Origin of the sequence: Bacillus sp. 5B6, assembly GCF_000259405.1 — a bacterium.
Lineage (GTDB): Bacteria > Bacillota > Bacilli > Bacillales > Bacillaceae > Bacillus > Bacillus velezensis.
In genome coordinates, this window is the sequence record NZ_AJST01000001.1 from 3830001 (window position 1) to 3884795 (window position 54795).

The following is a 54795-nucleotide window of genomic DNA, read 5'->3' on the forward strand; positions in this document are numbered from 1 at the left end:
TGTAAGACGGCAAATGGAAATGTTAAAAAAAGAACTTGAATCTTTAATACACCACGAAGAGTTTGAAAGAGCAGCGGAGGTCAGGGATCAGATCCGATCGTTAGAGCAGAAATTAAAAAGTAAAGACAGTGAGGGGGAACAAGGGTAATGTCGCTCAAGCATTTTATTCAGGACGCACTAAGCAATTGGATGAAGCAAAAGGGACCTGAAAGTGACATTGTACTCAGCAGCCGTATACGGTTGGCCCGAAACTTTGAAAATATAAAGTTTCCTGCCAGGTATATGAATGAAGAAGCCTCATCCATCATTCAGCAATTCGAAGATCATTTTTCAGGAAAAGAACTGCCTGATATCGGTCAATTTCATTTAATCAGAATGAGTGAAGCTCAGCCTTTGGAAAAACGGGTGCTGATGGAGAAACATCTGATCAGCCCGAATTTAACTGAATCCCCTTTTGGCGGCTGTCTGCTTTCTGAAAATGAAGAAGTCAGCATTATGTTAAATGAAGAAGATCATATCAGAATTCAATGCCTCTTCCCCGGCTTCCAGCTTCTCAACGCTATAAAAGCGGCAAACCAGGTTGATGACTGGATTGAGGAGAAAGTGGATTACGCCTTTGGAGAGAAGAGAGGGTACTTAACAAGCTGTCCTACAAATGTAGGGACGGGACTAAGGGCTTCAGTCATGATGCATTTGCCGGGCCTTGTATTAACTAGGCAAATGAATCGAATTATACCGGCAATTAACCAATTAGGCTTAGTTGTTAGAGGAATTTACGGTGAAGGCAGCGAAGCATTAGGAAATATCTTTCAAATTTCAAATCAAATCACACTCGGAAAATCAGAACAGGACATTGTAGATGATTTAAACAGTGTGGCTGCCCAGCTGATTGAGCAGGAACGTTCAGCCCGAGAAGCGCTTTACCAAACCTCGAAAATTGAATTGGAGGACCGGGTATTCAGATCTTACGGTGTTTTATCCAACTGCCGTATGATTGAATCAAAGGAAACGGCGAAATGCCTTTCTGACGTTCGGCTGGGGATAGACCTTGGAATCATCAAAGGGCTATCAAGCAATATACTTAATGAACTGATGATTTTGACACAGCCGGGTTTTCTCCAGCAATATTCGGGCGGTGCATTACGGCCGAACGAAAGAGACGCGAGAAGAGCGGCTCTTATCAGGGAAAGGCTGCATTTAGAAATGAGTGCAAATAGACAGGAGGATGATTCGATATGATGTTTGGAAGGTTTACAGAGCGAGCTCAAAAGGTATTGGCACTGGCACAGGAAGAAGCACTGCGCTTAGGCCATACAAATATCGGAACTGAACATATACTATTAGGGTTAGTCCGTGAAGGTGAAGGGATCGCATTTAAAGCTTTAGAAGCACTGGGCCTTAATTCAGATAAAATGCAGAAAGAAGTGGAAAGTTTGATCGGTCGAGGGCAGGAAAGCACCACCTCTGTTCCTCATTACACACCTCGAGCCAAAAAGGTAATAGAGTTATCAATGGATGAAGCCAGAAAGCTAGGACATTCTTATGTGGGAACAGAACACATACTTCTCGGACTGATTCGTGAAGGAGAAGGCGTGGCCGCGAGAGTTCTGAACAATCTCGGTGTCAGCTTGAATAAGGCGAGACAGCAAGTGCTGCAGCTTCTGGGAAGCAATGAGACGGGATCTTCTGCATCCGGTACGAACAGCAATGCAAACACGCCGACGCTTGACAGCTTGGCTCGTGATTTAACTGCGATTGCGAAGGAAGACAGTCTTGATCCGGTTATCGGCCGAAGCAAAGAAATTCAGCGTGTTATTGAGGTATTAAGCCGCAGAACGAAGAATAATCCCGTTCTTATCGGAGAACCGGGTGTAGGTAAGACTGCGATTGCTGAAGGCCTCGCACAGCAGATCATCAATAATGAAGTGCCGGAAATTTTACGTGATAAACGCGTAATGACATTAGACATGGGTACGGTTGTAGCTGGTACGAAATACCGCGGAGAATTTGAAGACCGCTTGAAAAAAGTAATGGATGAAATACGTCAGGCCGGCAATATTATTTTATTCATTGACGAACTGCATACACTGATCGGAGCGGGGGGAGCAGAAGGTGCGATTGACGCATCGAATATCTTAAAACCTTCACTGGCCCGCGGAGAGCTCCAATGCATCGGTGCGACAACGCTTGATGAATACCGTAAATATATCGAAAAAGACGCCGCTCTGGAGCGCCGTTTCCAGCCGATTCAGGTGGATCAGCCGTCAGCCGATGAAAGCATTCAAATTTTAAAAGGGCTCCGTGACCGCTATGAAGCGCATCACCGCGTATCCATTACCGATGAAGCGATCGAAGCGGCGGTTAAATTGTCCGACCGTTATATTTCTGACCGCTTCCTTCCGGATAAAGCGATCGATTTAATTGATGAAGCCGGTTCAAAAGTGCGTCTCCGTTCTTTCACAACACCTCCGAACTTAAAAGAGCTTGAGCAGAAACTCGATGAAGTTCGCAAGGAAAAAGACGCTGCCGTTCAGAGCCAGGAGTTTGAAAAAGCGGCTTCCCTTCGTGATACGGAGCAGCGCCTGAGAGAACAGGTGGAAGACACGAAAAAAACGTGGAAAGAAAAACAAGGCCAGGAGAACTCCGAAGTTTCTGTAGAGGATATTGCGATGGTTGTATCCAGCTGGACCGGGGTGCCTGTATCTAAAATTGCCCAAACGGAAACAGATAAGCTTCTCAATATGGAAAACATTCTGCACTCCCGCGTCATCGGCCAGGATGAAGCTGTTGTAGCCGTTGCAAAGGCTGTCAGACGTGCAAGAGCCGGTCTGAAGGACCCGAAACGCCCGATTGGTTCATTCATCTTCTTAGGCCCTACAGGCGTTGGGAAGACAGAGCTGGCACGAGCGCTGGCGGAATCCATTTTCGGTGATGAGGAAGCGATGATCAGAGTGGATATGTCCGAATACATGGAGAAACACTCGACTTCACGTCTTGTCGGTTCTCCTCCGGGATATGTCGGCTATGATGAAGGCGGCCAGCTGACAGAAAAAGTGAGAAGAAAACCTTACTCTGTCGTACTGCTTGATGAAATTGAAAAAGCGCATCCTGATGTGTTTAACATACTCCTGCAAGTGCTTGAAGACGGACGCTTGACTGATTCAAAAGGACGCACTGTGGATTTCCGCAACACGATCCTGATTATGACGTCAAATGTCGGAGCGAGCGAGCTGAAACGCAACAAATATGTGGGCTTCAATGTGCAGGATGAATCACAAAACCATAAAGACATGAAAGACAAAGTCATGGGAGAGCTGAAGCGTGCCTTCAGACCTGAGTTTATCAACCGGATTGACGAAATTATCGTCTTCCACTCCCTTGAGAAAAAACATCTTACAGACATCGTGTCGCTTATGTCTGATCAGTTAACAAAACGTCTGAAAGAACAAGATCTCTCTATCGAGCTGACGGATGCTGCAAAAGCAAAAGTGGCAGAAGAGGGCGTCGATTTGGAATACGGCGCACGTCCGTTAAGAAGAGCGATTCAAAAGCATGTGGAGGACCGGTTATCAGAAGAACTCCTCAGAGGCAATATTGATAAGGGCCAGCACATTGTTCTTGATGTTGAGGACGGCGAATTTGTCGTAAAAACAACTGCTAAAACGAACTAATATAGTGACAAACATGAGGCATACGTAAGCGAGTGTATGCCTCACTTTGTTATATAGAGAAATATTCGATAAGGAAGAGGTCTTACAACATATATGGCTAAATCAAAAACAAAATTCATCTGCCACTCATGCGGTTATGAATCCGCAAAGTGGATGGGAAAGTGCCCGGGCTGCGGGGCTTGGAATACAATGGTGGAAGAAACCATAAAAAAAGCGCCGGCGAATCGGCGGGCGGCTTTCTCCCACTCCGTTCAAACCGTCCAGAAACCATCACCCATTACATCAATTGAAACATCGGAAGAACCCCGCGTTCACACAAAGCTTGAAGAATTCAACAGAGTGCTTGGCGGCGGCGTTGTGAAGGGCTCGTTAGTATTAATCGGCGGTGATCCCGGCATCGGAAAATCAACGCTCCTTCTCCAAGTATCCGCACAATTAGCAGATACGGCCGGCAGCGTGCTTTACATTTCAGGGGAAGAATCCGTGAAGCAAACGAAGCTGCGTGCCGACAGACTTGGAATCAACAGCCAAACGTTACATGTTTTATCTGAAACCGATATGGAGTATATTTCGTCTGCTATACAAGAGATGAAACCCGCATTTGTTGTCGTAGACTCCATTCAGACCGTGTACCAAAGTGATATCACCTCAGCTCCCGGCAGTGTATCACAAGTAAGAGAGTGTACGGCCGAATTGATGAAAATCGCGAAAACAAACGGCATACCTATTTTTATCGTCGGGCACGTCACAAAAGAAGGATCGATCGCAGGGCCGAGATTGCTTGAGCACATGGTCGATACCGTTCTATACTTTGAAGGAGAGCGGCACCATACATTCCGTATTTTGCGGGCTGTAAAAAACCGTTTCGGCTCCACAAATGAAATGGGCATCTTTGAAATGCGGGAAGAGGGGCTTACGGAAGTGCTGAACCCTTCTGAAATATTCTTGGAAGAGCGTTCTGCCGGGGCATCGGGTTCGAGTATCGTTGCGTCAATGGAAGGAACGAGACCGATCCTGGTTGAAATCCAGGCGCTCATATCACCGACCAGTTTTGGAAACCCGCGCCGCATGGCTACAGGCATTGACCACAACAGGGTGTCGTTAATTATGGCTGTGCTTGAGAAGCGGGTGGGTCTTTTGCTTCAAAATCAAGATGCATATTTAAAGGTCGCCGGCGGGGTCAAACTGGATGAACCGGCGATTGATTTGGCAGTAGCCGTCAGCATTGCCTCAAGCTTCAGAGATACACCGCCGAATCCCGCAGATTGCTTTATCGGTGAAGTGGGTCTGACAGGAGAAGTCCGCAGGGTGTCAAGAATCGAACAGCGCGTAAAAGAAGCGGCAAAACTCGGCTTCAAGCGCATGATCATACCTGAGGCGAATGCAGATGGGTGGACAATACCAAAAGGGATTGAGGTTGTCGGAGTAGCAAATGTTGCAGAAGCGCTTCGTACTTCATTAGGAGGATCATAATAGATGGAAAAAGAGAAAAAAGGGGCGAAACAAGAGCTTGACCTGTCTGCAATTCTGCAGTTCGTTGCACCGGGCACCCCGCTCAGAGCCGGGATAGAGAATGTACTTCGGGCAAATACAGGCGGCCTGATTGTTGTCGGATACAATGATAAGGTAAAGCAAGTCGTGGATGGCGGTTTTCATATTAATACATCATTTGCGCCCGCTCACTTATACGAGCTGGCCAAAATGGACGGTGCCATTATTTTAAGTGATTCCGGCCAGAAAATTCTTTATGCGAATACGCAGCTTATGCCGGAGGCGACCATTTCTTCTTCAGAAACGGGAATGAGGCACCGTACGGCGGAACGGGTGGCGAAGCAGACCGGCTGTCTCGTCATCGCCATTTCTGAGCGCAGAAATGTCATTACGTTATATCAGGACAGCATGAAGTACACACTAAAGGACATAGGATTTATTTTAACAAAGGCAAATCAGGCCATTCAAACGCTTGAGAAGTATAAAACCATTTTAGACAAAACGATTACGGCTTTAAACGCATTAGAGTTTGAGGAGCTTGTGACATTCAGTGACGTGTTGTCCGTCATGCATCGATATGAAATGGTGCTCCGAATAAAAAATGAAATCAATATGTATATTAAAGAACTCGGAACGGAAGGCCACTTAATCCGTCTGCAGGTGATTGAACTGATTACGGACATGGAAGAAGAGGCGGCACTTTTCATCAAAGACTATGTCAAAGAAAAAATCAAAGATCCGTTCGTGCTGCTAAAAGAGCTTCAGGATATGTCCAGCTATGATCTGCTTGATGATTCCATTCTGTTTAAGCTGCTTGGATATCCGGCTTCTACCAATATTGATGATTATGTGCTCCCGAGAGGATACAGGCTGCTGAACAAAATTCCGCGTCTGCCGATGCCGATTGTTGAAAATGTGGTTGAGGCGTTCGGATTTTTGCCAAGCATAACGGAAGCCACTGTAGAAGAGCTTGATGATGTTGAGGGTATCGGCGAAGTGCGCGCCAAAAAAATCAAAAAAGGCTTAAAACGCCTTCAGGAAAAACACTATATAGATAGACAGCTTTAAGAATCGCTTAAACCTGTCGGAATCCGGGTATATTATTGTTAGTTTTTGTTTATTCTGAATTTGTAGGCTCTGACAGTCTGCTGAAAAAATGCTACTTAAAAGGAGGTGGAGGTATGTTAAAACGAATAGTTCAGGCGTTCTTCATTATTGTGGGCGGCGTTGTCGGTATCTTTTTAATACCTGAATTGTTTGTGCTGTCAAATATACAGGACATACCTTTAATAACAAACGCATATACGTCTGCTGCAATTGGTGCTATTATCTTTTTTCTCATCAGTATATGGACGACAGAATATGTGATTAATTGGGTAAAATGGATTGAAGATTCTTTGCTGAGAGCTCCGGTGCCGGATCTGTTATTCGGGAGTCTCGGATTGGTTTTTGGACTTATCATCGCATATCTCATTGTAAACGTGATTCCGCTGGACAATATTCCGTACCGTATATTCAGCACCATCATTCCGGTCTTTCTGGCTTTCTTTCTCGGTTATCTGGGCTTCCAAGTCGGATTTAAGAAAAAGGATGAACTGATCAGTCTTTTCTCCATTTCTGCAAGAATGCAGAAGAAAAAGGGAAGTGCTGATGAGGAGCAGGAGGAACAGGATAAAAGGCTGAAAATCTTGGATACAAGTGTTATTATTGATGGGAGAATTGCAGATATTTGTCAGACGGGCTTTTTAGAAGGCGTCATTGTTATTCCTCAATTTGTGCTGGAGGAATTACAGCATATCGCTGATTCTTCAGATGTTTTAAAACGTAACAGAGGACGCCGCGGTCTGGATATCTTGAATCGCATTCAAAAGGAACTGGATATTACGGTTGAAATTTATGAAGGCGACTTCGAGGACATTCAGGAGGTTGACAGCAAGCTTGTCAAACTTGCGAAGCTGACATCCGGCGTCGTTGTGACGAATGATTTTAATTTAAATAAAGTATGTGAGCTTCAGAAGGTTGCGGTACTGAATATTAATGACCTTGCAAACGCGGTGAAGCCGGTTGTGCTTCCGGGCGAAGAGATGAATGTGCAGGTGATTAAGGACGGGAAAGAGCACAATCAAGGTGTGGCTTACTTGGATGACGGTACGATGATTGTTGTGGAAGAAGGCCGCAATTATATAGGGAAACATATTGATGTGCTCGTAACCAGCGTACTGCAGACAGCGGCGGGACGAATGATTTTTGCCAAGCCCAAGCTGCTTGAGAAAGCTCTTTAAGAGGGAGTTCATATGGAGTATGTTGTCGTTATTCCGGCTGCCGGACAAGGAAAACGGATGAAGGCCGGGAAAAATAAGCTGTTCATCAGCTTAAAAGGTGCGCCTGTTATTATACACACACTGCGGGTTTTTGAAAGCCACGCACCCTGTCAGAAAATAATCTTGGTGATAAACGAGAGTGAACAGGAAGATTTTCGCCAGCTGTTGGCCCAATTTCCGATTCAGACGGAAATTGAGCTTGTTACCGGAGGTGCGGAGCGTCAGCACAGTGTATACGAAGGACTGAAAGTGATTGATAAGGAATCGGTCGTCCTTGTTCATGACGGAGCGCGCCCGTTTGTCACACATCAGCATATCGATAAGCTCGTTGAAACAGCAGAGGAGGCGGGAGCGGCTGTCCTGGCTGTTCCTGTGAAAGACACGATAAAACGGGCGGAAGGCTCCCGGGTTGCGGAGACCTTTGATCGTTCAAGCTTGTGGGCCGTTCAAACGCCGCAAGCTTTTCGTCTTTCTTTATTGAAGACGGCGCATATGGAAGCGGAAAACAAAGGCTTCTTAGGGACGGATGACGCCAGCCTCGTCGAGCGTCTTGATGGATATCAGGTGAGTATCGTTGAAGGCAGCTATACCAATATTAAGCTGACAACGCCGGATGACCTGATATTTGCGGAAGCAATCATGAAAGCGGAAAGTGGGAATCATAATGTTTAGAATCGGACAAGGATTTGATGTGCATCAATTAACGGAAGGCCGTCCTCTCATCATCGGCGGAATTGAAATTCCTTATGAAAAGGGGCTGCTCGGACATTCAGATGCTGATGTATTGCTGCATACAGTCGCAGACGCGTGTCTCGGAGCGGCAGGTGAAGGAGATATCGGCAAGCATTTCCCGGATACTGATCCGGAATTCAAGGATGCGGATTCTTTTAAGCTGCTTCAGCATGTCTGGAACATTGTTAAAGAAAAAGGATACGTACTCGGAAATATAGACTGTACGATTATTGCGCAAAAGCCGAAAATGGCGCCGCATATTGATGCTATGAGAAAACGGATAGCGGAAGGCCTTGAGGCGGACGTCTCTCAAGTAAACGTAAAAGCGACGACGACTGAAAAGCTCGGGTTTACCGGAAGAGCCGAAGGAATTGCCGCTCAGGCGACCGTTCTGATCCAAAAAGCCTGATCATTGTTTTGATGCCGGGTCTATTTGGTGGTAGAATAGATACATATATTCGGCTAGAGGCTACAGACGAGATGAAAGGAAGTATTTGAACATGGGAAATGAAGTACGCGTTCGTTATGCACCGAGTCCGACCGGACATTTGCATATCGGTAACGCCAGAACTGCGCTTTTTAACTATTTATTTGCCCGCAGCCAAGGCGGAAAGTTTATTATCCGGATTGAGGATACGGACAAAAAGCGAAATATTGAAGGCGGAGAGCAAAGCCAGCTCAACTATTTGAAATGGCTCGGCATGGACTGGGATGAAAGTGTGGATGTCGGCGGAGAATACGGCCCGTACCGCCAGTCTGAGCGTAACGACATTTACAAAAAGTACTATGAAGAGCTTCTTGAAAAAGGGCTTGCTTATAAATGTTTCTGTACGGAAGAAGAACTTGAGAAAGAACGTGAAGAGCAAATCGCCCGCGGGGAAATGCCGCGTTATTCCGGCAAACACAGAAACCTGACTCAGGAAGAGCAGGAGCAGTTTTTAGCCGAAGGCAGACAGCCGAGCATCCGTTTCCGCGTGCCGGAAGGGAAAATCATCGCATTTAACGATATCGTAAAAGGTGAGATTTCTTTTGAATCAGACGGCATCGGCGACTTTGTCATCGTCAAAAAAGACGGAACACCGACGTATAACTTTGCTGTCGCGATTGACGATTACTTAATGAAAATGACGCACGTGCTCCGCGGTGAGGATCACATTTCAAATACACCGAAACAGATCATGATTTTCCAGGCATTCGGCTGGGATGTTCCTGTCTTCGGACATATGACGCTTATCGTTAACGAAAGCCGCAAAAAATTAAGTAAACGTGATGAATCAATTATCCAGTTTATTGAGCAGTATGATGAGCTGGGTTACCTGCCTGAAGCGCTGTTTAACTTTATCGGACTTCTCGGCTGGTCTCCCGTCGGTGAAGAAGAGCTTTTCACAAGAGAACAATTCATTGAAATTTTTGATGTGAATCGTTTGTCTAAGTCACCGGCTCTGTTTGATATGCATAAACTGAAATGGGTCAACAATCAATACGTCAAAGCGCTGGATCTTGATCAAGTGGTTGAGCTGACCTTGCCGCACCTGCAAAAAGCAGGAAAAGTCGGCACTGAGCTTTCTGCCGAAGACCAGGAATGGGTTCGTAAATTAATCTCTCTTTACCATGAGCAATTGAGCTACGGCGCTGAAATTGTCGAGCTGACTGATTTGTTCTTTAAAGATGAGATCGAGTATAATCAAGAGGCGAAAGCCGTTCTGGAAGAAGAACAGGTGCCTGAAGTGCTCAGCGTATTTGCTGCGAAGCTTGAAGAGCTTGAAGAATTTACGCCTGAGCTGATCAAAGCCTCAATCAAAGCTGTTCAGAAAGAAACAGGCCATAAAGGCAAAAAGCTGTTCATGCCGATTCGTGTAGCGGTTACCGGTCAGACACACGGTCCTGAGCTTCCGCAGGCCATTGAGCTGATCGGCAGAGAAACAGCCGTCAGACGCCTGAAAAGCATTTAAATATACGATTGTTGACAGGGAAGAGTATAAAACAATGACCATTACAGAAAGAATCTTCATCGGCTGAGAGAGATTCATGCGTCATGTTTTAGAAGTGCGCCCTTAAGACCTTTGAAGAACATTTCTGCGGAAATCAGTATTTAAAGGCGGCCGCCGCCGTTACCGGCTTTTAAGTTGGGAAAACAGTGACTTGTTTTTCAAACAGAGTGGAACCGCGCGGTAAAAGCGTCTCTGTCATGTTTACATGCAGAGGCGCTTTTTTTATAGGCGGAAAAACAGACTGGAGCGGGGAGAGAATGGGGGGAAGCATGTGTTTTTTAAAATGCTAAAAGAAGACATAGATACAGTGTTCGATCAAGATCCGGCAGCAAGAAGCTATTTCGAAGTTGTTTTAACTTATTCTGGTTTACATGCTATATGGGCGCATCGGATTGCACATGCTTTATATAAACGGAGATTTTTCTTCCTGGCGCGCCTGATATCACAGATTGCCCGTTTCTTTACCGGAATTGAAATCCATCCCGGCGCGACCATCGGGAGAAGGTTTTTCATTGACCACGGTATGGGGGTCGTCATAGGGGAAACATGTGAAATCGGCAATAACGTGACGGTATTCCAAGGTGTCACTCTCGGGGGAACGGGAAAAGAAAAGGGGAAGCGGCATCCGACCATAAAAGATGATGCTTTAATTGCAACCGGAGCGAAGGTGCTCGGCTCTATTACGGTCGGGCAGGGTTCTAAAGTAGGGGCCGGCTCCGTTGTGCTTCGTGATGTTCCCGACTTTTCGACCGTTGTCGGCATACCGGGGAAAGTCGTCATTCAGAACGGAAGAAAAATCAAACGCGATCTCAATCACCAAGACTTGCCCGATCCGGTTGCTGACCGGTTTAGAGCATTGGAGCAGCAGATTTTTGAACTGCAGGCTGAACTGGAAGATAAAAAAGAAAGGATCAACCAAAAATGACCATTACACTTTATAATACATTGACACGGAAAAAGGAAACATTCGTTCCTCTTGAGGAAGGCAAAGTAAAAATGTACGTGTGCGGACCGACTGTATACAACTATATTCATATCGGAAACGCGCGTCCGGCGATTGTGTATGATACCGTACGCAACTATTTAGAGTATAAGGGATACGATGTTCAATACGTATCGAATTTCACCGATGTTGACGACAAACTGATTAAGGCGGCCAACGAGCTCGGCGAGGACGTCCCGGCCGTTTCTGAACGGTTCATTAAAGCGTATTTTGAAGACGTGGGGGCCCTCGGATGCCGGAAAGCGGATCTTCACCCCCGGGTCATGGAAAACATGGACGCCATTATTGAATTTGTCAGCGAGCTGATTAAAAAAGGCTACGCTTATGAATCAGAAGGCGACGTCTATTTCAAAACAAGGGCCTTCGAAGGCTACGGCAAGCTATCTCAGCAATCAATTGATGAACTCAGATCAGGCGCGCGTATCCGTGTCGGCGAGAAGAAAGAGGATGCGCTGGACTTTGCTCTTTGGAAAGCTGCTAAGGACGGAGAAATTTCATGGGATAGCCCTTGGGGAAAAGGCCGCCCGGGCTGGCATATTGAATGCTCCGCAATGGTGAAAAAGTATTTGGGTGACGAAATCGATATTCATGCCGGCGGTCAGGACCTGACATTCCCGCACCATGAAAACGAAATCGCCCAATCTGAAGCATTAACAGGCAAGACATTCGCAAAATACTGGCTTCACAACGGATATATCAATATCGATAATGAGAAAATGTCAAAATCTCTCGGCAACTTTGTTTTGGTGCACGATATCATTAAGCAATATGACCCGCAGCTTTTGAGATTTTTCATGCTGTCCGTTCATTACCGCCACCCGATCAACTATTCGGAAGAGCTGCTTGAGAAAACAAAAAACGCGTTTAACCGCCTGAAGACGGCCTATAGTAATTTAAACCATCGTTTGATTAGCAGCACGAATCTGACTGACAATGATGAGGAATGGCTCGCTAAAATCGAAGAGCACCGCACTGCGTTTGAAGAAGCAATGGATGATGATTTTAATACGGCGAATGCGATTTCCGTTTGGTTTGATCTGGCGAAGCTCGCTAATTACTACATGCAGGAAGACAATACGGCGGATCACGTCATTAAAGCCTTTATCAGCATGTTTGACAGAATCGGATCAGTTCTCGGACTTACGCTCGGCGAAGAAGAGCTTGTCGACGAAGAGATTGAAGAGTTGATTGAGAAGAGAAATGAAGCCCGCCGCAATCGCGATTTTGCTTTGTCAGACCAGATTCGCGATCAGCTGAAAAGTATGAATATCATTCTTGAAGATACGGCCCAGGGAACTCGCTGGAAGCGGGGAGAGTAAGCGGATGCTTCAATTTGAACAAATCAAAGATTCAAAGCAGTTAAACGGTCTTGCGCTTGCTTATATGGGTGATGCCATTTTTGAAATATACGTCCGGCATCACCTGCTTAAGCAGGGCTTTACGAAACCGAATGACCTTCATAAGAAGGCGAGCCGGATTGTATCGGCAAAATCACAGGCAGACATATTGTTCCGCCTTCAGGACGAATCCTTTTTCACGGAGGAAGAGGAAGCCGTGCTGAGAAGAGGCAGAAACGCGAAATCAGGGACGACGCCTAAAAACACAGATGTACAGACGTACCGCCATAGTACAGCTTTTGAGGCTTTACTCGGATACCTTTTTCTTGAGAAAAGAGAAGAAAGACTGAATCAGCTGATTGCTGAGGCTATACAAGTCGGGACGTCAGGGAGGAAAACAAATGAGTCAGCAACATGATTACGTCATAGGAAAAAACGCTGTGATTGAGACGTTAAAGTCAGATCGCAAGCTGTATAAGTTATGGATGGCGGAAAACACAGTAAAAGGACAGGCGCAGCAAGTTATGGAGCTTGCTAAAAAGCGCGGCGTCACCATTCAATTTGTACCGAGGAAAAAACTCGATCAGATGGTGGAGGGGCAGCATCAGGGTGTTGTCGCCCAGGTGGCAGCATATGAATATGCACAATTAGACGAATTATATAAAAGAGCGGAAGAGAGAAACGAACAGCCTTTCTTTCTCATACTGGACGAGCTGGAAGACCCTCATAATCTCGGTTCCATCATGAGAACGGCTGACGCTGTCGGTGCACACGGCATCGTGATTCCGAAACGCAGAGCGGTCGGACTGACTGCGACGGTCGCAAAAGCATCGACCGGTGCGATTGAACACATTCCCGTCGTGAAGGTGACCAACCTTGCCCGGACACTTGATGAAATGAAGGAGCGGGGGATTTGGGTCGTCGGAACGGATGCATCCGCCCGGGAAGACTACCGCTCTATGGACGGCAAGATGCCTTTAGCGCTCGTTATCGGAAGCGAAGGCAGAGGAATGGGCCGGCTTGTGAAAGAGAAATGTGATTTTCTCATTAAGCTTCCGATGGCCGGAAAAGTCACGTCTTTGAATGCGTCGGTTGCGGCCGGCCTTCTCATGTATGAAGTCTACCGGAAGCGCAATCCTTTAGGGGAATGAAGACAGATGGACATCCTGTTAGTAGACGGATACAACATGATTGGAGCTTGGCCGCAGCTAAAGGATTTAAAAGCGAACAGTTTTGAAGAAGCGAGAGATGTACTGATCCAGAAGATGGCGGAATATCAGTCCTACACGGGAATCAGAGTCATTGTGGTGTTTGACGCACACCTGGTAAAAGGCATAGAGAAAAAACAAACGAATCACAGAGTCGAAGTGATTTTCACACGGGAGAATGAGACGGCGGATGAGCGGATCGAGAAGCTTGCCCAGGCGCTGAATAATATTGCGACACAGATTCATGTCGCAACTTCCGATTATACGGAGCAGTGGGCGATTTTCGGACAAGGGGCTCTCCGTAAATCCGCCCGGGAGCTCCTGAGGGAAGTGGATACGATAGAGCGCCGGATTCAAAGGCGGGTTTCAAAGATCACTTCTGAAAAACCACCGGGTAAAATTGAGCTGTCCGAAGAGGTTTTGAAAACGTTTGAAAAGTGGCGCCGAGGCGGTCTGGATTAGGTTGACGCTTTTTCGCCCATTAATGTATAATATTTCTATCTACGTGCGCCGGGGGGATCGCAGTGAATCTACAGAACAGCAAGGGAAAGTTCAACAAAGTGCAATTTTGCCAGTTGGAGGACGAGCAGGTCATTGAAAAGGTTCATGTTGGGGATAGTGATGCGTTAGATTACTTGATTACGAAGTACCGTAATTTTGTACGGGCGAAAGCAAGGTCTTATTTTTTAATAGGGGCCGACAGAGAAGATATTGTACAGGAAGGGATGATAGGCTTATATAAGTCTATCCGAGACTTTAGAGAGGACAAGCTTACTTCATTTAAAGCTTTTGCAGAATTATGCATTACCCGCCAGATTATTACCGCAATAAAGACAGCTACCCGTCAGAAACACATTCCTTTAAATTCCTATGTTTCTTTAGACAAACCTATTTTTGATGAAGAATCTGACAGAACACTGCTTGATGTCATTTCAGGCGCTAAAACGTTAAATCCTGAAGAGATGATTATTAATCAGGAAGAATTTGATGATATCGAAATGAAAATGGGAGAACTGCTGAGCGATCTGGAGAGAAAGGTGCTTGTTTTGTATTTGGACGGAAGAAGTTACCAAGAGATTTCAGATGACTTAAACCGACACGTAAAATCAATCGATAATGCCCTGCAGCGCGTGAAGCGCAAGCTTGAAAAGTATTTAGAAATAAGAGAGATCAGCCTGTAGCAGGTTTCTGTGTCATATTGACAGAATTTTTCTGACTGTGCTATTTTATTAAGATAAATGAATGTTTAGGAAAAGGTGTAACGACATGAGAAAAAAGATTACGCTGGCATGCAAAACATGCGGAAATCGTAATTATACGACAATGAAAAGCTCTGCATCAGCGGCTGAGCGGTTAGAAGTTAAGAAGTACTGCAGCACTTGCAATTCACATACAGCTCATTTAGAAACAAAATAGTGTTCGCTTTTTAAATTGTGGAGGTCTTTTACATGCGCATGATGAGTTTCTTTAAAGATGTTGGGAAAGAAATGAAAAAGGTTAGCTGGCCTAAAGGCAAAGAGTTAACGCGCTATACAATCACGGTGATTTCAACGGTTATCTTTTTTGTTATCTTTTTTGCCCTCCTTGATACAGGAATTTCTCAATTAATTCGTTTAATAGTTGAATAATGATCAGCAATACGTGCTATAATAGATCATAATATCGTTTGCCAAAACCCGTTCAGCGGGTTTTTTATTGTGTTGTTGAAAAAGGATTCATAGGCCCTGAGCCTATTTTTTGTTTTACACTTCATTTTTAAATGCGGGGAGGGAAGGACTGCAGAGTCCTGATAGAATGGAAAAGAATTGGTATGTTGTTCATACGTATTCCGGTTATGAAAACAAAGTAAAAGCAAACCTTGAAAAACGTGTGGAATCAATGGGAATGCAGGATAAAATTTTCCGCGTTGTCGTCCCTGAAGAAGAAGAGACTGATATTAAGAACGGCAAGAAAAAAGTAGTCAAAAAGAAAGTGTTCCCGGGTTATGTGCTTGTTGAAATCGTCATGACTGATGATTCCTGGTATGTGGTCCGCAACACGCCGGGCGTTACCGGATTCGTCGGATCAGCCGGTTCAGGCTCAAAGCCGACTCCGCTTCTTCCTGGCGAAGCGGAAACCATCTTAAAACGCATGGGCATGGATGAGCGGAAAACCGACATTGATTTTGAATTGAATGAGACAGTCAAAGTCATAGACGGACCTTTCGCCAACTTTACAGGATCAATTGAAGAGATTGATTATGATAAGAGCAAAGTGAAAGTATTCGTTAACATGTTCGGCCGTGAAACGCCGGTTGAACTGGAATTTACCCAGATCGACAAATTGTAATGTGAAAAAACTTGAAATTGCTATATATTAATGATAATATAGCAAAGGTACGTCTTGGACTAATCCAAGGCAGCTAGCTTGATATTTCGTCATTCATATAAAGAATGAAACCTTGAGTGGGAGGGTTTACCCTATTACCACATCACGGACTTAAGGAGGTGTGTCTCGTGGCTAAAAAAGTAGTAAAAGTTGTAAAATTGCAAATTCCTGCTGGAAAAGCTAACCCAGCGCCGCCAGTTGGACCTGCACTAGGTCAAGCCGGTGTAAATATCATGGGATTCTGTAAGGAGTTTAACGCTCGTACAGCTGACCAAGCTGGTTTAATCATTCCTGTTGAAATTTCGGTTTACGAAGACCGTTCATTTACATTTATTACAAAAACTCCGCCTGCTGCAGTATTGCTTAAAAAAGCAGCTGGAATTGAGTCTGGTTCTGGTGAACCAAACCGTAATAAAGTGGCAACCGTTAAGCGCGATAAGGTTCGCGAAATCGCTGAAACGAAAATGCCTGACTTAAACGCAGCAGACGTTGAAGCGGCAATGCGCATGGTTGAAGGTACTGCCCGCAGTATGGGTATCGTTATCGAGGATTAATTTGTTTCTTGTCGGGTTGCGAGTTTTCACAAGTTCGCAACCCTTATTCGTGGGAGGTTATTCCGCTATAACCACATAAGGAGGAAATTTTAAAATGGCTAAAAAAGGTAAAAAGTACGTTGAAGCTGCGAAGCTTGTAGACCGTGCGAAAGCTTACGACGTCGCTGAAGCAGTGGCGCTTACTAAAAAAACAAACACAGCTAAATTCGACGCTACAGTTGAAGTTGCTTTTCGTTTAGGGGTTGACCCTCGTAAAAACGATCAGCAAATCCGCGGTGCAGTTGTACTTCCTAACGGAACTGGTAAAACTCAGCGCGTGCTTGTATTCGCTAAAGGCGAAAAAGCAAAAGAAGCTGAAGCTGCCGGTGCAGACTACGTCGGCGATTCTGATTACATCGCGAAAATCCAGCAAGGCTGGTTCGAATTCGATGTAATCGTTGCGACTCCTGACATGATGGGTGAAGTCGGTAAAATCGGCCGTGTGCTTGGACCAAAAGGTCTTATGCCAAACCCTAAAACAGGAACTGTTACATTCGAAGTAGAAAAAGCAATCGGCGAAATCAAAGCTGGTAAAGTAGAATACCGCGTTGACAAAGCTGGTAACATCCATGTTCCGATCGGAAAAGTTTCTTTCGAGGATGAAAAACTTGTTGAGAACTTCACAACAATGTATGATACAATCCTGAAAGCAAAACCGGCTGCGGCTAAAGGTGTTTACGTGAAAAACGTTGCCGTTACTTCTACTATGGGCCCTGGTGTCAAAGTAGACGCTTCTACTTTCAACGTAAAATAATATTTGACTTTAGATCAGCATTCTGATATGATTCAAAATGTTGTAAAATATAATATGTCATTTATACCGTAGACAGCAGGGGCCGTTAAGGCTTAATATCCTGCCGAGGTGTATATATATCACAGCTATTACGTTACGTATGCTTGTATATACAGCCTCCATGTCCACATGGAGGCTTTTTATATGAAATCGTCGTCACAGTCGTGATCACCTAGCGGTATAAGTGTTACACAAAATCTACAGGAGGTGTAACCATGAGCAGCGCAATTGATACAAAAAAAGTTGTTGTTGAAGAGATTGCTTCTAAACTGAAAGAAAGCAAATCAACGATCATCGTTGACTACCGCGGACTTAACGTTTCTGAAGTAACTGAACTCCGTAAACAGCTTCGCGAAGCTAACGTAGAGTTCAAAGTGTACAAAAACACAATGACTCGCCGTGCGGTTGAACAAGCTGAACTTGATGGTTTGAATGATGTCTTAACTGGACCGAATGCGATCGCATTCAGTACTGAAGATGTTATCGCTCCGGCAAAAGTTCTTAACGAGTTCGCGAAAAATCACGAAGCTCTGGAAATCAAAGCGGGCGTTATCGAAGGAAAAGTATCTTCTGTTGAAGAAGTGAAAGCTCTTGCTGAACTTCCTTCACGCGATGGCTTACTTTCTATGTTGCTTAGCGTACTTCAAGCTCCAGTTCGCAACCTTGCACTTGCAGCTAAAGCAGTTGCAGACCAAAAGGAAGAACAAGGCGCTTAATCTGATTTTACCCTAAAATAAAACAAATGGAGGAATTTCAAATGGCTTTAAATATCGAAGAAATCATTGCTTCCGTTAAAGAAGCAACTGTACTTGAATTGAACGACCTAGTAAAAGCAATCGAAGAAGAATTTGGCGTAACTGCTGCTGCTCCTGTAGCTGTAGCTGGCGGAGCTGCTGCTGGCGGCGCTGCTGAAGAGCAAAGCGAATTCGACCTTATCCTTGCTGGTGCAGGTTCTCAGAAAATCAAAGTTATCAAAGTTGTTCGTGAAATCACTGGTCTTGGCTTGAAAGAAGCTAAAGAACTTGTTGACAACACTCCAAAACCACTTAAAGAAGGTATTGCGAAAGAAGAAGCTGAAGAGCTTAAAGCTAAACTTGAAGAAGTTGGCGCTTCTGTAGAAGTTAAGTAATCTTCACTTGCCTGTAGGGGAAGCTCGCTTTTATGAGGCGGGCTTTTTCTTTGCTTTTCTTTAAGTGCCATTAAAAAAGGAGGTTCTAATAATGAGTGAACACTATTATTCAGAAAAACCTTCAGTTAAAAGCGATAAACAGACATGGTCATTTACACTGCGGAACAGATCTTATACATTCACAAGTGACAGCGGCGTTTTCTCGAAAAAGGAAGTTGATTTCGGTTCGCGTGTCTTAATTGAAGCGTTTGAAGAGCCGGAGATCGACGGTGACTTCCTGGATGCAGGCTGCGGTTACGGCCCGATCGGTCTGTCGCTCGCCGGTGCATTTACAGACCGGACCGTGCACATGATTGACGTGAATGAAAGAGCCGTAGAGCTGTCAAATGAAAATGCAGAAAAAAACGGAATAAAAAACGTTCGGATTTATCAGAGTGATTTATTTTCAAATATTGATTCTGCTCAAACATTTGCTTCTATTTTTACAAACCCCCCAATCCGCGCCGGAAAAAAAGTTGTCCATGCCATTTTTGAAAAAAGCGCTGAGCATTTAAGGGCTTCAGGTGAATTGTGGATCGTTATACAGAAAAAACAGGGCGGGCCTTCTGCCATTGAAAAACTGAAGGAGCTTTTTGACGAAGTTTCTGTGGTTCAAAAAAAGAAAGGCTATTATATCATAAAAGCAAAAAAAGTTTGACTTGAATTTTCAGCTATGTTAATATTGTAAAATGCCAATGTATATATTTTGCATGATATGCTGAAATAATCATAGTGCATGTATAAATTATACAAACATGGAAATGCTAATAAAATCGGTATTTGTTTTTGGATGTGGTTTTCTTAATTAGAAACCCTTTTTTCTTTTGTCTTGTAAAAGTATTTCTTTATCGTAAGAGATGCTTATTACACATATAATACGCATGATTTGAGGGGTGAATCAGTTGACAGGTCAACTAGTTCAGTATGGACGACACCGCCAGCGCAGAAGCTATGCTCGCATTAGCGAAGTGTTAGAATTACCAAATCTCATTGAAATTCAAACCTCTTCTTATCAGTGGTTTCTTGATGAGGGTCTTAGAGAGATGTTTCAAGACATATCACCAATTGAGGATTTCACTGGTAACCTCTCTCTAGAGTTCATTGACTACAGTTTAGGAGATCCTAAGTATCCCGTTGAAGAGTCAAAAGAACGTGATGTGACTTACTCAGCTCCGCTGAGAGTGAAGGTTCGTTTAATTAACAAAGAAACTGGAGAGGTAAAAGACCAGGATGTCTTCATGGGTGATTTCCCTATTATGACAGATACCGGTACTTTTATCATCAACGGTGCAGAACGTGTTATCGTATCTCAGCTTGTTCGGTCTCCAAGTGTATATTTCAGTGGTAAAGTAGACAAAAACGGTAAAAAAGGTTTTACCGCGACTGTCATTCCAAACCGTGGCGCATGGTTAGAATACGAAACTGATGCGAAAGATGTTGTGTATGTCCGCATTGATCGCACACGTAAGTTGCCGGTTACGGTTCTTTTGCGTGCTCTCGGCTTCGGTTCCGACCAAGAGATTCTCGATCTCATTGGTGAGAACGAATATCTCCGCAATACACTGGATAAGGACAACACTGAAAACAGTGACAAAGCGCTTCTTGAAATCTATGAGCGCCTTCGTCCCGGAGAGCCGCCTACAGTAGAAAACGCAAAAAGCTTGCTGGATTCCCGTTTCTTCGATCCGAAGCGATACGACCTTGCGAATGTAGGACGCTATAAAATTAATAAAAAGCTTCATATCAAGAACCGCCTGTTTAACCAGCGCCTTGCAGAAACACTGGTGGATCCGGAAACCGGTGAAATTCTCGCTGAAAAAGGGCAGATTCTTGACAGAAGAACACTTGATAAAGTACTGCCATACTTAGAAAATGGAATCGGCTTCAGAAAACTTTATCCTAACGGCGGCGTTGTCGAGGATGAAGTGATGCTTCAATCCATTAAAATCTATGCTCCTACCGATGCAGAAGGAGAGCAGACGATCAATGTGATCGGCAATGCTTACATCGAAGAAGCGATTAAAAACATTACGCCTGCTGATATTATTTCTTCTATCAGCTACTTCTTCAACCTCCTGCACGGAGTGGGCGACACTGATGATATCGACCATCTCGGAAACCGCCGTCTGCGTTCTGTAGGTGAGCTCCTGCAAAACCAATTCCGTATCGGTTTAAGCCGGATGGAACGTGTCGTACGTGAAAGAATGTCTATTCAAGACACAAATACAATTACGCCGCAGCAGCTGATTAACATCAGACCTGTTATTGCGTCTATTAAAGAGTTCTTCGGAAGTTCACAGCTTTCTCAATTCATGGATCAGACGAACCCGCTTGCTGAATTGACGCACAAACGCCGTCTGTTAGCTCTCGGACCGGGCGGTTTGACACGTGAGCGCGCAGGTATGGAAGTACGTGACGTTCACTACTCTCACTATGGCCGTATGTGTCCGATTGAAACGCCTGAGGGCCCGAACATCGGTTTGATCAACTCATTGTCATCATTTGCGAAAGTAAACCGCTTTGGTTTCATTGAGACACCATACCGCCGCGTTGACCCTGAAACAGGAAAAGTAACGCCTAGAATCGACTACCTGACTGCTGATGAAGAGGATAACTATGTCGTAGCCCAAGCGAATGCTAAGCTGAGCGATGACGGTTCTTTCTTGGATGACAGCATCGTAGCGCGTTTCAGAGGGGAAAACACCGTTGTAGCCCGCAACCGCGTGGATTACATGGACGTTTCTCCTAAACAGGTTGTTTCTGCTGCGACAGCATGTATTCCGTTCTTGGAAAACGATGACTCGAACCGCGCCCTCATGGGAGCGAACATGCAGCGTCAGGCTGTGCCTTTGATGCAGCCGGAAGCTCCGATCGTCGGAACGGGTATGGAATACGTATCCGGTAAAGACTCCGGTGCAGCCGTTATTTGTAAACACCCTGGTATCGTTGAACGGGTGGAAGCGAAAAACGTATGGGTGCGCCGCTATGAAGAAATTGACGGCCAAAAAGTAAAAGGCAACCTGGATAAGTACAGCTTGCTGAAATTTGTCCGCTCCAACCAAGGTACGTGCTACAACCAGCGTCCGATCGTCAGTGTCGGCGATGAAGTAGTCAAAGGAGAAATCCTTGCTGACGGACCTTCAATGGAGCTTGGTGAACTTGCTCTCGGCCGCAACGTAATGGTCGGCTTCATGACATGGGATGGTTACAACTATGAGGATGCCATCATCATGAGTGAACGCCTTGTGAAAGATGATGTATACACATCTATTCACATTGAAGAATATGAATCAGAAGCACGTGATACAAAGCTTGGGCCGGAAGAGATCACCCGCGATATTCCAAACGTAGGGGAAGACGCGCTTCGCAATCTTGATGACCGCGGAATTATCCGTATCGGTGCGGAAGTCAACGACGGAGACCTTCTCGTAGGTAAAGTAACGCCTAAAGGTGTAACTGAACTTACGGCTGAAGAACGCCTTCTGCATGCGATCTTTGGAGAAAAAGCGCGTGAAGTCCGTGATACTTCTCTCCGTGTGCCTCACGGCGGCGGCGGAATTATCCACGACGTAAAAGTCTTCAACCGTGAAGACGGCGACGAACTTCCTCCGGGAGTGAACCAGCTTGTACGCGTATATATCGTTCAGAAACGTAAGATTTCTGAAGGTGATAAAATGGCCGGACGTCACGGAAACAAAGGGGTTATCTCGAAGATTCTTCCTGAAGAAGATATGCCTTACCTTCCTGACGGCACGCCGATCGATATCATGCTTAACCCGCTGGGTGTACCATCACGTATGAATATCGGTCAGGTATTAGAACTTCACATGGGTATGGCTGCCCGCTACCTCGGCATTCACATCGCGTCACCTGTATTTGACGGCGCGCGTGAAGAAGATGTGTGGGAAACACTTGAAGAAGCAGGCATGTCAAGAGACGCTAAAACAGTTCTTTATGACGGCCGTACGGGAGAACCGTTTGACAACCGTGTATCTGTCGGAATCATGTACATGATCAAACTGGCGCACATGGTTGATGATAAACTTCATGCCCGTTCTACAGGTCCTTACTCACTTGTTACGCAGCAGCCTCTCGGCGGTAAAGCCCAATTCGGCGGACAGCGTTTCGGTGAGATGGAGGTTTGGGCGCTTGAAGCTTACGGCGCAGCTTACACGCTTCAAGAAATCCTGACTGTGAAGTCCGATGACGTGGTCGGACGTGTGAAAACATATGAAGCCATCGTCAAAGGCGACAATGTTCCAGAGCCTGGTGTTCCGGAATCATTCAAAGTATTGATCAAAGAGCTTCAAAGCTTAGGTATGGACGTAAAAATCCTTTCAGGCGATGAAGAAGAAATAGAAATGAGAGATCTAGAAGACGAGGAAGATGCGAAACAAGCTGACGGCCTTGCATTATCAGGTGATGAAGCGCCGGAAGAAACAGCATCTCCAGACGTTGAACGTGACGCAGTAACGAAAGAATAGTCTCTGATTGATAAAGGCAAGTGACATCGGTTAATCCGAAGATAAAAAGGGAGGTAGGCCCCTTGCTAGATGTGAACAATTTTGAGTATATGAACATCGGTCTTGCTTCACCGGATAAAATCCGTTCATGGTCTTTTGGTGAAGTGAAAAAGCCTGAAACGATAAACTATCGTACATTGAAACCTGAAAAGGACGGCCTGTTCTGCGAACGCATTTTCGGACCGACTAAGGACTGGGAATGTCATTGCGGCAAGTACAAGCGGGTTCGTTATAAAGGCGTAGTTTGTGACCGTTGCGGAGTTGAAGTAACGCGGGCTAAAGTCCGTCGTGAGAGAATGGGGCATATTGAACTGGCTGCCCCGGTTTCTCACATTTGGTATTTCAAAGGTATTCCGAGCCGTATGGGTCTTGTATTGGATATGTCACCGCGTGCGCTGGAAGAAGTTATTTACTTTGCTTCTTACGTCGTAACTGACCCGGCCAATACACCGCTCGAAAAGAAACAGCTTTTATCTGAAAAGGAATACCGTGCGTATCTGGATAAGTACGGAAACAAATTCCAAGCCTCTATGGGTGCGGAAGCCATTAATAAACTTCTGCAGGACATCGACCTTGTCAAAGAAGTTGATATGTTAAAAGAAGAGCTGAAGACTTCTCAGGGACAGCGCCGTACACGTGCGATCAAACGCCTTGAAGTGCTTGAAGCCTTCCGTAATTCAGGAAACAAGCCGTCTTGGATGATCCTCGACGTGCTTCCGGTTATTCCGCCTGAATTAAGACCGATGGTTCAGCTTGACGGCGGACGTTTCGCAACGTCTGACCTGAACGACCTTTACCGTCGTGTCATCAACCGTAATAACCGTTTAAAACGTCTGTTAGACCTCGGCGCGCCAAGCATCATCGTTCAGAACGAAAAACGTACGCTTCAGGAAGCAGTCGATGCTCTGATTGACAACGGACGCCGCGGCCGTCCGGTTACCGGACCGGGTAACCGTCCGCTTAAATCTCTTTCTCACATGCTGAAAGGGAAACAAGGGCGTTTCCGTCAGAACCTTCTCGGTAAACGTGTAGACTACTCAGGACGTTCCGTTATCGTCGTAGGTCCGCATCTGAAAATGTATCAGTGCGGTTTGCCGAAGGAAATGGCGCTTGAGCTCTTCAAGCCTTTCGTCATGAAAGAGCTTGTTGAAAAAGGCCTTGCTCACAATATCAAGAGCGCAAAACGCAAAATCGAACGCGTGCAGCCTGAAGTTTGGGATGTACTTGAATCTGTCATTAAGGAGCATCCGGTCTTACTGAACCGTGCCCCTACTCTTCACAGATTAGGTATCCAGGCTTTCGAACCGACGCTTGTTGAAGGACGCGCCATCCGTCTTCACCCGTTAGTATGTACAGCTTATAACGCTGACTTTGACGGTGACCAAATGGCGGTTCACGTACCTTTATCAGCTGAGGCTCAAGCTGAGGCGCGCATTCTGATGCTTGCGGCCCAAAACATCTTGAACCCTAAAGATGGTAAACCGGTTGTTACGCCGTCTCAGGATATGGTATTAGGAAACTACTACCTGACGCTTGAGCGCGCAGGAGCAGTCGGCGAGGGTATGGTTTTCAAAAATACGGACGAAGCGCTTCTTGCTTATCAAAACGGTTATGTTCACCTTCATACGAGAGTAGCTGTTGCAGCGAACTCCCTTAAGAATGTGACATTTACTGAAGAACAGCGTTCAAAATTGTTAATTACAACTGTCGGTAAGCTCGTCTTCAATGAAATTCTTCCGGAATCATTCCCTTACATGAATGAACCAACGAAGAGCAACATTGAAGAGAAGACACCTGACCGTTTCTTCTTAGATAAAGGTGCTGACGTAAAAGCTGTGATTGCTGAGCAGCCGATCAACGCACCGTTTAAAAAAGGCATTCTCGGTAAAATCATCGCGGAAATCTTTAAACGATTCCATATCACGGAAACGTCTAAAATGCTTGACCGCATGAAAAACCTCGGTTTCAGATATTCAACGAAAGCCGGCATCACAGTAGGGGTTTCTGATATCGTCGTTCTCGATGATAAACAGGAAATCCTTGAAGAAGCACAAAGCAAAGTTGATAATGTCCTGAAACAGTTCAGACGCGGTTTAATCACCGAAGAAGAACGTTATGAAAGAGTCATTTCAATTTGGAGTTCAGCGAAAGATGTTATCCAAGGCAAACTGATGAAATCATTAGACGAAGTCAACCCGATCTACATGATGAGTGACTCAGGAGCCCGTGGTAACGCATCTAACTTTACACAGCTTGCGGGTATGCGCGGTCTGATGGCCAACCCGGCTGGACGAATCATTGAATTGCCGATTAAATCAAGTTTCCGTGAAGGTCTGACAGTATTGGAGTACTTTATCTCCACTCACGGTGCGCGTAAAGGTCTTGCCGATACCGCCCTGAAAACAGCTGACTCAGGTTACCTTACACGCCGTCTTGTTGATGTTGCGCAGGATGTTATCATTCGTGAAACAGATTGCGGAACAGACCGCGGTATTCTTGCAAAACCGCTCAAAGAAGGCACGGAAATCATCGAGCGTCTGGAAGAGCGTCTGATCGGACGTTTCGCCAGAAAACAGATCAAACATCCTGAAACGGGTGCTGTGCTCATTAACGAAAATGAATTGATCGATGAAGATAAAGCGCTGGAAATCGTTGAAGCCGGAATCGAAGAAGTGTGGATCCGTTCCGCGTTCACATGTAACACTCCTCATGGTGTATGTAAACGATGCTACGGACGTAACCTTGCAACCGGAACTGATGTTGAAGTCGGCGAAGCAGTAGGTATTATCGCCGCTCAATCTATCGGTGAGCCTGGAACACAGTTAACAATGCGTACGTTCCACACAGGCGGGGTTGCCGGAGACGATATCACACAAGGTCTTCCGCGTATCCAAGAGCTTTTCGAAGCGCGTAATCCGAAAGGCCAAGCGACGATTTCTGAGATTGACGGTACAATTGCCGAAATCAATGAAGTCCGCGACAAACAGCAGGAGATTGTTGTTCAGGGCGCTGTTGAGACACGTTCATACACGGCACCTTACAACTCACGCCTGAAAGTGGCTGAGGGTGATCAGATTACCCGCGGTCAAGTGCTGACAGAAGGTTCTATCGATCCGAAAGAACTTCTTAAAGTCACTGACCTGACAACGGTTCAGGAATATCTTCTGCATGAGGTTCAGAAGGTTTACCGTATGCAGGGGGTTGAAATCGGCGATAAACACGTAGAAGTAATGGTTCGCCAGATGCTTCGCAAAGTCCGTGTGATCGATGCCGGAGATACTGATGTTCTCCCTGGCACATTGCTTGATATTCACCAATTCACAGAAGCGAACAAAAAAGTGCTGCTTGAAGGCAATCGACCTGCTACAGGCCGCCCTGTCCTTCTCGGTATCACAAAAGCTTCACTCGAGACGGATTCATTCTTGTCTGCCGCATCATTCCAAGAAACAACACGTGTTCTTACAGATGCTGCGATTAAAGGCAAGCGCGATGAACTTCTCGGCTTGAAAGAGAATGTTATCATCGGTAAACTGGTTCCGGCCGGTACCGGTATGATGAATTACAGAAAAGTAAAACCTGTTTCAAACGTTCAGCCTTCGGAAGATATGGTTCCGGCTGAATAATAGAAACTGCTGCAGGAAAGGCTGTTTCGACAGCTTTTCCTCAGTATTACAATTATTCTGGCGGGGGACTGCACTAAAAAATGTCATACGTTGTTGACATCCGTCCCGCAGAGTGATAATATAACCAAGGTGCTCGAAATAAAACCTGTTACTTTGGAGGATATGTTTATGTCTTATGATAAAGTATCACAGGCCAAATCAATTATTATTGGTACGAAGCAAACAGTGAAAGCTCTAAAACGAGGTTCAGTGAAGGAAGTCGTCGTGGCAAAAGACGCGGATTCAGTTCTTACGGCTGGCGTTATCCAGCTTGCAAAGAACCAAAATACCGCTGTCTGTATGGTGGATTCCATGAAAAAGCTCGGCAAAGCCTGCGGAATTGAAGTGGGAGCAGCAGCTGTTGCCATTATGTTATAGCGTACTTTTTGTTTTTATATAAGATATCATTCTTGTGTAAAGACATTGTTTTTTGCCTAATGATGAACCACCTGGGTATGTGGGTTATAAAACGTAATGAAGGGAGGAACACAACATGCCTACAATTAATCAGCTAATTCGCAAGGGACGCGTGAGTAAAGTTGAAAACTCTAAGTCACCTGCACTAAACAAAGGATACAACAGCTTTAAAAAAGAGCACACTAACGTATCTTCTCCACAAAAACGCGGGGTATGTACTCGTGTGGGTACAATGACACCGAAAAAACCGAACTCAGCACTTCGTAAATATGCTCGTGTTCGTTTGACTAACGGAATCGAGGTTACTGCCTACATTCCTGGTATCGGTCACAACCTGCAAGAGCACAGCGTTGTACTGATCCGCGGCGGACGTGTAAAAGACTTACCGGGGGTACGCTACCACATCGTTCGTGGCGCGCTTGATACTGCCGGAGTTGAAAACCGTGCGCAAGGCCGTTCTAAATACGGTACGAAACGTCCTAAAGCAAAGTAATCAAATAAATCATTAAAACTATGAAGGGAGGATATTCAGATGCCACGTAAAGGTCCTGTAGCAAAAAGAGATGTTTTACCTGATCCGCTTTACAACTCTAAGCTGGTATCCCGCCTGATCAACAAAATGATGATCGACGGTAAAAAAGGTAAATCTCAAACAATCCTATACAAGTCATTCGATATCATTAAAGAACGCACTGGCAATGATGCAATGGAGGTTTTCGAACAAGCATTGAAAAACATCATGCCTGTACTTGAAGTAAAAGCACGCCGTGTAGGTGGAGCTAACTACCAAGTGCCTGTAGAAGTTCGTCCTGAACGCCGTACAACTCTTGGTCTTCGCTGGTTGGTTAACTATGCGCGTCTTCGCGGAGAAAAAACAATGGAAGAGCGCCTGGCTAACGAAATTCTTGATGCAGCTAACAACACTGGTGCTGCCGTTAAGAAACGTGAAGACACTCACAAGATGGCAGAAGCGAACAAAGCATTTGCACACTACCGCTGGTAGGATTCATATAATCAAAATAATAATTCCCTAATAAGGAAGGAGAAATTACCCAATGGCAAGAGAGTTCTCCTTAGAAAAAACTCGTAATATCGGGATCATGGCTCACATCGATGCCGGTAAAACGACTACTACAGAACGGATCTTGTTCTACACAGGCCGTATCCACAAAATTGGCGAAACTCACGAAGGTGCTTCGCAAATGGACTGGATGGAGCAGGAACAAGAACGCGGTATCACAATCACTTCTGCAGCAACGACTGCACAGTGGAAAGGTTACCGTGTAAACATCATCGATACACCGGGACACGTAGACTTCACAGTTGAAGTTGAACGTTCACTCCGTGTACTTGATGGTGCGGTTGCCGTACTTGATGCTCAATCAGGTGTTGAGCCTCAGACAGAAACAGTATGGCGCCAAGCAACAACTTACGGAGTACCGCGTGTTGTATTTGTCAACAAAATGGACAAAATCGGCGCAGACTTCCTTTACTCTGTAGGCACTTTAAGAGACCGTCTTCAAGCTAACGCTCACGCAATTCAATTGCCGATCGGCGCTGAAGACAACTTCGAAGGTATCATCGACTTAGTAGAAAACGTTGCGTATTTCTACGAAGATGACCTTGGAACTCGTTCAGATGCGAAAGAAATCCCTGAAGAGTACAAAGAACAAGCTGAAGAGCTTCGCAGCAGCCTGATTGAAGCTGTAGCTGAGCTTGATGAAGAGCTTATGGAAAAGTACCTTGAAGGTGAAGAAATCACTATCCCTGAACTGAAAGCTGCTATCCGTAAAGGTACACTGAATGTTGAATTCTACCCTGTACTTGTTGGTTCTGCTTTCAAAAACAAAGGTGTTCAGCTTGTACTTGATGCTGTTCTTGACTACCTTCCTGCGCCAACTGATGTTGCTGCAATCAAAGGTGTACGTCCTGATACAGATGAAGAGATCGTTCGTCATTCTTCTGATGAAGAGCCATTCTCTGCACTTGCATTTAAAGTTATGACTGACCCTTATGTCGGTAAGCTGACATTCTTCCGCGTATATTCCGGTACACTTGATTCCGGTTCATATGTAAAGAACTCTACAAAAGGCAAGCGTGAGCGCGTAGGACGTATCCTTCAAATGCACGCTAACAGCCGTGAAGAGATCTCTACTGTTTACGCTGGAGACATCGCAGCTGCTGTAGGTCTAAAAGATACTTCTACTGGAGATACTCTATGTGATGAGAAGGATCTTGTAATCCTTGAATCAATGGAATTCCCAGAGCCTGTTATCGACGTAGCGATTGAGCCTAAATCAAAAGCTGACCAAGATAAAATGGGTATCGCTTTAGCGAAACTTGCTGAAGAAGATCCTACATTCCGTACACAAACAAACCCTGAAACGGGTCAAACAATCATCTCTGGTATGGGTGAGCTTCACCTTGATATCATTGTTGATCGTATGAAGCGTGAGTTCAAAGTTGAAGCTAACGTTGGTGCTCCTCAAGTTGCGTACCGTGAGACATTCCGTACCGGTGCAAAAGTTGAAGGTAAATTCGTACGTCAATCAGGCGGACGCGGTCAGTTCGGTCACGTTTGGATCGAATTTGAACCGAACGAAGAAGGCGCTGGCTTTGAATTCGAAAACGCAATCGTCGGTGGTGTTGTTCCTCGTGAATACATCCCAGCCGTACAAGCAGGTCTTGAAGACTCTCTTGAAAATGGTGTCCTAGCCGGATTCCCGCTAATCGACATCAAGGCGAAACTTTTTGATGGATCTTACCATGATGTTGACTCAAACGAAATGGCGTTTAAAGTCGCTGCTTCTATGGCATTGAAAAATGCAGTCAGCAAATGTAACCCAGTTCTTCTTGAACCAATCATGAAAGTTGAAGTTGTTATTCCTGAAGAATACATGGGAGACATCATGGGTGATGTTACTTCTCGTCGCGGACGCGTAGAAGGTATGGAAGCTCGCGGTAACGCTCAAGTTGTGCGTGCGATGGTACCTCTTGCTGAAATGTTCGGTTACGCTACTGCCCTTCGTTCTAACACGCAAGGACGCGGTACGTTCACAATGTTCATGGATCACTACGAAGAAGTGCCGAAGAGCATCGCTGAAGAAATTATCAAAAAAAATAAAGGCGAATAATTGATTTTGCCACTTAACTCAAGTATAACTACTATTGTAAGATGAGGAAGTGAGAGCTTGCTTTCACTTTCTATCACTCTATACATTACTAATTAAAAGCTCTTAAGGAGGATTTTAGAATGGCTAAAGAAAAATTCGACCGTTCCAAATCACATGCCAATATCGGTACAATTGGACACGTTGACCATGGTAAAACAACATTAACTGCTGCTATCTCAACAGTACTTCATAAGAAATCTGGTAAAGGTACAGCTATGGCGTACGATCAAATTGATGGTGCTCCAGAAGAACGTGAGCGCGGTATCACAATCTCTACTGCACACGTTGAGTACGAAACTGACACTCGTCACTATGCACACGTTGACTGCCCAGGACACGCTGACTATGTTAAAAACATGATCACTGGTGCTGCGCAAATGGACGGAGCTATCCTTGTAGTATCTGCTGCTGATGGCCCAATGCCACAAACTCGTGAGCACATCCTTCTTTCTAAAAACGTTGGTGTACCATACATCGTAGTATTCCTTAACAAATGCGACATGGTAGACGACGAAGAGCTTCTTGAGCTTGTTGAAATGGAAGTTCGCGATCTTCTTAGCGAATACGACTTCCCTGGTGATGATGTACCAGTTGTTAAAGGTTCTGCTCTTAAAGCTCTTGAAGGTGACGCTGAGTACGAAGAAAAAATTCTTGAACTTATGGCTGCAGTTGATGAGTACATCCCAACTCCAGAACGCGACACTGACAAACCATTCATGATGCCAGTTGAGGACGTATTCTCAATCACTGGTCGTGGTACAGTTGCTACTGGCCGTGTAGAACGCGGACAAGTTAAAGTCGGTGACGAAGTTGAAATCATCGGTCTTCAAGAAGAAAACAGCAAAACAACTGTTACAGGTGTTGAAATGTTCCGTAAGCTTCTTGACTACGCTGAAGCTGGAGACAACATCGGTGCACTTCTTCGCGGTGTAGCTCGTGAAGATATCCAACGTGGACAAGTACTTGCTAAACCAGGTACAATCACTCCACACAGCAAATTCAAAGCTGAAGTTTACGTTCTTTCTAAAGAAGAGGGTGGACGTCATACTCCATTCTTCTCTAACTACCGTCCTCAGTTCTACTTCCGTACAACTGACGTAACTGGTATCATCAATCTTCCAGAAGGCGTAGAAATGGTTATGCCTGGAGATAACACTGAAATGATCGTTGAACTTATCTCTACAATCGCTATCGAAGAAGGAACTCGTTTCTCTATTCGTGAAGGCGGACGTACAGTTGGTTCAGGCGTTGTTTCTACAATCACTGAGTAATCGACTCGTTCATTAATGCGGGGTCCCTTATGGGGCCTCGTTTTTTTGTTTCCCCGCTGATTCCATGTATAATAGAACGTATACAAATTTTAGGAGCAGACCGATGGACGATAACTTCAAGAAAACCAATCGTATTTCAATGCTTCAGCAATTGCTGATTAATGGCAGTGAACAAACCGTTATGATTAATGGTGATGACAGGAGTAATCCGCTGCTTTTGTTTTTGCACGGCGGTCCCGGCACGCCTCAAATCGGCTATGCGAGAAAATACCAGAATAAGCTGGAAAAGCATTTCACCGTTGTGAACTGGGATCAGAGAGGGGCGGGTCTCTCTTATTCAAAGGAAATTCCGGGTTCATCTATGACTTTGGATCAGCTGACAGCCGATACCATTCATTTGACCGAACGCTTATGCAAGCAATTCAGCAGGCAAAAAATATATATCGCCGGCTATTCGTGGGGGTCAGTTCTGGCGCTTGATGTTCTTCAAGAGAGACCTGATTTGTATTATGCGTATATCGGTATCAGTCAGGTGGTTAATATTCAAAAGGAAGAAATGGAAGCTTACCGGCTGATGATGGAATGGAGCAGGCAACGCAAACATTTCCTGCTGGAAAAGACGCTGCGCTTTATCGGAGCGCCTCCATGGGAGAAACAGTTGCAGCGATCGTTATTTCTGCTTTGTATCGAGATGAGGGGAGGGGGCTTTACCCATCATCCGATCGGTGCTCTTAAAGCAGGGGGGCGAATGCTGTTTGGTGAACCGTACGGTGTGAGAGGGAGCTTCTTAGCCGCGCGGGGACAAATGTTCAGCCTGAAACACCTGTGGGAGGATCTCATTTTCTTTGATGCCGGGGAATCAGTTTCTTCTATTATAATACCGTGCTGTTTTATGTCAGGGAGATACGATTTGACGGTCCCGGGGACGACGTCTTATGAATATTATCAGAAGGTTGATGCGCCGTATAAAGAATGGCATTGGTTTGAGAACTCAGCCCATTCGCCTCACTTGGAAGAGCCGGATCGCTTTGCCGAAGTTGTCAGCCGGTTCGCATCGTTCCATCTCTGAAAGAAAACAGGCATATCCTTGATTAATCATGGTATCACCTGTATAATAATCAAAGTGTGAAAACCACAAGGTTCTTTAAATAAACCTTGCAACATGCGTCTATTTTCTGTATAATAGTGTATGTTGGTCTTTGACTGCGATGAAGTGAGAGGTTGCTGACACACCCGGCCGCTTTGCCATGGCAAGGTGATCAGGTTTTTCTCACGGAGAACTGTCTAACGTGATGTAGGCGAAAAGGAGGGAAAATAATGGCAAAACAAAAAATTCGTATTCGTTTAAAAGCATATGATCATAGAATCCTTGATCAATCTGCAGAGAAGATTGTTGAAACGGCAAAACGTTCTGGTGCCAGCGTATCTGGTCCGATTCCGTTGCCAACTGAAAAATCAGTTTACACAATCCTTCGTGCGGTGCACAAATACAAAGATTCTCGTGAGCAATTTGAAATGCGTACACATAAACGTTTAATCGACATTGTGAACCCAACACCACAAACTGTTGATGCTCTCATGCGATTAGACTTACCATCTGGTGTCGATATCGAAATCAAACTTTAATTCTAAAATATAGAATGATCTTAATAGGAGGTGTGACGAATGACCAAAGGAATCTTAGGAAGAAAAATTGGTATGACGCAAGTATTCGCAGAGAACGGTGATCTTATCCCGGTAACTGTTATTGAAGCAGCTCCAAACGTTGTTCTTCAAAAGAAAACAGCTGAAAACGATGGCTATGAAGCGATCCAGCTTGGTTTTGACGATAAGCGTGAAAAGCTTTCAAACAAACCGGAAAAAGGACACGTTGCAAAAGCGGAAACTGCTCCTAAGCGCTTCGTTAAAGAATTACGCGGCGTGGATATGGATGCGTATGAAATTGGTCAGGAAGTCAAGGTTGAAATTTTCTCTGCAGGAGAAATCGTAGATGTAACAGGAGTATCTAAAGGTAAAGGTTTCCAAGGTGCAATCAAGCGTCACGGACAATCTCGCGGACCTATGTCTCACGGGTCACGCTACCACCGTCGTCCTGGTTCAATGGGACCTGTAGATCCTAACCGTGTATTCAAAGGTAAACTATTACCTGGACGCATGGGCGGAGATCAAATCACTGTCCAAAACCTTGAAATCGTAAAAGTAGATGCTGAGCGCAATCTTCTTTTGATTAAAGGTAACGTACCTGGTGCGAGAAAAACTTTAATCACTGTTAAAAGTGCTGTTAAATCTAAATAAGTCTCTTAGGAAAGGAGGAAATTGATCATGCCAAAAGTAGCATTATACAACCAAAACGGTTCTACTGCTGGTGATATCGAATTAAACGCGTCTGTATTTGGAATTGAGCCAAATGAGAGCGTAGTATTCGACGCTATTCTTATGCAAAGAGCTTCCTTACGTCAAGGATCTCACAAAGTAAAAAATCGTTCTGAAGTACGCGGCGGAGGTCGCAAACCATGGCGTCAAAAAGGTACAGGTCGTGCCCGTCAAGGTTCAATCCGTTCACCGCAATGGCGCGGAGGTGGTGTCGTATTCGGCCCAACACCACGCAGCTATTCTTACAAATTACCTAAAAAAGTTCGCCGCTTGGCAATCAAATCAGTATTGTCTTCTAAAGTGAACGACAACAACATTATTGTTCTTGAAGATCTTACTCTTGATACGGTTAAAACAAAAGAAATGGCAGCTATCCTTAAAGGATTATCTGTTGAGAAAAAAGCTTTAATCGTAACTGCGGATGCAAACGAAGCAGTATCTCTTTCTGCACGCAACATCCCTGGAGTTACAGTTGTTCAAGCTAACGGAATCAACGTGTTAGACGTTGTCAACCACGAGAAGCTTCTGATTACAAAAGCTGCGGTTGAAAAAGTAGAGGAGGTGCTTGCATAATGAAAGATCCTCGTGATGTTCTTAAGCGCCCCGTCATTACTGAACGTTCTGCTGATTTAATGACTGAAAAAAAATATACTTTTGAAGTTGATGTAAGAGCTAACAAAACAGAAGTGAAAGATGCAGTTGAAAGTATCTTTGGAGTGAAAGTTGACAAAGTCAACATCATGAACTACAAAGGGAAATCAAAACGTGTCGGCCGCTACACTGGTATGACTAGCCGTCGCAGAAAAGCGATCGTAAAACTTACTGCAGACAGCAAAGAAATCGAAATTTTTGAAGCTTAATTATCTGTAAAAAGAAGGAGGGAAATTCAAAATGGCGATTAAAAAGTATAAACCGACCTCTAACGGACGTCGTGGCATGACAACTTCAGATTTTGCTGAAATCACGACTGACCAGCCGGAAAAATCCTTGCTTGCGCCCCTTCACAAAAAAGGCGGACGTAACAACCAAGGTAAATTGACTGTACGTCACCAAGGTGGCGGACACAAACGCCAATACCGTGTTATCGACTTCAAACGCGATAAAGATGGTATACCTGGACGCGTTGCTACAGTTGAGTACGATCCAAACCGTTCAGCTAACATTGCACTAATCAACTATGTAGACGGAGAAAAACGTTACATTCTTGCACCAAAAGGAATTCAAGTAGGTACTGAAATCATGTCCGGCCCTGAAGCTGACATCAAAGTAGGTAACGCACTTCCGCTTATCAACATCCCTGTTGGTACAGTTGTGCATAACATTGAATTAAAACCTGGTAAAGGCGGACAGCTTGTACGTTCAGCTGGTACATCTGCTCAGGTTCTTGGTAAAGAAGGCAAATACGTTCTTGTACGTCTTAACTCTGGTGAAGTTCGCATGATCCTTTCTGCTTGCCGCGCTTCTATCGGTCAAGTAGGTAACGAGCAGCACGAACTTATCAACGTTGGTAAAGCAGGACGCTCTCGCTGGAAAGGCATCCGCCCTACAGTCCGCGGTTCTGTAATGAACCCTAACGATCACCCGCACGGTGGTGGTGAAGGTCGCGCGCCAATCGGACGTAAATCACCAATGTCTCCTTGGGGCAAACCGACTCTTGGATTCAAGACACGTAAGAAAAAGAACAAATCTGATAAATTTATCGTACGTCGTCGTAAAAATAAATAACGGGGTTGTCTACGGTTCATTTCGGACCGTAGTGCAATCACGAAGGGAGGTTCCAAAATGGCTCGCAGCTTGAAAAAAGGACCATTTGTCGATGGACACTTGATGACAAAAATCGAGAAATTAAATGAAACGGACAAGAAACAAGTTGTAAAAACTTGGTCTCGCCGTTCAACTATTTTCCCACAATTTATCGGTCACACTATCGCAGTATATGACGGACGTAAACACGTGCCTGTATTCATTTCTGAAGACATGGTAGGCCACAAGTTGGGCGAATTCGCACCGACTCGTACTTACAAAGGCCACGCCAGTGACGATAAAAAAACAAGACGCTAAGAGAGGAGGCTTTTAAATGCAAGCTAAAGCTGTTGCAAGAACAGTCCGTATTGCTCCTCGTAAAGCACGTCTAGTAATGGACCTGATTCGAGGTAAGCAAGTAGGCGAAGCAGTATCTATCCTTAACTTAACTCCGAGAGCTGCTTCTCCGATCATCGAAAAAGTTTTAAAATCTGCTATCGCAAATGCTGAGCACAACTACGAGATGGGCGCTAACAATCTGGTTATTTCTCAGGCATTTGTTGACGAAGGCCCAACGTTAAAAAGATTCCGCCCGCGTGCTATGGGACGTGCGAGCCAAATCAACAAACGTACGAGCCACATTACAATCGTTGTATCAGAAAAGAAGGAGGGATAAGTAGTGGGTCAAAAGGTAAATCCAGTCGGTCTTCGTATCGGAGTCATTCGTGATTGGGAATCTAAGTGGTACGCTGGTAAAGATTACGCTGACTTCCTGCACGAAGATTTAAAAATTCGTGAATTCATTAGCAAACGCCTTTCTGACGCTTCTGTTTCTAAAGTAGAAATCGAGCGCGCAGCAAACCGCGTTAACATTACGATCCACACTGCTAAGCCTGGTATGGTAATCGGTAAAGGCGGATCTGAAGTTGAAGCACTTCGTAAAGCCCTTAACAGCCTTACTGGCAAGCGTGTACACATTAACATTCTTGAAATCAAAAGAGCAGATCTTGATGCACAGCTTGTAGCTGACAACATCGCTCGTCAACTAGAAAACCGTATTTCTTTCCGCCGTGCGCAGAAACAACAAATCCAACGCACTATGCGTGCTGGAGCACAAGGTGTGAAAACAATGGTTTCCGGCCGTCTTGGCGGAGCTGACATTGCTCGTTCTGAATACTACAGTGAAGGAACTGTTCCATTGCACACTTTACGTGCTGACATCGACTATGCAACATCTGAAGCTGACACAACTTACGGTAAGCTTGGTGTAAAAGTCTGGATCTATCGTGGAGAGGTTCTTCCTACTAAGAAGAAAACTGAGGAAGGAGGAAAATAATATGTTATTACCAAAACGCGTTAAATATCGCAGAGAGCATCGCGGAAAAATGCGCGGTCGCGCTAAAGGCGGTACTGAAGTACATTTTGGTGAGTACGGTATCCAGGCTCTTGAAGCTTCTTGGATCACGAACCGCCAAATCGAAGCTGCACGTATTGCGATGACTCGTTACATGAAACGTGGCGGTAAAGTTTGGATTAAAATTTTCCCTTCAAAACCTTACACTGCTAAGCCGCTTGAGGTACGGATGGGTTCCGGTAAAGGGGCTCCTGAAGGCTGGGTAGCTGTTGTAAAACCGGGCAAAGTTTTATTTGAAATTTCTGGTGTGTCTGAAGAGGTAGCTCGTGAAGCTCTTCGCCTTGCATCTCACAAATTGCCAATTAAAACGAAGTTCGTAAAACGTGAAGAAATTGGTGGTGAATCAAATGAAAGCTAATGAAATTCGTGACCTTACCACTGCTGAAATTGAACAAAAAGTAAAGTCTCTTAAAGAAGAACTTTTCAATCTTCGCTTTCAATTAGCGACAGGACAACTTGAAAATACTGCTCGCATTCGTGAAGTGCGCAAAGCTATCGCGCGCATGAAAACTGTGATTCGTGAAAGAGAAATTGCTGCCAATAAATAATCACTGAGGGGAGGTCGTGAGCATGAGCGAACGTAACCAACGCAAAGTTTACCAAGGCCGTGTTGTTTCTGACAAAATGGATAAAACCATCACTGTTGTTGTTGAAACATACAAAAAGGATCCTATTTACGGTAAACGCGTAAAATACTCGAAGAAATTCAAAGCACATGATGAAAATAACCAAGCTAAAATCGGAGACATCGTAAAGATCATGGAAACTCGTCCATTATCTGCAACTAAGCGTTTTCGTCTAGTAGAAGTTGTCGAAGAAGCTGTTATTATCTAATAAAGTTCGGAATTCTTTTTCCGAAGGGAGGTAACAAATAATGATTCAACAAGAGACTCGTTTAAAAGTTGCTGACAACTCCGGTGCGCGTGAGGTACTTACTATTAAAGTTCTTGGCGGTTCTGGACGTAAAACGGCTAACATTGGTGATGTAATTGTTTGCACGGTTAAACAAGCAACACCAGGAGGCGTTGTCAAAAAAGGTGAAGTCGTAAGAGCTGTTATCGTTCGCACAAAAAGCGGAGCACGCAGAACTGACGGATCATACATCAGCTTCGATGAGAATGCATGTGTTATCATCCGTGACGACAAGAGCCCGCGTGGAACTCGTATCTTCGGACCGGTTGCCCGCGAATTACGTGAAAACAACTTCATGAAAATTGTTTCTCTGGCTCCAGAAGTTATCTAATGAAATAAATGCCTTACTCAAGGAGGTGCGATCAGGATGCATGTGAAAAAAGGCGATAAAGTAATGGTTATCTCTGGTAAAGATAAAGGCAAACAAGGTACGATCCTTGCTGCTTTCCCTAAAAAGGACCGCGTTCTAGTTGAGGGCGTAAACATGGTGAAGAAGCACTCTAAACCAACTCAAGCAAACCCTCAAGGCGGTATTTCTAATCAAGAGGCGCCAATTCATGTATCAAACGTTATGCCGCTCGATCCTAAAACAGGTGAAGTGACTCGCGTAGGATACAAAGTGGAAGATGGCAAAAAAGTTCGTGTTGCAAAAAAATCTGGGCAAGTCTTAGATAAATAGTATTTAAAGGAAGGGAGGTCTATCTCATGAACCGCCTTAAAGAAAAGTACAATAAAGAAATTTCACCTGCTTTAATGACGAAGTTCAACTACGACTCTGTTATGCAGGTGCCAAAAATCGAAAAAATCGTAATCAACATGGGTGTTGGTGATGCTGTTCAAAACGCGAAAGCAATCGACAGTGCTGTTGAAGAATTAACGTTTATCGCAGGTCAAAAACCTGTCGTTACTCGTGCGAAGAAATCAATTGCTGGATTCCGTCTTCGTGAGGGAATGCCTATCGGTGCGAAAGTAACTCTTCGCGGAGAGCGCATGTATGATTTCCTTGATAAACTTATTTCTGTATCTTTACCGCGTGTACGTGACTTCCGCGGGATTTCTAAGAAATCTTTCGACGGTCGCGGAAACTACACTCTTGGTATCAAAGAACAGTTAATCTTCCCTGAAATTGACTACGATAAAGTAACAAAGGTTCGCGGAATGGACATCGTTATCGTAACGACTGCTAACTCTGACGAAGAGGCTCGTGAGCTATTAACTCAAGTAGGTATGCCGTTCCAGAAATAATCAATGAAAGGGAGGCGAAATCGTGGCTAAAAAGTCAATGATTGCGAAACAACAACGTACACCAAAGTTTAAAGTGCAAGAGTACACTCGCTGTGAACGCTGCGGACGTCCGCACTCAGTCATTCGTAAATTTAAACTTTGCCGTATTTGTTTCCGTGAGCTTGCATATAAAGGACAAATTCCTGGCGTGAAAAAAGCCAGCTGGTAATCCCCAAGAATGGGAAGGAGGTAATTATATAATGGTTATGACAGATCCAATTGCAGATATGCTGACTCGTATTCGCAATGCAAACATGGTACGTCATGAGAAGCTTGAAATTCCTGCTTCTAAATTGAAAAGAGAAATTGCTGACATTTTAAAGCGTGAAGGTTTCATTCGTGACGTTGAGTTCGTAGAAGACAGCAAACAAGGTATCATCCGCGTTTTCTTGAAATACGGACAAAACAACGAGCGCGTTATCACTGGTCTTAAAAGAATCAGCAAACCAGGTTTGCGTGTATACGCTAAATCAAATGAAGTACCTCGCGTACTTAACGGTCTTGGAATCGCGATTATTTCTACATCACAAGGTGTTTTAACGGACAAAGAAGCCCGTGCAAAACAAGCTGGTGGAGAAGTTCTAGCATACGTTTGGTAAGAAGTTTAACAAGAATGGAGGTGTTTTAGTATGTCTCGTGTAGGAAAAAAACTGCTTGAGATCCCTTCTGGAGTTACAGTAACGCTGAACGAAGGCAACACTGTAGCTGTAAAAGGACCAAAAGGAGAATTAACTCGTACTTTCCATCCTGATATGGAAATCAAAATTGAGGACAACGTGCTTACAGTTACTCGTCCTTCTGATCACAAAGAGCACCGTGCGCTGCATGGTACGACTCGCAGTCTGCTTGGAAACATGGTTGAAGGCGTATCTAAAGGATTTGAAAGAGGTTTGGAATTAGTCGGTGTCGGTTATCGTGCGGCTAAATCCGGAAACAAACTTGTTTTAAACGTTGGATACTCTCACCCTGTTGAGATCGTTCCTGAAGAGGGCATCGAAATCGAAGTTCCTTCTCAAACTAAAGTAGTTGTAAAAGGTACAGACAAAGAGCGTGTAGGAGCTATCGCTGCTAACATCCGCGCTGTACGTTCTCCAGAGCCTTACAAAGGTAAAGGAATCCGCTACGAAGGTGAAGTTGTTCGCCGTAAAGAAGGTAAATCTGCTAAGTAAGACCGCTTAAAGTGAAGAAAGGAGTGACCTAAGGATGATTACGAAAACTAGCAAAAATGCTGCTCGTCAAAAAAGACATGCCCGTGTTCGTGCTAAACTTTCAGGCACAGCTGAAAGACCTCGTCTGAATGTGTTCCGTTCAAACAAACACATTTATGCTCAAATCATCGATGATGTAAATGGCGTTACACTTGCTAGTGCCTCTACACTCGATAAAGATTTGAACGTGGAAAGCACTGGTGACAGCGCTGCTGCTGCTAAAGTCGGTGAACTCGTTGCGAAACGCGCTTCTGAGAAAGGTGTTTCTGACGTAGTATTTGACCGCGGCGGATACTTATACCATGGACGTGTAAAAGCTCTGGCCGATGCAGCTCGTGAAGCCGGACTGAAATTTTAATAAAAAAAGGAGGGACACATGATTATGCGTCGTATTGACCCAAGCAAATTAGAGTTAGAAGAACGCTTAGTTACGGTTAACCGCGTAGCGAAAGTTGTTAAAGGTGGTCGTCGTTTCCGTTTCGCAGCTCTAGTCGTTGTCGGTGACAAAAACGGTCACGTAGGTTTCGGTACTGGTAAAGCACAAGAAGTACCTGAAGCAATCCGCAAAGCTGTTGAAGATGCGAAAAAGAATTTGATTGAAGTACCAATGGTTGGAACTACGATTCCACACGAAATCATCGGACGTTTCGGTGCAGGCAATATCTTGTTGAAACCTGCTTCTGAAGGTACTGGAGTTATCGCTGGAGGCCCTGTACGTGCGGTACTTGAGCTTGCTGGCGTTGCTGATATCCTTTCTAAGTCTCTAGGTTCTAACACACCGATCAACATGATCCGTGCAACACTTCAAGGTTTAAGTGAGCTTAAACGTGCCGAAGAGGTTGCGAAGCTTCGTGGAAAATCTGTAGAAGAACTGTTAGGATAAGGAGGGAACATTAATGGCTAAATTAGAAATTACCCTCAAACGCAGTGTAATCGGTCGCCCGGAAGATCAGCGCGTTACTGTAAGAACACTTGGTTTAAAGAAAACAAACCAAACTGTCGTTCATGAAGATAACGCTGCGATCCGCGGTATGATTAATAAAGTATCTCATCTAGTTTCTGTTAAAGAACAATAAAAATAAATTATAGGCTAAGGAGGTGTCCTAATGAAACTTCATGAATTAAAGCCTTCAGAAGGTTCACGTAAAGTACGCAATCGCGTAGGTCGTGGTATTGGTTCTGGTAACGGTAAAACAGCTGGTAAAGGTCACAAAGGTCAAAACGCTCGTTCTGGCGGCGGTGTACGCCCTGGATTCGAGGGGGGACAAATGCCTTTATTCCAACGTCTTCCTAAACGCGGTTTTACAAACATCAACCGTAAGGAATACGCTATTGTGAACGTAGACAAATTGAACGGTTTTGCGGAAGGAACGGAAGTCACTCCTGAACTTCTTCTTGAGACTGGTGTTATTAGCAAACTTAATGCAGGAGTAAAGATTCTTGGCAACGGTAAATTAGAGAAAAAATTAACTGTAAAAGCCAATAAATTCTCTGCTTCTGCGAAAGAAGCTGTTGAAGCTGCTGGCGGTACAGCTGAGGTGATCTAACTTGTTTAAGACAATCTCCAACTTTATGCGTGTGAGTGATATTCGGAATAAAATCATTTTTACATTACTCATGCTTATCGTCTTTCGCATAGGTGCGTTTATCCCTGTGCCATATGTAAATGCTCAGGCGTTGCAGACACAAAGTTCGATGGGGGTTTTTGATCTCCTTAATACATTTGGCGGCGGTGCGCTTTATCAGTTCTCCATTTTTGCGATGGGAATTACGCCTTACATCACTGCTTCAATCATCATTCAGCTGCTTCAGATGGATGTTGTGCCGAAGTTTACCGAGTGGTCTAAGCAAGGTGAAGTCGGCCGCCGTAAATTAGCTCAGTTCACGAGATATTTTACGATTGTGCTTGGTTTTATCCAGGCATTAGGTATGTCTTACGGGTTTAACAACCTGGCAAACGGTATGCTGATTGAGAAATCCGGCATATCGACATATCTGATTATTGCTTTAGTACTCACTGGAGGAACTGCTTTTTTAATGTGGCTGGGAGAACAAATTACTTCCAATGGAGTAGGTAACGGAATTTCGATCATCATCTTCGCGGGGATTGTGGCTAGTATTCCGAAAACTGTTGGGCAGATTTATGAGACTCAATTTGTCGGCAGCAGCGATCAGCTGTTTATTCATATTGTAAAAATCGCCTTACTGGTGATTGCGATTTTGGCCGTTATTGTTGGTGTTATTTTCATTCAGCAGGCCGTACGCAAAATCGCGATTCAATATGCAAAAGGGCAAGGTCGTTCACCTGTTGGCGGAGGCCAGTCAACTCACCTTCCGCTTAAAGTGAATCCGGCAGGGGTTATTCCGGTAATCTTTGCGGTTGCGTTTCTTATTACGCCGCGTACTATCGCGTCATTTTTCGGAGAAAACAATGTGACAAAGTGGATTCAAGCCAACTTTGACAATACACATCCGGTGGGCATGGCGGTTTATGTCGCATTAATTATCGCCTTTACGTACTTCTATGCTTTTGTGCAGGTAAACCCTGAACAAATGGCTGATAACCTTAAAAAACAGGGTGGCTATATCCCGGGGGTTCGTCCAGGGAAAATGACTCAAGATAGAATTACGAGCATTTTGTATCGACTTACGTTTGTGGGTTCTATATTCTTAGCCGTGATTTCCATTCTTCCTATCTTTTTCATTCAATTCGCTGGATTGCCTCAAAGTGCACAGATTGGCGGAACATCATTGTTAATTGTCGTCGGGGTAGCCTTGGAGACAATGAAGCAGCTGGAGAGCCAGTTAGTGAAACGTAATTACCGAGGATTTATGAAAAATTAGAGGACTGGTTTTAACCATTCCTCTAAATAAGAGAGGACGGGGGAAATCCGAATGAACTTAGTCTTAATGGGACTTCCTGGAGCCGGTAAAGGCACACAGGGAGAACGAATTGTTGAGGATTATGGGATACCTCATATCTCAACGGGAGATATGTTCCGTGCTGCTATGAAAGAAGAAACACCACTCGGACTCGAAGCAAAGTCTTATATTGATAAAGGCGAGCTCGTACCGGACGAAGTCACAATCGGCATTGTCAAAGAAAGACTCGGCAAAGATGATTGTGAAAGAGGTTTTCTTCTGGACGGATTTCCGCGAACAGTCGCTCAGGCTGAAGCTCTTGAAAACATTCTTGAGGAATACGGCAAGCCGATTGATTATGTCATTAACATTAAAGTAGACAAAGACTCTTTAATGGAACGTTTGACTGGACGCAGAATTTGCAGTGTTTGCGGCACAACCTACCATTTGGTTTTCAATCCGCCAAAAACGCCGGGTGTTTGTGATAAAGACGGAGGAGACCTTTATCAACGGGCAGATGATAATGAGGAAACCGTCTCAAAACGGCTTGAGGTCAACATGAAGCAGACTCAGCCTTTACTCGATTTTTATTCTGAGAAAGGGTATCTTGTCAACGTCAATGGCCAGCAGGACATTAACGACGTGTACAAAGATGTGAAAGAGCTTCTTGGAGGATTGAGCAAATGATTATCTGTAAGACCCCTCGTGAGCTTGGCATCATGCGGGAAGCAGGGCGAATCGTGGCTTTGACTCATGAAGAGATGAAAAAGCACATTAAACCAGGAATCTCGACAAAAGAATTGGATCAAATTGCCGAACGTTTTATTGAGAAGCAGGGTGCAATCCCATCTTTTAAGGGGTATAATGGGTTTCGCGGGAGCATCTGTGTATCAGTTAATGAAGAACTCGTTCACGGAATACCCGGTAAAAGGGTTTTGCGTGACGGTGACATTATCAGCATTGATATCGGTGCTAAATTAAATGGTTATCATGGTGACTCTGCTTGGACATATCCGGTAGGAAACATCAGTGATGATGATAAACGACTGCTGGAAGTAACAGAGGAGTCTTTATATAAAGGCTTGAAGGAAGCAAAACCAGGTGAACGTTTGTCGAATATTTCCCACGCAATACAAACGTATGTCGAAAATGAGCAGTTTTCAGTTGTTAGGGAGTATGTCGGACATGGTGTTGGTCAAGACTTGCATGAGGATCCGCAAATTCCTCATTACGGTCCGCCAAACAAAGGACCTAGGCTGAAGCCTGGTATGGTTCTCGCTATAGAACCGATGGTTAACGCTGGCAGCCGGTATGTGAAAACATTGGCTGACAACTGGACGGTTGTAACGGTAGATGGGAAAAAGTGTGCTCATTTTGAACATACGATTGCGATTACGGAAACGGGTTTTGATATACTGACAAAAGTCTAGATGATGAAATGAATTCCTTGACACATGTTTTTCATTCCGCACCTGGGCAGATTGTAGGTTTACAATTGGTCGGAAGAAAAACCGGCTAGCTGCTGTCATCGGAATGAAGATTCATCATCGTGTACTAAAGCAGACGGAGAAAGCGTACATTTCATTCTCCTTAGAAAAAGAATATCAATCATTCACCCTTTATGATTGCGTATCTCCGGAAGTTCAGAACAGTATAAACGAAACAGGGCGTGTGACAAACGGATAACTGAGATTTTCTCTTTTGAAATTTGTCAGAGAGCAAGTTACTGATTTGAAGAAGGGAGAACACTTGAATGGCGAAAGACGATGTAATTGAAGTGGAAGGTACGATTGTCGAAACACTGCCAAACGCGATGTTCAAAGTTGAACTCGAAAATGGCCATACGGTTTTGGCTCACGTATCTGGTAAAATCCGCATGCACTTCATTCGCATTTTACCTGGAGACAAAGTTACGGTAGAATTATCTCCATATGACTTAACTCGTGGCAGGATTACGTACCGTTACAAATAAAGCACTCCGGAAACTGAAGGAGGTTGGAAACACATGAAAGTGAGACCATCAGTTAAACCAATCTGCGAAAAATGTAAAGTTATTCGCAGAAAAGGAAAAGTAATGGTGATCTGTGAAAATCCAAAGCATAAACAAAAACAAGGATAATTAATAAGGAGGTGCCCAGAGAATGGCTCGTATTGCTGGTGTAGATATCCCACGTGACAAACGTGTTGTTATTTCTTTAACATATGTCTTCGGAATTGGCCGCACAACGGCTCAGCAAGTCTTGAAAGAGGCTGGTGTTTCTGAAGATACTCGTGTGCGTGATCTTACTGAAGAAGAACTTGGTAAAATCCGTGATGTTATTGACAAACTGAAAGTAGAAGGTGACCTTCGCCGTGAAGTTTCTCTTAACATCAAGCGTCTGATCGAAATCGGAAGCTACCGCGGAATCCGCCATCGCAGAGGTTTGCCTGTTCGCGGACAAAACTCTAAAAACAATGCGCGTACTCGTAAAGGTCCGCGTCGTACTGTAGCTAACAAGAAAAAATAAGTAAGGGAGGTACCTAAACAATGGCTGCTGCTCGTAAACAAAACACGCGTAAACGTCGCGTGAAAAAGAATATTGAGTCAGGAATCGCTCATATTCGTTCAACTTTCAACAACACGATCGTTACGATCACTGATACTCATGGTAATGCTATTTCTTGGTCAAGTGCCGGAGCTCTAGGATTCAGAGGTTCTCGTAAATCTACTCCTTTTGCTGCGCAAATGGCTGCTGAAACAGCTGCTAAAGGTTCAATCGAACACGGACTTAAAACTCTTGAAGTAACTGTTAAAGGACCAGGTTCTGGCCGTGAAGCTGCAATCCGTGCTTTACAAGCTGCCGGGCTTGAAGTTACAGCTATCAGAGACGTAACTCCTGTTCCTCATAATGGATGCCGTCCACCAAAACGTCGCCGCGTGTAATTTGTTTGTATAGATTTTGTGTCCCTGTCAATAATGGGTTATGATACAGTTATTTATGAAACGAATGCACCGACTCGTTGCCTGAGCACATACGGGACTAAACAATGGGGAATTTCGGATGGAATCTCATATGATTCTATTCGAGGTTTCGACGTTTTGAAGGAGGGTTTTAAGTAATGATCGAGATTGAAAAACCAAAAATCGAAACGGTTGAAATCAGCGACGATGCCAAATTTGGTAAGTTTGTCGTAGAGCCGCTTGAGCGTGGATATGGTACAACTCTGGGTAACTCCTTACGTCGTATCCTCTTATCCTCACTCCCTGGTGCCGCTGTAACATCGATCCAGATAGATGGTGTACTGCACGAATTCTCGACAATCGAAGGCGTTGTGGAAGATGTTACAACGATAATCTTGCACATTAAAAAGCTTGCATTGAAAATCTACTCTGATGAAGAGAAGACGCTTGAAATTGATGTACAGGGCGAAGGAACTGTCACAGCAGCTGATATTACACACGACAGCGATGTTGAAATCCTTAATCCGGATCTTCATATCGCGACTCTTGGTGAGAATGCGAGTTTCCGAGTTCGCCTTACTGCACAAAGAGGACGTGGGTATACACCTGCTGATTCGAACAAAAGAGACGATCAGCCAATCGGCGTGATTCCGATCGATTCAATCTTTACGCCAGTTTCTCGTTTATCTTATCAGGTAGAAAACACTCGTGTAGGCCAGGTTGCAAACTATGACAAACTTACACTTGATGTTTGGACTGACGGAAGCACTGGACCGAAGGAAGCAATTGCGCTCGGTTCAAAGATTTTAACTGAACACCTTAATATATTCGTCGGTTTAACTGACGAAGCTCAGCATGCTGAAATCATGGTTGAAAAAGAAGAGGATCAAAAAGAAAAAGTTCTTGAAATGACGATTGAGGAACTTGACCTTTCTGTCCGTTCTTACAACTGCTTGAAGCGTGCGGGCATTAACACGGTTCAAGAACTTGCGAACAAGACGGAAGAAGATATGATGAAAGTTCGCAACCTGGGACGCAAATCACTTGAAGAAGTGAAAGCGAAACTAGAAGAACTTGGACTCGGCCTTCGCAAAGACGATTGATCTAGTTTCCATGTGAACTAGGATTTTCGTGTGTTTTTTATTTAGAAACAGCATTCCATTAAAGGAGGGGACATCACATGTCATACAGAAAACTAGGACGTACGAGTTCACAGCGTAAAGCTATGCTTCGTGATCTTACAACAGATTTGATCATCAACGAAAGAATTGAAACAACTGAAACACGTGCGAAAGAACTTCGCTCTGTTGTTGAAAAGATGATCACTCTTGGTAAGCGCGGTGACTTGCATGCTCGTCGTCAAGCTGCTGCATACATTCGCAACGAGGTTGCTAATGAAGAAAATAACCAAGATGCACTTCAAAAATTGTTCTCTGACATTGCAACTCGTTACGAGGAGCGCCAAGGCGGATACACACGTATTATGAAGCTTGGTCCTCGCCGTGGTGACGGTGCACCAATGGCAATCATCGAATTGGTTTAATCACATATTTTTGTGTATCTAAAGAAGGGCGGGACAGTTTCTAACTGGATCTATGCCCTTTTTTTAGATATCAGAACTTTTTATCATGAGACAGACAAGCAGAGCTATAGCTGAGAGGAGGCCAGGCGCCCGTGGATCAAAAACAGCTTATATCCGTAAAAGACATTCTATTCCGATACCGCAAAGATGCGGAAAGACCGGCGCTGGACGGTGTGAGTCTGGAGGTATACGAAGGAGAATGGCTTGCTATCGTAGGCCACAACGGTTCAGGGAAGTCGACTTTGGCCAGAGCGCTGAACGGACTGATTTTGCCTGAGGCCGGAGAAATTGAAGTCGGCGGCATCAAGCTGACTGAGGATACCGTGTGGGATGTGCGAAAAAAAATAGGGATGGTCTTTCAGAATCCCGATAACCAATTTGTCGGAACGACTGTTCGCGATGATGTGGCTTTTGGTTTAGAAAACAATGGTGTTCCGCGCGAAGAAATGATTGAGAGAGTAGATTGGGCTGTCACACAAGTCAATATGCAGGATTTTCTTGATCAAGAGCCGCACCATCTCTCCGGAGGTCAAAAACAAAGAGTGGCGATCGCGGGAATTATTGCCGCGCGTCCTGATATTATGATTTTGGATGAAGCGACATCCATGCTTGACCCGATTGGGAGAGAAGAAGTCCTTGATACTGTCAGACGCTTAAAAGATCAGGGCATGGCCACCGTCATTTCGATAACACATGATCTGGAAGAAGCCGCAAGGGCGGACAGGATCATTGTGATGAACGGCGGCAGGAAATATGCAGAGGGCACGCCTGAAGAGATTTTTAAATTAAACGAAGACTTGGTTCGCATCGGTCTTGATTTGCCTTTCTCATTCCAGCTCAGCCTGCTTTTGAAAGAAAGCGGACTGGCGTTAACGAAAAACCATCTGACTCAGGAAGGGCTGGTGAATGAGCTGTGGACATTAAAATCAAAGATGTAGAACACCGCTATCAAATGAAGACACCGTTTGAACGGCTTGCTCTGTATGATATCAATGCCGTAATAAAAGAGGGCAGCTACGTTGCCGTCATCGGGCATACAGGGTCGGGCAAATCGACGCTCCTGCAGCATTTAAACGGTTTGCTGAAACCGACTAAAGGACAGCTTGAACTCGGGAGCACGATTCTGGCAGCCGGTAAAAAGAATAAAGACCTTAAGACTTTGCGAAAAAAAGTCGGAATCGTTTTCCAATTTCCCGAACATCAGCTGTTTGAAGAGACTGTGCTGAAGGACATCGCATTCGGACCGATGAATTTCGGTGTAAAAAAAGAAGACGCTGAACGGAAAGCAAAAGAAATGCTGGGGCTTGTAGGCCTTCCGGAAGACATTTTGGATCGTTCACCATTTGAGCTCAGCGGCGGCCAGATGCGCAGAGTGGCGATTGCCGGCGTTCTCGCGATGGAGCCGGAAGTGCTGGTTTTGGATGAACCGACGGCCGGTCTTGATCCGAGAGGGCGCCAGGACATTATGGACATGTTCTATGCGCTTCATCAGCGGGGAAACCTGACTACCGTTCTCGTCACCCACAGTATGGAGGACGCCGCCCGCTATGCTGACGAAATGATCGTCATGCACAAAGGAACCATTAAAGCGACGGGGAGTCCGCGTGACTTGTTTGTAAAAGGTGAAGAGATGTCCGAAATGGGCCTGGATCTTCCTGAATCAGTGAAGTTTCAGAGACGGCTTGAGAAGGCTCTCGGCGTCAAGTATGAGAAACCCATGCTGACCCTGCAGGATGCCGCCAGTGAAATTAAGGCTTTCTTTCAGGAGGAAAAGGACCAATGATGGACAGCATGATTATCGGAAAGTATGTTCCCGGATCATCGCTTATTCACCGATTGGACCCGCGAACAAAACTTGTCAGCATCTTTCTTTTTGTATGTATTGTTTTTTTGGCAAACAACGTACAGACGTACGCTTTGCTCGGTTTGTTTACATTCGGGGTGATTGCCTTAACGCGCGTGCCGTTCAGCTTTTTGCTGAAGGGACTTAAGCCGATTATCTGGATTGTGGCGTTTACCTTTTTATTACACATTTTCATGACGCATGAAGGATCAGTCATTTTTCAGCTTGGCTGGTTTAAAGTGTATGAGGGCGGACTTATACAGGGTATTTTTATCTCCCTCCGTTTCGTTTACCTTATCTTTATGACGACGCTGCTGACGCTGACAACAACGCCGATTGAAATAACAGATGGAATGGAGCAGCTGCTGAATCCTTTTAAAAAGGTGAAGCTGCCCGTACACGAACTCGCATTGATGATGTCGATATCATTGAGATTTATCCCGACATTGATGGAAGAGACAGATAAAATCATGAAGGCGCAAATGGCGAGGGGTGCGGACTTTACAAGCGGCCCGGTGAAAGACAGAATCAAAGCGGTTGTTCCGCTGCTTGTCCCGCTGTTTGTCAGCGCCTTTAAACGCGCGGAAGAGCTCGCGGTCGCCATGGAGGCGAGAGGCTACCAGGGCGGTGAGGGGAGAACGAAATACAGAAAGCTTGTCTGGACCGGAAAGGATACCGGAGCTATTCTGCTCATCATGGTATTAGCCGTGTTATTGTTTTTCTTAAGAAGTTAGAGGTGCTGCTGAATGAGAGTGAAATGTACCATTGCTTATGACGGGCATTTATTTAACGGATATCAGGTTCAGCCTGGAAAGCGGACCGTTCAAAGTGAATTGGAAAAAGCGCTGGCCGTCATCCATAAAACGGACGGCAGAGTGCCTGTGTACTCATCCGGCCGCACGGACAGCGATGTTCATGCTGCCGGACAGGTCATTCATTTTGATACGTCGCTGTCCATTCCGGCTGAGAAATGGCCGTTTGCGCTCAATGCCCTGCTGCCTGATGATATTGCCGTCAAAACAGCAGAGATTGCGGATGATGGGTTCCATGCACGATTTAGCGCAGTCCAAAAGGAATATCGCTACATTGTATATACGGAGAAACACCCGGACGTATTTAAACGATATTACGCTTACCATTTTGCATATCAGCTTAATGTGCAGAAAATGAGGGAAGCTTCAAGGCACCTCATCGGGACACATGATTTCACAAGCTTTTGCGCGGCTGATACCGCGGTTCAGGATAAGGTCAGAACGATTTACGAGCTGGATTGGACTGAGACCGGAGACGGCCTGCAGATGCGGATCACCGGTAACGGTTTTCTCTATAATATGGTCAGAATCATTGCCGGAACGTTATTGGATACAGGAGCTGGAAAATTTTCTCCCGATGATGTAAAAGCAATGCTCGAAGCGAAAGATCGCGAAGCCGCGGGGCGCACCGCACCGGGGCACGGGCTGTATTTATGGAGCGTTTGCTATGACAACTAAACCAGGTGTAACATTTTCTTGACAGAGTCTGCATAAAGTTATAAGATATCATATGGTATGTATTTCAACCCCACGATAAGCCCCGGAACTTATTGTGTTGTGAAATAGAACGTAATCGAAGATTATTGAAAATGACAGATCATTTAGGAGGGAAATTCAATGCGTACAACACCTATGGCTAACGCAAGTACTATTGAACGCAAGTGGTTAGTTGTTGATGCAGCAGGCAAGACTTTAGGACGTCTTTCTACAGAAGTTGCATCTATCCTTCGCGGGAAACACAAACCGACTTACACACCGCACGTTGATACTGGAGATCATGTGATCATCATCAACGCTGAAAAAATCGAGTTAACTGGTAAAAAGTTAACTGACAAAATCTACTACCGTCACACTCAACATCCAGGCGGATTAAAATCAAGAACTGCTCTTGAAATGCGTACAAACTACCCTGAGAAAATGCTTGAGCTTGCTATCAAAGGCATGCTTCCAAAAGGTTCTCTAGGTCGTCAAATGTTCAAGAAATTGAACGTATACCGTGGTTCTGAGCATCCACATGAAGCACAAAAACCTGAAGTTTACGAACTTCGCGGTTAATTAAAAAGGAGGTTACCAATTTGGCACAGGTTCAATATTACGGTACTGGCCGTCGTAAAAGTTCTGTAGCGCGTGTGCGCTTAGTTCCAGGAGAAGGTCGTATCGTCGTTAATAATCGTGAAATCAGCGAGCACATTCCATCTCCAGCCCTAATCGAAGATATCAAACAACCATTAACTTTAACTGAAACAGCTGGTACTTATGATGTTTTAGTAAACGTACATGGAGGCGGCTTATCTGGTCAAGCTGGAGCAATCCGTCATGGTATCGCTCGTGCTTTGCTTGAAGCAGATCCAGAATACCGTGCAACACTTAAACGTGCTGGTCTTCTGACTCGTGACGCTCGTATGAAAGAACGTAAAAAATACGGTCTTAAAGGCGCTCGTCGTGCACCTCAGTTCTCAAAACGTTAATCGTTTTGGATGGCAAAAACCACAACTTCTTGGTTGTGGTTTTTTTGTATTTTTTTCTCATATTCAAGAGGTTATCCGATGTTTTTCTAGAATTGTTTGTTATACTCTATTCATTACCAATAAGGAGCGCAGTTATAATGAATAAGTTAGTCATACATAACAGCAAGGCATGGGATAAAAAAGTCGAAACAGGCAATGAATGGACGGTTGCGGTTGATTCTCATACGATTGGTGAAGCGAAAAAAGGCAATTGGAGCATCAGAATGACCCCCGGAAAAGATGTGCCGGCGGATTGGTTTCCGCCCATAGACGGTCTGAAGGTTCTTTGTCTCGCTTCAGGAGGAGGACAGCAAGGGCCGGTCCTTGCTGCTGCAGGAGCGGACGTGACCATTTTTGACAATTCGGAAAAACAGCTTGCGCAAGACAGAATGGTTGCTGAGCGGGACGATCTTACGCTTCGGACTGTCAAAGGCAGCATGAATGATCTGAGCTGTTTTGATGATGAGTCATTTGATTTTATCGTGCACCCGGTATCGAATTGCTTTGTTGATACGGTTCTTCCGGTATGGAAAGAAGCTCATCGCGTATTGAAAAAAGGCGGGTCTTTAGTCTCCGGTTTTGTAAATCCCGTCGTGTTCTTATTTGATATGGATTTAGAGCAGGAAGGTGTACTCAAAGTAAAGTATTCCATTCCGTTTTCGGATGAAAAAGATCTGAGTAAGAAAAAGGTAAAGGAACTTATTGATAATCATGAAGCGCTTGAATTCGGCCATACGCTGGAGGATCAAATTAAAGGTCAGATTGACGCAGGCTTCATGGTTGCCGGTTTTTACGAGGACAAAGGCGGCCTCGTGCTGGATGAATACATTAATACATACTCCGTAACAAGAAGCATTAAAATATAAAAACGGCATCCCGTCAGAGGTGCTGTTTTTTTGCGGCTTTTTCCTGCGGACGGCTGATCACATTAGCCGAAACCGGTTCTATTCCAATTTCTCTGGCCCAAACCGACAGTTGTCCCATATGGTGAATCTCATGCGCAAGGATGTGGCGGAGAATATCTTCTTTAGGAAAGGTTTGGTCCATCCAGACCGGCTTAACAAGATACGGTCCTTTGAGGGAGACCGCATGAATGACATCCTCCCGATACTGTTCAGACAGCTTTCTGAGATCCTGAATGCTCGTATAGTCAGACTCAGCAGGTAAAACATCATCTTTACCTAAAATGGCATGAGCCCAGCTGATCTCGACATCAATGATATGAAATAAAGTCCGCAAGATGCTCTCCATTCCGCCCGTCCGGGTTTTCGTCAGTTCCTCCCGGCTCAGCTTTTCACATATCATAAACCACTCGTCACGCACCGTCCAATTGTATTGAAACAGCTTTTTCATCACGTCACCTCAGCTCTTTATTCTTCCAGTTAACATAAAACTCCTTCATTTGGGAGGATTTCCACTATCAACAAAGCATGCTTTTTCCCTTTTCCTTTCAAAATAACAGTAAAAAGGAGCGTGGCTGGCAATGGCAGAAGTATTATCTTTTTCAGACGTGAAACGGCAGAAGGATTTTGAGCTTGAGAAGAGTTTACTAAAGGAGCTGTCACTGACGCAGATCATTCAGTCCGTAAAAGCATGTCTTACCCCTTTGTTTCCCTTTCTTCAAGACGAAAACGGCATTCTGAGTGAAGGATGCATAGATTTTGCAATTGAAGCGTATTTATTAGGCGGCCGGTTCGGCGTCTTTGGCTATTATGGTGAGTCTTTGCAGAAGGCAAACGCCCGTTCGGCTGAAGAAGAGGAAGAACTGACGGTCGATTTTTTTGAATATCTTTGCAATTGGACGCATGAGCAATATTCTTCCGTTAAACAAAAAGAAATCTATGAAGCGTCCTGCCGGTTTATCAACAGCTGGTGGACGGAAGGATTTCTGCAAAGAGAAAAACAATGTAAGCTCCGCATGAGGTAATCATAATTTCTTCCCTTGTCCCATACTTATTAATAACGGGGACAAGCGGGAGGGAAAGGTATGACAAAAAAGCTGAAATGGCTCGGTTTTTTACTTGGCTTTATCATATTATTGTGTTTATTCAGGTTTCAATTCCAAAATGATGATTCTTGGCGGCCGTGGAGTCTGCCTCTGAGCGGGAAAATCATCTATCTCGATCCGGGGCACGGCGGGCCGGACGGAGGCGCCACGGGAGGCAGTCACCTTGAAAAGGACATTACTCTCGAAGTGGCCTCCAGGGTCAGAGACTATTTGCAGGAGCAGGGAGCTTTGGTCATTATGACGCGGGAGACGGATACTGATTTAGCTCCTGAAGGGACGAAAGGCTACAGCAGACGCAAAGCGGAAGATCTGAGAAAGCGCGTGGAAATCATCAACCGTTCAGAGGCGGAGCTTTATATCAGCAT

At 44.8% G+C, this 54795-nt stretch carries 71 protein-coding genes, 1 pseudogene and 2 other annotated features (2 of these 74 running past the window's edge); of the genes and pseudogenes, 71 read left to right on the forward strand and 1 reads right to left on the reverse strand.

Annotation, left to right across the window (positions count from 1 at the left end):
* The 69 genes and pseudogenes from MY7_RS18455 to MY7_RS18785 form a co-directional block, all read left to right on the forward strand.
* A protein-coding gene (locus MY7_RS18455; protein ID WP_029325704.1) for a UvrB/UvrC motif-containing protein crosses the window boundary here: on the forward strand, positions 1-148 show its 3' portion. The gene continues 410 nt to the left of window position 1, outside the view; 148 of the gene's 558 nt are visible here — the last part of the coding sequence; the start codon falls outside the window, past its left edge; its stop codon occupies positions 146-148.
* Entirely contained in the window at positions 148-1239 is a 1092-nt protein-coding gene (locus MY7_RS18460; protein WP_007615222.1) for a protein arginine kinase, read from the forward strand. Before MY7_RS18455 ends, MY7_RS18460 begins: the two co-directional genes overlap by 1 nt.
* Positions 1236-3671 (forward strand): ATP-dependent protease ATP-binding subunit ClpC, encoded by a 2436-nt coding sequence (gene clpC, locus MY7_RS18465; RefSeq protein ID WP_007615223.1) that lies wholly within the window; start codon positions 1236-1238, stop codon positions 3669-3671. The genes MY7_RS18460 and clpC overlap by 4 nt, the downstream gene beginning before the upstream one ends.
* 93 nt (positions 3672-3764) lie before the next feature.
* Positions 3765-5144, forward strand: coding sequence for a DNA repair protein RadA (gene radA / locus MY7_RS18470; RefSeq protein WP_007615224.1), 1380 nt, complete (start codon positions 3765-3767; stop codon positions 5142-5144).
* A gap of 3 nt (positions 5145-5147) precedes the next feature.
* Entirely contained in the window at positions 5148-6230 is a 1083-nt protein-coding gene (disA, locus tag MY7_RS18475) for a DNA integrity scanning diadenylate cyclase DisA (RefSeq protein ID WP_007615225.1), read from the forward strand.
* A gap of 113 nt (positions 6231-6343) precedes the next feature.
* Positions 6344-7444 (forward strand): PIN/TRAM domain-containing protein, encoded by a 1101-nt coding sequence (locus MY7_RS18480; RefSeq protein ID WP_003156403.1) that lies wholly within the window; start codon positions 6344-6346, stop codon positions 7442-7444.
* A 12-nt stretch (positions 7445-7456) separates the two neighbouring features.
* Positions 7457-8155: a 2-C-methyl-D-erythritol 4-phosphate cytidylyltransferase gene (gene ispD, locus MY7_RS18485; protein WP_007615226.1), complete on the forward strand. Its 699-nt coding sequence runs from the start codon at positions 7457-7459 to the stop codon at positions 8153-8155.
* Positions 8148-8624: a 2-C-methyl-D-erythritol 2,4-cyclodiphosphate synthase gene (gene ispF, locus MY7_RS18490; protein ID WP_003156407.1), complete on the forward strand. Its 477-nt coding sequence runs from the start codon at positions 8148-8150 to the stop codon at positions 8622-8624. The genes ispD and ispF overlap by 8 nt, the downstream gene beginning before the upstream one ends.
* A 91-nt stretch (positions 8625-8715) precedes the next feature.
* Positions 8716-10167, forward strand: coding sequence for a glutamate--tRNA ligase (gene gltX / locus MY7_RS18495; RefSeq protein ID WP_007615227.1), 1452 nt, complete (start codon positions 8716-8718; stop codon positions 10165-10167).
* 2 nt (positions 10168-10169) lie between these two features.
* Positions 10170-10403: a binding site (T-box leader), on the forward strand.
* Between the two features lie 74 nt (positions 10404-10477).
* Positions 10478-11131 carry a serine O-acetyltransferase gene (gene cysE, locus MY7_RS18500; protein ID WP_003156410.1) on the forward strand — a complete coding sequence of 218 codons (654 nt, stop codon included), beginning with the start codon at positions 10478-10480 and terminating at the stop codon, positions 11129-11131.
* The gene (gene cysS / locus MY7_RS18505; protein ID WP_007615229.1) at positions 11128-12528 is read left to right on the forward strand and encodes a cysteine--tRNA ligase; all 1401 of its coding nucleotides are present in this window, start codon (positions 11128-11130) and stop codon (positions 12526-12528) included. Before cysE ends, cysS begins: the two co-directional genes overlap by 4 nt.
* 4 nt (positions 12529-12532) lie before the next feature.
* Positions 12533-12964, forward strand: a complete 432-nt coding sequence (locus MY7_RS18510) for a Mini-ribonuclease 3 (RefSeq protein WP_003156412.1) — start codon at positions 12533-12535, stop codon at positions 12962-12964.
* A complete protein-coding gene (rlmB, locus tag MY7_RS18515; protein ID WP_007615230.1) occupies positions 12948-13697 on the forward strand; it encodes a 23S rRNA (guanosine(2251)-2'-O)-methyltransferase RlmB in 750 nt (249 codons plus the stop codon). Before MY7_RS18510 ends, rlmB begins: the two co-directional genes overlap by 17 nt.
* A gap of 6 nt (positions 13698-13703) precedes the next feature.
* Positions 13704-14216: a ribosome-dependent mRNA decay endonuclease Rae1/YacP gene (gene rae1, locus MY7_RS18520; RefSeq protein WP_003156414.1), complete on the forward strand. Its 513-nt coding sequence runs from the start codon at positions 13704-13706 to the stop codon at positions 14214-14216.
* 62 nt (positions 14217-14278) lie between these two features.
* Entirely contained in the window at positions 14279-14935 is a 657-nt protein-coding gene (gene sigH / locus MY7_RS18525; RefSeq protein ID WP_003156415.1) for an RNA polymerase sporulation sigma factor SigH, read from the forward strand.
* An 85-nt stretch (positions 14936-15020) separates the two neighbouring features.
* The gene (rpmG, locus tag MY7_RS18530; protein WP_003156421.1) at positions 15021-15170 is read left to right on the forward strand and encodes a 50S ribosomal protein L33; all 150 of its coding nucleotides are present in this window, start codon (positions 15021-15023) and stop codon (positions 15168-15170) included.
* A 32-nt stretch (positions 15171-15202) separates the two neighbouring features.
* Positions 15203-15382, forward strand: coding sequence for a preprotein translocase subunit SecE (gene secE, locus MY7_RS18535; RefSeq protein ID WP_003156422.1), 180 nt, complete (start codon positions 15203-15205; stop codon positions 15380-15382).
* A gap of 166 nt (positions 15383-15548) precedes the next feature.
* A complete protein-coding gene (gene nusG, locus MY7_RS18540; protein WP_003156423.1) occupies positions 15549-16082 on the forward strand; it encodes a transcription termination/antitermination protein NusG in 534 nt (177 codons plus the stop codon).
* A gap of 167 nt (positions 16083-16249) precedes the next feature.
* Entirely contained in the window at positions 16250-16675 is a 426-nt protein-coding gene (gene rplK / locus MY7_RS18545) for a 50S ribosomal protein L11 (protein WP_003156430.1), read from the forward strand.
* 94 nt (positions 16676-16769) lie between these two features.
* Complete coding sequence (gene rplA, locus MY7_RS18550) at positions 16770-17468, forward strand: 50S ribosomal protein L1 (protein ID WP_003156431.1); 699 nt, start codon at positions 16770-16772, stop codon at positions 17466-17468.
* A gap of 48 nt (positions 17469-17516) precedes the next feature.
* Positions 17517-17659, forward strand: a sequence feature (ribosomal protein L10 leader region).
* 63 nt (positions 17660-17722) lie between these two features.
* Positions 17723-18223, forward strand: coding sequence for a 50S ribosomal protein L10 (gene rplJ, locus MY7_RS18555; protein ID WP_007410396.1), 501 nt, complete (start codon positions 17723-17725; stop codon positions 18221-18223).
* Between the two features lie 41 nt (positions 18224-18264).
* Positions 18265-18636 (forward strand): 50S ribosomal protein L7/L12, encoded by a 372-nt coding sequence (rplL, locus tag MY7_RS18560; RefSeq protein ID WP_003156436.1) that lies wholly within the window; start codon positions 18265-18267, stop codon positions 18634-18636.
* A 91-nt stretch (positions 18637-18727) separates the two neighbouring features.
* The gene (locus MY7_RS18565) at positions 18728-19333 is read left to right on the forward strand and encodes a class I SAM-dependent methyltransferase (RefSeq protein WP_029325705.1); all 606 of its coding nucleotides are present in this window, start codon (positions 18728-18730) and stop codon (positions 19331-19333) included.
* 244 nt (positions 19334-19577) lie between these two features.
* Positions 19578-23159, forward strand: a complete 3582-nt coding sequence (gene rpoB / locus MY7_RS18570) for a DNA-directed RNA polymerase subunit beta (protein ID WP_033897828.1) — start codon at positions 19578-19580, stop codon at positions 23157-23159.
* A gap of 62 nt (positions 23160-23221) precedes the next feature.
* Positions 23222-26821 (forward strand): DNA-directed RNA polymerase subunit beta', encoded by a 3600-nt coding sequence (rpoC, locus tag MY7_RS18575; protein ID WP_033897830.1) that lies wholly within the window; start codon positions 23222-23224, stop codon positions 26819-26821.
* Between the two features lie 168 nt (positions 26822-26989).
* Positions 26990-27238: a 50S ribosomal protein L7ae-like protein gene (locus MY7_RS18580; RefSeq protein ID WP_003156443.1), complete on the forward strand. Its 249-nt coding sequence runs from the start codon at positions 26990-26992 to the stop codon at positions 27236-27238.
* Positions 27239-27353: 115 nt separating this feature from the next.
* The gene (gene rpsL / locus MY7_RS18585; protein ID WP_003156445.1) at positions 27354-27770 is read left to right on the forward strand and encodes a 30S ribosomal protein S12; all 417 of its coding nucleotides are present in this window, start codon (positions 27354-27356) and stop codon (positions 27768-27770) included.
* Between the two features lie 39 nt (positions 27771-27809).
* Positions 27810-28280, forward strand: a complete 471-nt coding sequence (gene rpsG, locus MY7_RS18590) for a 30S ribosomal protein S7 (RefSeq protein WP_003156447.1) — start codon at positions 27810-27812, stop codon at positions 28278-28280.
* 52 nt (positions 28281-28332) lie between these two features.
* Positions 28333-30411 carry an elongation factor G gene (gene fusA, locus MY7_RS18595; RefSeq protein ID WP_007410399.1) on the forward strand — a complete coding sequence of 693 codons (2079 nt, stop codon included), beginning with the start codon at positions 28333-28335 and terminating at the stop codon, positions 30409-30411.
* Between the two features lie 119 nt (positions 30412-30530).
* A complete protein-coding gene (gene tuf / locus MY7_RS18600; protein WP_007410400.1) occupies positions 30531-31721 on the forward strand; it encodes an elongation factor Tu in 1191 nt (396 codons plus the stop codon).
* Between the two features lie 103 nt (positions 31722-31824).
* Positions 31825-32790 (forward strand): alpha/beta fold hydrolase, encoded by a 966-nt coding sequence (locus MY7_RS18605; RefSeq protein WP_007615238.1) that lies wholly within the window; start codon positions 31825-31827, stop codon positions 32788-32790.
* A gap of 248 nt (positions 32791-33038) precedes the next feature.
* Positions 33039-33347: a 30S ribosomal protein S10 gene (rpsJ, locus tag MY7_RS18610; protein ID WP_003156464.1), complete on the forward strand. Its 309-nt coding sequence runs from the start codon at positions 33039-33041 to the stop codon at positions 33345-33347.
* Between the two features lie 39 nt (positions 33348-33386).
* Entirely contained in the window at positions 33387-34016 is a 630-nt protein-coding gene (gene rplC / locus MY7_RS18615) for a 50S ribosomal protein L3 (RefSeq protein WP_007410402.1), read from the forward strand.
* A 27-nt stretch (positions 34017-34043) separates the two neighbouring features.
* A complete protein-coding gene (rplD, locus tag MY7_RS18620; RefSeq protein WP_007615239.1) occupies positions 34044-34667 on the forward strand; it encodes a 50S ribosomal protein L4 in 624 nt (207 codons plus the stop codon).
* A complete protein-coding gene (gene rplW / locus MY7_RS18625) occupies positions 34667-34954 on the forward strand; it encodes a 50S ribosomal protein L23 (RefSeq protein ID WP_003156467.1) in 288 nt (95 codons plus the stop codon). Before rplD ends, rplW begins: the two co-directional genes overlap by 1 nt.
* A gap of 31 nt (positions 34955-34985) precedes the next feature.
* Positions 34986-35819 carry a 50S ribosomal protein L2 gene (gene rplB, locus MY7_RS18630; RefSeq protein ID WP_003156470.1) on the forward strand — a complete coding sequence of 278 codons (834 nt, stop codon included), beginning with the start codon at positions 34986-34988 and terminating at the stop codon, positions 35817-35819.
* A 57-nt stretch (positions 35820-35876) separates the two neighbouring features.
* A complete protein-coding gene (gene rpsS / locus MY7_RS18635; RefSeq protein ID WP_003156472.1) occupies positions 35877-36155 on the forward strand; it encodes a 30S ribosomal protein S19 in 279 nt (92 codons plus the stop codon).
* A gap of 16 nt (positions 36156-36171) precedes the next feature.
* Entirely contained in the window at positions 36172-36513 is a 342-nt protein-coding gene (gene rplV, locus MY7_RS18640; protein WP_007615240.1) for a 50S ribosomal protein L22, read from the forward strand.
* 3 nt (positions 36514-36516) lie between these two features.
* Positions 36517-37173: a 30S ribosomal protein S3 gene (rpsC, locus tag MY7_RS18645; protein WP_003156476.1), complete on the forward strand. Its 657-nt coding sequence runs from the start codon at positions 36517-36519 to the stop codon at positions 37171-37173.
* Position 37174: 1 nt separating this feature from the next.
* Positions 37175-37609, forward strand: coding sequence for a 50S ribosomal protein L16 (gene rplP / locus MY7_RS18650; RefSeq protein WP_003156478.1), 435 nt, complete (start codon positions 37175-37177; stop codon positions 37607-37609).
* Entirely contained in the window at positions 37599-37799 is a 201-nt protein-coding gene (rpmC, locus tag MY7_RS18655; RefSeq protein WP_003156482.1) for a 50S ribosomal protein L29, read from the forward strand. Before rplP ends, rpmC begins: the two co-directional genes overlap by 11 nt.
* 22 nt (positions 37800-37821) lie before the next feature.
* Positions 37822-38085 carry a 30S ribosomal protein S17 gene (gene rpsQ / locus MY7_RS18660; RefSeq protein ID WP_003156484.1) on the forward strand — a complete coding sequence of 88 codons (264 nt, stop codon included), beginning with the start codon at positions 37822-37824 and terminating at the stop codon, positions 38083-38085.
* Between the two features lie 40 nt (positions 38086-38125).
* Entirely contained in the window at positions 38126-38494 is a 369-nt protein-coding gene (gene rplN, locus MY7_RS18665) for a 50S ribosomal protein L14 (protein ID WP_007410404.1), read from the forward strand.
* Positions 38495-38530: 36 nt separating this feature from the next.
* A complete protein-coding gene (gene rplX, locus MY7_RS18670; protein WP_003156486.1) occupies positions 38531-38842 on the forward strand; it encodes a 50S ribosomal protein L24 in 312 nt (103 codons plus the stop codon).
* Between the two features lie 26 nt (positions 38843-38868).
* Positions 38869-39408: a 50S ribosomal protein L5 gene (gene rplE, locus MY7_RS18675; protein WP_003156487.1), complete on the forward strand. Its 540-nt coding sequence runs from the start codon at positions 38869-38871 to the stop codon at positions 39406-39408.
* Between the two features lie 22 nt (positions 39409-39430).
* A complete protein-coding gene (gene rpsN / locus MY7_RS19465; protein ID WP_003156488.1) occupies positions 39431-39616 on the forward strand; it encodes a 30S ribosomal protein S14 in 186 nt (61 codons plus the stop codon).
* Between the two features lie 31 nt (positions 39617-39647).
* Entirely contained in the window at positions 39648-40046 is a 399-nt protein-coding gene (gene rpsH, locus MY7_RS18680; protein ID WP_003156489.1) for a 30S ribosomal protein S8, read from the forward strand.
* A gap of 30 nt (positions 40047-40076) precedes the next feature.
* On the forward strand, positions 40077-40616 hold the full coding sequence (rplF, locus tag MY7_RS18685; RefSeq protein ID WP_003156490.1) for a 50S ribosomal protein L6: 540 nt from the start codon (positions 40077-40079) through the stop codon (positions 40614-40616).
* A gap of 34 nt (positions 40617-40650) precedes the next feature.
* Positions 40651-41013, forward strand: a complete 363-nt coding sequence (gene rplR / locus MY7_RS18690; RefSeq protein ID WP_003156492.1) for a 50S ribosomal protein L18 — start codon at positions 40651-40653, stop codon at positions 41011-41013.
* Positions 41014-41037: 24 nt separating this feature from the next.
* On the forward strand, positions 41038-41538 hold the full coding sequence (gene rpsE, locus MY7_RS18695) for a 30S ribosomal protein S5 (protein ID WP_003156493.1): 501 nt from the start codon (positions 41038-41040) through the stop codon (positions 41536-41538).
* A gap of 13 nt (positions 41539-41551) precedes the next feature.
* The gene (gene rpmD / locus MY7_RS18700; RefSeq protein WP_003156497.1) at positions 41552-41731 is read left to right on the forward strand and encodes a 50S ribosomal protein L30; all 180 of its coding nucleotides are present in this window, start codon (positions 41552-41554) and stop codon (positions 41729-41731) included.
* A 30-nt stretch (positions 41732-41761) separates the two neighbouring features.
* The gene (gene rplO / locus MY7_RS18705; protein WP_003156499.1) at positions 41762-42202 is read left to right on the forward strand and encodes a 50S ribosomal protein L15; all 441 of its coding nucleotides are present in this window, start codon (positions 41762-41764) and stop codon (positions 42200-42202) included.
* A 1-nt stretch (position 42203) separates the two neighbouring features.
* Complete coding sequence (gene secY / locus MY7_RS18710) at positions 42204-43499, forward strand: preprotein translocase subunit SecY (protein WP_007615246.1); 1296 nt, start codon at positions 42204-42206, stop codon at positions 43497-43499.
* Between the two features lie 51 nt (positions 43500-43550).
* Positions 43551-44204 (forward strand): adenylate kinase, encoded by a 654-nt coding sequence (locus MY7_RS18715; protein ID WP_007410407.1) that lies wholly within the window; start codon positions 43551-43553, stop codon positions 44202-44204.
* A complete protein-coding gene (map, locus tag MY7_RS18720) occupies positions 44201-44947 on the forward strand; it encodes a type I methionyl aminopeptidase (protein ID WP_007410408.1) in 747 nt (248 codons plus the stop codon). Before MY7_RS18715 ends, map begins: the two co-directional genes overlap by 4 nt.
* A gap of 64 nt (positions 44948-45011) precedes the next feature.
* Positions 45012-45293: pseudogene (locus MY7_RS19980) on the forward strand (KOW domain-containing RNA-binding protein).
* Positions 45271-45489, forward strand: coding sequence for a translation initiation factor IF-1 (infA, locus tag MY7_RS18725; RefSeq protein ID WP_003156508.1), 219 nt, complete (start codon positions 45271-45273; stop codon positions 45487-45489). The pseudogene MY7_RS19980 and the gene infA overlap by 23 nt, the downstream one beginning before the upstream one ends.
* Positions 45490-45522: 33 nt before the next feature.
* Positions 45523-45636 carry a 50S ribosomal protein L36 gene (gene rpmJ, locus MY7_RS18730; protein WP_003156543.1) on the forward strand — a complete coding sequence of 38 codons (114 nt, stop codon included), beginning with the start codon at positions 45523-45525 and terminating at the stop codon, positions 45634-45636.
* Positions 45637-45658: 22 nt separating this feature from the next.
* Positions 45659-46024: a 30S ribosomal protein S13 gene (rpsM, locus tag MY7_RS18735; RefSeq protein ID WP_003156545.1), complete on the forward strand. Its 366-nt coding sequence runs from the start codon at positions 45659-45661 to the stop codon at positions 46022-46024.
* Between the two features lie 20 nt (positions 46025-46044).
* Positions 46045-46440 (forward strand): 30S ribosomal protein S11, encoded by a 396-nt coding sequence (gene rpsK / locus MY7_RS18740; RefSeq protein WP_003156547.1) that lies wholly within the window; start codon positions 46045-46047, stop codon positions 46438-46440.
* A gap of 176 nt (positions 46441-46616) precedes the next feature.
* A complete protein-coding gene (locus MY7_RS18745) occupies positions 46617-47561 on the forward strand; it encodes a DNA-directed RNA polymerase subunit alpha (RefSeq protein WP_003156549.1) in 945 nt (314 codons plus the stop codon).
* Positions 47562-47638: 77 nt separating this feature from the next.
* Positions 47639-48001 carry a 50S ribosomal protein L17 gene (gene rplQ, locus MY7_RS18750; RefSeq protein WP_003156550.1) on the forward strand — a complete coding sequence of 121 codons (363 nt, stop codon included), beginning with the start codon at positions 47639-47641 and terminating at the stop codon, positions 47999-48001.
* 131 nt (positions 48002-48132) lie between these two features.
* The gene (locus tag MY7_RS18755) at positions 48133-48978 is read left to right on the forward strand and encodes an energy-coupling factor ABC transporter ATP-binding protein (RefSeq protein WP_007615256.1); all 846 of its coding nucleotides are present in this window, start codon (positions 48133-48135) and stop codon (positions 48976-48978) included.
* On the forward strand, positions 48954-49823 hold the full coding sequence (locus MY7_RS18760; RefSeq protein WP_007615263.1) for an energy-coupling factor ABC transporter ATP-binding protein: 870 nt from the start codon (positions 48954-48956) through the stop codon (positions 49821-49823). The genes MY7_RS18755 and MY7_RS18760 overlap by 25 nt, the downstream gene beginning before the upstream one ends.
* Complete coding sequence (locus MY7_RS18765) at positions 49820-50617, forward strand: energy-coupling factor transporter transmembrane component T family protein (protein WP_007410412.1); 798 nt, start codon at positions 49820-49822, stop codon at positions 50615-50617. Before MY7_RS18760 ends, MY7_RS18765 begins: the two co-directional genes overlap by 4 nt.
* A gap of 12 nt (positions 50618-50629) precedes the next feature.
* Positions 50630-51373 (forward strand): tRNA pseudouridine(38-40) synthase TruA, encoded by a 744-nt coding sequence (truA, locus tag MY7_RS18770; protein ID WP_007615269.1) that lies wholly within the window; start codon positions 50630-50632, stop codon positions 51371-51373.
* A 159-nt stretch (positions 51374-51532) separates the two neighbouring features.
* Positions 51533-51970, forward strand: coding sequence for a 50S ribosomal protein L13 (gene rplM / locus MY7_RS18775; protein WP_003225844.1), 438 nt, complete (start codon positions 51533-51535; stop codon positions 51968-51970).
* 20 nt (positions 51971-51990) lie between these two features.
* Positions 51991-52383, forward strand: a complete 393-nt coding sequence (gene rpsI, locus MY7_RS18780) for a 30S ribosomal protein S9 (RefSeq protein ID WP_003225846.1) — start codon at positions 51991-51993, stop codon at positions 52381-52383.
* Between the two features lie 137 nt (positions 52384-52520).
* Positions 52521-53288 carry a class I SAM-dependent methyltransferase gene (locus MY7_RS18785; RefSeq protein ID WP_007410414.1) on the forward strand — a complete coding sequence of 256 codons (768 nt, stop codon included), beginning with the start codon at positions 52521-52523 and terminating at the stop codon, positions 53286-53288.
* Between the two features lie 13 nt (positions 53289-53301).
* Here MY7_RS18785 and MY7_RS18790 read toward each other — a convergent pair whose 3' ends face one another.
* Positions 53302-53775 (reverse strand): DinB family protein, encoded by a 474-nt coding sequence (locus MY7_RS18790; RefSeq protein ID WP_007615276.1) that lies wholly within the window; start codon positions 53773-53775, stop codon positions 53302-53304.
* A gap of 130 nt (positions 53776-53905) precedes the next feature.
* Here MY7_RS18790 and MY7_RS18795 point away from each other — a divergent pair, with 130 nt between their 5' ends.
* Complete coding sequence (locus tag MY7_RS18795) at positions 53906-54349, forward strand: DUF2521 family protein (RefSeq protein WP_007615277.1); 444 nt, start codon at positions 53906-53908, stop codon at positions 54347-54349.
* Between the two features lie 60 nt (positions 54350-54409).
* Positions 54410-54795, forward strand: partial view of an N-acetylmuramoyl-L-alanine amidase CwlD gene (gene cwlD, locus MY7_RS18800; RefSeq protein ID WP_007615278.1) — the 5' portion only. It continues 328 nt past the right edge of the window; 386 of the gene's 714 nt are visible here — the first part of the coding sequence; its start codon is at positions 54410-54412; its stop codon lies off the right edge, out of view.

Bases quoted from the DNA above. Each gene is read 5' to 3' on its own strand.
- MY7_RS18460 (WP_007615222.1), top strand. From the start codon at position 148: ATGTCGCTCAAGCATTTTATTCAGGACGCACTAAGCAATTGGATGAAG.
- clpC (WP_007615223.1), top strand. From the start codon at position 1,236: ATGATGTTTGGAAGGTTTACAGAGCGAGCTCAAAAGGTATTGGCACTG.
- radA (WP_007615224.1), top strand. From the start codon at position 3,765: ATGGCTAAATCAAAAACAAAATTCATCTGCCACTCATGCGGTTATGAA.
- disA (WP_007615225.1), top strand. From the start codon at position 5,148: ATGGAAAAAGAGAAAAAAGGGGCGAAACAAGAGCTTGACCTGTCTGCA.
- MY7_RS18480 (WP_003156403.1), top strand. From the start codon at position 6,344: ATGTTAAAACGAATAGTTCAGGCGTTCTTCATTATTGTGGGCGGCGTT.
- ispD (WP_007615226.1), top strand. From the start codon at position 7,457: ATGGAGTATGTTGTCGTTATTCCGGCTGCCGGACAAGGAAAACGGATG.
- ispF (WP_003156407.1), top strand. From the start codon at position 8,148: ATGTTTAGAATCGGACAAGGATTTGATGTGCATCAATTAACGGAAGGC.
- gltX (WP_007615227.1), top strand. From the start codon at position 8,716: ATGGGAAATGAAGTACGCGTTCGTTATGCACCGAGTCCGACCGGACAT.
- cysS (WP_007615229.1), top strand. From the start codon at position 11,128: ATGACCATTACACTTTATAATACATTGACACGGAAAAAGGAAACATTC.
- MY7_RS18510 (WP_003156412.1), top strand. From the start codon at position 12,533: ATGCTTCAATTTGAACAAATCAAAGATTCAAAGCAGTTAAACGGTCTT.
- rlmB (WP_007615230.1), top strand. From the start codon at position 12,948: ATGAGTCAGCAACATGATTACGTCATAGGAAAAAACGCTGTGATTGAG.
- rae1 (WP_003156414.1), top strand. From the start codon at position 13,704: ATGGACATCCTGTTAGTAGACGGATACAACATGATTGGAGCTTGGCCG.
- rpmG (WP_003156421.1), top strand. From the start codon at position 15,021: ATGAGAAAAAAGATTACGCTGGCATGCAAAACATGCGGAAATCGTAAT.
- secE (WP_003156422.1), top strand. From the start codon at position 15,203: ATGCGCATGATGAGTTTCTTTAAAGATGTTGGGAAAGAAATGAAAAAG.
- nusG (WP_003156423.1), top strand. From the start codon at position 15,549: ATGGAAAAGAATTGGTATGTTGTTCATACGTATTCCGGTTATGAAAAC.
- rplA (WP_003156431.1), top strand. From the start codon at position 16,770: ATGGCTAAAAAAGGTAAAAAGTACGTTGAAGCTGCGAAGCTTGTAGAC.
- rplJ (WP_007410396.1), top strand. From the start codon at position 17,723: ATGAGCAGCGCAATTGATACAAAAAAAGTTGTTGTTGAAGAGATTGCT.
- rplL (WP_003156436.1), top strand. From the start codon at position 18,265: ATGGCTTTAAATATCGAAGAAATCATTGCTTCCGTTAAAGAAGCAACT.
- MY7_RS18565 (WP_029325705.1), top strand. From the start codon at position 18,728: ATGAGTGAACACTATTATTCAGAAAAACCTTCAGTTAAAAGCGATAAA.
- MY7_RS18580 (WP_003156443.1), top strand. From the start codon at position 26,990: ATGTCTTATGATAAAGTATCACAGGCCAAATCAATTATTATTGGTACG.
- rpsL (WP_003156445.1), top strand. From the start codon at position 27,354: ATGCCTACAATTAATCAGCTAATTCGCAAGGGACGCGTGAGTAAAGTT.
- rpsG (WP_003156447.1), top strand. From the start codon at position 27,810: ATGCCACGTAAAGGTCCTGTAGCAAAAAGAGATGTTTTACCTGATCCG.
- fusA (WP_007410399.1), top strand. From the start codon at position 28,333: ATGGCAAGAGAGTTCTCCTTAGAAAAAACTCGTAATATCGGGATCATG.
- tuf (WP_007410400.1), top strand. From the start codon at position 30,531: ATGGCTAAAGAAAAATTCGACCGTTCCAAATCACATGCCAATATCGGT.
- MY7_RS18605 (WP_007615238.1), top strand. From the start codon at position 31,825: ATGGACGATAACTTCAAGAAAACCAATCGTATTTCAATGCTTCAGCAA.
- rpsJ (WP_003156464.1), top strand. From the start codon at position 33,039: ATGGCAAAACAAAAAATTCGTATTCGTTTAAAAGCATATGATCATAGA.
- rplC (WP_007410402.1), top strand. From the start codon at position 33,387: ATGACCAAAGGAATCTTAGGAAGAAAAATTGGTATGACGCAAGTATTC.
- rplD (WP_007615239.1), top strand. From the start codon at position 34,044: ATGCCAAAAGTAGCATTATACAACCAAAACGGTTCTACTGCTGGTGAT.
- rplW (WP_003156467.1), top strand. From the start codon at position 34,667: ATGAAAGATCCTCGTGATGTTCTTAAGCGCCCCGTCATTACTGAACGT.
- rplB (WP_003156470.1), top strand. From the start codon at position 34,986: ATGGCGATTAAAAAGTATAAACCGACCTCTAACGGACGTCGTGGCATG.
- rpsS (WP_003156472.1), top strand. From the start codon at position 35,877: ATGGCTCGCAGCTTGAAAAAAGGACCATTTGTCGATGGACACTTGATG.
- rplV (WP_007615240.1), top strand. From the start codon at position 36,172: ATGCAAGCTAAAGCTGTTGCAAGAACAGTCCGTATTGCTCCTCGTAAA.
- rplP (WP_003156478.1), top strand. From the start codon at position 37,175: ATGTTATTACCAAAACGCGTTAAATATCGCAGAGAGCATCGCGGAAAA.
- rpmC (WP_003156482.1), top strand. From the start codon at position 37,599: ATGAAAGCTAATGAAATTCGTGACCTTACCACTGCTGAAATTGAACAA.
- rpsQ (WP_003156484.1), top strand. From the start codon at position 37,822: ATGAGCGAACGTAACCAACGCAAAGTTTACCAAGGCCGTGTTGTTTCT.
- rplN (WP_007410404.1), top strand. From the start codon at position 38,126: ATGATTCAACAAGAGACTCGTTTAAAAGTTGCTGACAACTCCGGTGCG.
- rplX (WP_003156486.1), top strand. From the start codon at position 38,531: ATGCATGTGAAAAAAGGCGATAAAGTAATGGTTATCTCTGGTAAAGAT.
- rplE (WP_003156487.1), top strand. From the start codon at position 38,869: ATGAACCGCCTTAAAGAAAAGTACAATAAAGAAATTTCACCTGCTTTA.
- rpsH (WP_003156489.1), top strand. From the start codon at position 39,648: ATGGTTATGACAGATCCAATTGCAGATATGCTGACTCGTATTCGCAAT.
- rplF (WP_003156490.1), top strand. From the start codon at position 40,077: ATGTCTCGTGTAGGAAAAAAACTGCTTGAGATCCCTTCTGGAGTTACA.
- rplR (WP_003156492.1), top strand. From the start codon at position 40,651: ATGATTACGAAAACTAGCAAAAATGCTGCTCGTCAAAAAAGACATGCC.
- rpsE (WP_003156493.1), top strand. From the start codon at position 41,038: ATGCGTCGTATTGACCCAAGCAAATTAGAGTTAGAAGAACGCTTAGTT.
- rpmD (WP_003156497.1), top strand. From the start codon at position 41,552: ATGGCTAAATTAGAAATTACCCTCAAACGCAGTGTAATCGGTCGCCCG.
- rplO (WP_003156499.1), top strand. From the start codon at position 41,762: ATGAAACTTCATGAATTAAAGCCTTCAGAAGGTTCACGTAAAGTACGC.
- MY7_RS18715 (WP_007410407.1), top strand. From the start codon at position 43,551: ATGAACTTAGTCTTAATGGGACTTCCTGGAGCCGGTAAAGGCACACAG.
- map (WP_007410408.1), top strand. From the start codon at position 44,201: ATGATTATCTGTAAGACCCCTCGTGAGCTTGGCATCATGCGGGAAGCA.
- infA (WP_003156508.1), top strand. From the start codon at position 45,271: ATGGCGAAAGACGATGTAATTGAAGTGGAAGGTACGATTGTCGAAACA.
- rpmJ (WP_003156543.1), top strand. From the start codon at position 45,523: ATGAAAGTGAGACCATCAGTTAAACCAATCTGCGAAAAATGTAAAGTT.
- rpsM (WP_003156545.1), top strand. From the start codon at position 45,659: ATGGCTCGTATTGCTGGTGTAGATATCCCACGTGACAAACGTGTTGTT.
- rpsK (WP_003156547.1), top strand. From the start codon at position 46,045: ATGGCTGCTGCTCGTAAACAAAACACGCGTAAACGTCGCGTGAAAAAG.
- MY7_RS18745 (WP_003156549.1), top strand. From the start codon at position 46,617: ATGATCGAGATTGAAAAACCAAAAATCGAAACGGTTGAAATCAGCGAC.
- rplQ (WP_003156550.1), top strand. From the start codon at position 47,639: ATGTCATACAGAAAACTAGGACGTACGAGTTCACAGCGTAAAGCTATG.
- MY7_RS18765 (WP_007410412.1), top strand. From the start codon at position 49,820: ATGATGGACAGCATGATTATCGGAAAGTATGTTCCCGGATCATCGCTT.
- truA (WP_007615269.1), top strand. From the start codon at position 50,630: ATGAGAGTGAAATGTACCATTGCTTATGACGGGCATTTATTTAACGGA.
- rplM (WP_003225844.1), top strand. From the start codon at position 51,533: ATGCGTACAACACCTATGGCTAACGCAAGTACTATTGAACGCAAGTGG.
- MY7_RS18785 (WP_007410414.1), top strand. From the start codon at position 52,521: ATGAATAAGTTAGTCATACATAACAGCAAGGCATGGGATAAAAAAGTC.
- MY7_RS18790 (WP_007615276.1), bottom strand. From the start codon at position 53,775: ATGAAAAAGCTGTTTCAATACAATTGGACGGTGCGTGACGAGTGGTTT.
- MY7_RS18795 (WP_007615277.1), top strand. From the start codon at position 53,906: ATGGCAGAAGTATTATCTTTTTCAGACGTGAAACGGCAGAAGGATTTT.